This is a genomic window from Rhizobium vallis (genome assembly GCF_003985155.1).
GTDB lineage: Bacteria > Pseudomonadota > Alphaproteobacteria > Rhizobiales > Rhizobiaceae > Rhizobium > Rhizobium vallis.
On the sequence record NZ_ML133695.1, the window covers coordinates 56656 to 112977 of the forward strand.

Annotated in this window: 55 protein-coding genes and 3 pseudogenes (2 of these 58 cut by a window edge); 33 read left to right on the forward strand and 25 right to left on the reverse strand. The window is 61.2% G+C overall.

Annotated elements, in window-relative coordinates:
• The 6 genes from EFQ99_RS24780 to EFQ99_RS24805 form a co-directional block, all read right to left on the reverse strand.
• On the reverse strand, nucleotides 1-341 hold the start of the coding sequence (locus EFQ99_RS24780; RefSeq protein ID WP_126923863.1) for an S-(hydroxymethyl)glutathione dehydrogenase/class III alcohol dehydrogenase. 787 nt of this gene lie to the left of the window's left edge; the window shows 341 of its 1128 coding nt (coding positions 1-341); its start codon is at nucleotides 339-341; its stop codon lies beyond the left edge, outside the window.
• Between the two features lie 69 nt (nucleotides 342-410).
• Nucleotides 411-1103, reverse strand: coding sequence for a dimethylsulfonioproprionate lyase family protein (locus EFQ99_RS24785; RefSeq protein WP_126923864.1), 693 nt, complete (start codon nucleotides 1101-1103; stop codon nucleotides 411-413).
• A gap of 15 nt (nucleotides 1104-1118) precedes the next feature.
• Nucleotides 1119-2048: an electron transfer flavoprotein subunit alpha/FixB family protein gene (locus EFQ99_RS24790; RefSeq protein WP_126923865.1), complete on the reverse strand. Its 930-nt coding sequence runs from the start codon at nucleotides 2046-2048 to the stop codon at nucleotides 1119-1121.
• A 26-nt stretch (nucleotides 2049-2074) separates the two neighbouring features.
• Nucleotides 2075-2824 carry an electron transfer flavoprotein subunit beta/FixA family protein gene (locus EFQ99_RS24795; RefSeq protein WP_126923866.1) on the reverse strand — a complete coding sequence of 250 codons (750 nt, stop codon included), beginning with the start codon at nucleotides 2822-2824 and terminating at the stop codon, nucleotides 2075-2077.
• A 33-nt stretch (nucleotides 2825-2857) separates the two neighbouring features.
• Entirely contained in the window at nucleotides 2858-3460 is a 603-nt protein-coding gene (locus EFQ99_RS24800) for a dimethylsulfoniopropionate lyase (RefSeq protein WP_126923867.1), read from the reverse strand.
• A 47-nt stretch (nucleotides 3461-3507) separates the two neighbouring features.
• The gene (locus EFQ99_RS24805; RefSeq protein ID WP_126923868.1) at nucleotides 3508-5544 is read right to left on the reverse strand and encodes an NADH:flavin oxidoreductase; all 2037 of its coding nucleotides are present in this window, start codon (nucleotides 5542-5544) and stop codon (nucleotides 3508-3510) included.
• 146 nt (nucleotides 5545-5690) lie between these two features.
• On the opposite strand from EFQ99_RS24805, the gene EFQ99_RS24810 reads away from it, so the two are divergent.
• From EFQ99_RS24810 to EFQ99_RS24835, 6 genes are all read left to right on the forward strand, one after another.
• Complete coding sequence (locus tag EFQ99_RS24810; RefSeq protein ID WP_126923869.1) at nucleotides 5691-6320, forward strand: TetR/AcrR family transcriptional regulator; 630 nt, start codon at nucleotides 5691-5693, stop codon at nucleotides 6318-6320.
• 10 nt (nucleotides 6321-6330) lie between these two features.
• Nucleotides 6331-7125 (forward strand): pyrroline-5-carboxylate reductase family protein, encoded by a 795-nt coding sequence (locus EFQ99_RS24815; RefSeq protein ID WP_126923870.1) that lies wholly within the window; start codon nucleotides 6331-6333, stop codon nucleotides 7123-7125.
• Between the two features lie 67 nt (nucleotides 7126-7192).
• On the forward strand, nucleotides 7193-8194 hold the full coding sequence (locus EFQ99_RS24820) for an ABC transporter substrate-binding protein (protein ID WP_126923871.1): 1002 nt from the start codon (nucleotides 7193-7195) through the stop codon (nucleotides 8192-8194).
• Between the two features lie 93 nt (nucleotides 8195-8287).
• A complete protein-coding gene (locus EFQ99_RS24825; RefSeq protein ID WP_126923872.1) occupies nucleotides 8288-9175 on the forward strand; it encodes an ABC transporter permease in 888 nt (295 codons plus the stop codon).
• A complete protein-coding gene (locus EFQ99_RS24830; protein ID WP_126923873.1) occupies nucleotides 9168-10247 on the forward strand; it encodes a quaternary amine ABC transporter ATP-binding protein in 1080 nt (359 codons plus the stop codon). Before EFQ99_RS24825 ends, EFQ99_RS24830 begins: the two co-directional genes overlap by 8 nt.
• Before the next feature lie 1136 nt (nucleotides 10248-11383).
• Nucleotides 11384-12382: an AraC family transcriptional regulator gene (locus EFQ99_RS24835; protein ID WP_126923874.1), complete on the forward strand. Its 999-nt coding sequence runs from the start codon at nucleotides 11384-11386 to the stop codon at nucleotides 12380-12382.
• A gap of 18 nt (nucleotides 12383-12400) precedes the next feature.
• Here EFQ99_RS24835 and EFQ99_RS24840 read toward each other — a convergent pair whose 3' ends face one another.
• From EFQ99_RS24840 to EFQ99_RS24855, 4 genes are all read right to left on the reverse strand, one after another.
• Entirely contained in the window at nucleotides 12401-12694 is a 294-nt protein-coding gene (locus EFQ99_RS24840; RefSeq protein ID WP_126923875.1) for a hypothetical protein, read from the reverse strand.
• Complete coding sequence (locus tag EFQ99_RS24845; protein WP_126923876.1) at nucleotides 12691-14985, reverse strand: FdhF/YdeP family oxidoreductase; 2295 nt, start codon at nucleotides 14983-14985, stop codon at nucleotides 12691-12693. Before EFQ99_RS24845 ends, EFQ99_RS24840 begins: the two co-directional genes overlap by 4 nt.
• Nucleotides 14986-15096: 111 nt before the next feature.
• Complete coding sequence (locus EFQ99_RS24850) at nucleotides 15097-16980, reverse strand: diguanylate cyclase (RefSeq protein WP_126924055.1); 1884 nt, start codon at nucleotides 16978-16980, stop codon at nucleotides 15097-15099.
• Between the two features lie 61 nt (nucleotides 16981-17041).
• A complete protein-coding gene (locus EFQ99_RS24855; protein ID WP_126923877.1) occupies nucleotides 17042-19234 on the reverse strand; it encodes a bifunctional diguanylate cyclase/phosphodiesterase in 2193 nt (730 codons plus the stop codon).
• Nucleotides 19235-19707: 473 nt separating this feature from the next.
• Here EFQ99_RS24855 and EFQ99_RS35135 point away from each other — a divergent pair, with 473 nt between their 5' ends.
• The 4 genes from EFQ99_RS35135 (at nucleotide 19708) to EFQ99_RS24875 (ending at nucleotide 22351) form a co-directional block, all read left to right on the forward strand.
• Nucleotides 19708-20295: a hypothetical protein gene (locus EFQ99_RS35135; RefSeq protein WP_164736435.1), complete on the forward strand. Its 588-nt coding sequence runs from the start codon at nucleotides 19708-19710 to the stop codon at nucleotides 20293-20295.
• Between the two features lie 456 nt (nucleotides 20296-20751).
• Nucleotides 20752-21273, forward strand: coding sequence for a DUF4142 domain-containing protein (locus EFQ99_RS24865; protein WP_126923879.1), 522 nt, complete (start codon nucleotides 20752-20754; stop codon nucleotides 21271-21273).
• A 7-nt stretch (nucleotides 21274-21280) separates the two neighbouring features.
• Nucleotides 21281-21598, forward strand: a complete 318-nt coding sequence (locus EFQ99_RS24870; protein WP_126924056.1) for a cupredoxin domain-containing protein — start codon at nucleotides 21281-21283, stop codon at nucleotides 21596-21598.
• Nucleotides 21599-21640: 42 nt separating this feature from the next.
• Nucleotides 21641-22351 (forward strand): RNA polymerase sigma factor, encoded by a 711-nt coding sequence (locus tag EFQ99_RS24875; protein ID WP_126923880.1) that lies wholly within the window; start codon nucleotides 21641-21643, stop codon nucleotides 22349-22351.
• Between the two features lie 93 nt (nucleotides 22352-22444).
• Here the strand turns inward: EFQ99_RS24875 and EFQ99_RS24880 are convergent, their stop codons facing one another.
• Nucleotides 22445-22639, reverse strand: coding sequence for a hypothetical protein (locus EFQ99_RS24880; RefSeq protein WP_245441577.1), 195 nt, complete (start codon nucleotides 22637-22639; stop codon nucleotides 22445-22447).
• 242 nt (nucleotides 22640-22881) lie between these two features.
• On the opposite strand from EFQ99_RS24880, the gene EFQ99_RS36310 reads away from it, so the two are divergent.
• From EFQ99_RS36310 to EFQ99_RS24895, 3 genes are all read left to right on the forward strand, one after another.
• Nucleotides 22882-23364 (forward strand): hypothetical protein, encoded by a 483-nt coding sequence (locus EFQ99_RS36310; RefSeq protein ID WP_164736436.1) that lies wholly within the window; start codon nucleotides 22882-22884, stop codon nucleotides 23362-23364.
• Between the two features lie 605 nt (nucleotides 23365-23969).
• Nucleotides 23970-25952, forward strand: coding sequence for a putative bifunctional diguanylate cyclase/phosphodiesterase (locus EFQ99_RS24890; RefSeq protein ID WP_425376289.1), 1983 nt, complete (start codon nucleotides 23970-23972; stop codon nucleotides 25950-25952).
• A gap of 53 nt (nucleotides 25953-26005) precedes the next feature.
• Nucleotides 26006-27259 (forward strand): ABC transporter substrate-binding protein, encoded by a 1254-nt coding sequence (locus tag EFQ99_RS24895; protein ID WP_126923882.1) that lies wholly within the window; start codon nucleotides 26006-26008, stop codon nucleotides 27257-27259.
• A gap of 92 nt (nucleotides 27260-27351) precedes the next feature.
• On the opposite strand, the gene EFQ99_RS24900 is transcribed toward EFQ99_RS24895, so the two are convergent.
• Nucleotides 27352-28254 (reverse strand): NADP-dependent oxidoreductase, encoded by a 903-nt coding sequence (locus EFQ99_RS24900; RefSeq protein ID WP_126923883.1) that lies wholly within the window; start codon nucleotides 28252-28254, stop codon nucleotides 27352-27354.
• A 91-nt stretch (nucleotides 28255-28345) separates the two neighbouring features.
• Between EFQ99_RS24900 and EFQ99_RS24905 the strand changes: the two genes are divergently transcribed.
• The 7 genes and pseudogenes from EFQ99_RS24905 to EFQ99_RS24935 all read left to right on the forward strand — a co-directional run bounded on the left by EFQ99_RS24905 (nucleotide 28346) and on the right by EFQ99_RS24935 (nucleotide 33500).
• Nucleotides 28346-28987: a TetR/AcrR family transcriptional regulator gene (locus tag EFQ99_RS24905; RefSeq protein ID WP_126923884.1), complete on the forward strand. Its 642-nt coding sequence runs from the start codon at nucleotides 28346-28348 to the stop codon at nucleotides 28985-28987.
• A 23-nt stretch (nucleotides 28988-29010) separates the two neighbouring features.
• Nucleotides 29011-29571 carry a dienelactone hydrolase family protein gene (locus EFQ99_RS24910; protein ID WP_245441578.1) on the forward strand — a complete coding sequence of 187 codons (561 nt, stop codon included), beginning with the start codon at nucleotides 29011-29013 and terminating at the stop codon, nucleotides 29569-29571.
• A gap of 173 nt (nucleotides 29572-29744) precedes the next feature.
• Nucleotides 29745-30124: pseudogene (locus EFQ99_RS24915) on the forward strand (carboxymuconolactone decarboxylase family protein).
• 258 nt (nucleotides 30125-30382) lie between these two features.
• Nucleotides 30383-31717, forward strand: coding sequence for a TadE/TadG family type IV pilus assembly protein (locus tag EFQ99_RS24920; protein WP_126923885.1), 1335 nt, complete (start codon nucleotides 30383-30385; stop codon nucleotides 31715-31717).
• Nucleotides 31714-32244 carry a TadE/TadG family type IV pilus assembly protein gene (locus EFQ99_RS24925; RefSeq protein ID WP_126923886.1) on the forward strand — a complete coding sequence of 177 codons (531 nt, stop codon included), beginning with the start codon at nucleotides 31714-31716 and terminating at the stop codon, nucleotides 32242-32244. The genes EFQ99_RS24920 and EFQ99_RS24925 overlap by 4 nt, the downstream gene beginning before the upstream one ends.
• Nucleotide 32245: 1 nt before the next feature.
• Nucleotides 32246-32830, forward strand: a complete 585-nt coding sequence (locus EFQ99_RS24930) for a TadE/TadG family type IV pilus assembly protein (RefSeq protein WP_126923887.1) — start codon at nucleotides 32246-32248, stop codon at nucleotides 32828-32830.
• 124 nt (nucleotides 32831-32954) lie between these two features.
• Nucleotides 32955-33500, forward strand: a complete 546-nt coding sequence (locus EFQ99_RS24935) for a hypothetical protein (protein ID WP_164736437.1) — start codon at nucleotides 32955-32957, stop codon at nucleotides 33498-33500.
• Nucleotides 33501-33518: 18 nt separating this feature from the next.
• Here the strand turns inward: EFQ99_RS24935 and EFQ99_RS24940 are convergent, their stop codons facing one another.
• Together EFQ99_RS24940 and EFQ99_RS24945 are read right to left on the reverse strand one after the other, a co-directional pair.
• Nucleotides 33519-34403, reverse strand: a complete 885-nt coding sequence (locus tag EFQ99_RS24940; protein WP_126923888.1) for a hypothetical protein — start codon at nucleotides 34401-34403, stop codon at nucleotides 33519-33521.
• Between the two features lie 217 nt (nucleotides 34404-34620).
• Entirely contained in the window at nucleotides 34621-35562 is a 942-nt protein-coding gene (locus EFQ99_RS24945; protein ID WP_126924060.1) for a LysR family transcriptional regulator, read from the reverse strand.
• Between the two features lie 105 nt (nucleotides 35563-35667).
• Between EFQ99_RS24945 and EFQ99_RS24950 the strand changes: the two genes are divergently transcribed.
• Together EFQ99_RS24950 and EFQ99_RS24955 are read left to right on the forward strand one after the other, a co-directional pair.
• Nucleotides 35668-36348 carry an SDR family oxidoreductase gene (locus EFQ99_RS24950; RefSeq protein ID WP_245441579.1) on the forward strand — a complete coding sequence of 227 codons (681 nt, stop codon included), beginning with the start codon at nucleotides 35668-35670 and terminating at the stop codon, nucleotides 36346-36348.
• A gap of 142 nt (nucleotides 36349-36490) precedes the next feature.
• Nucleotides 36491-36880: a limonene-1,2-epoxide hydrolase family protein gene (locus EFQ99_RS24955; RefSeq protein WP_126923889.1), complete on the forward strand. Its 390-nt coding sequence runs from the start codon at nucleotides 36491-36493 to the stop codon at nucleotides 36878-36880.
• A 145-nt stretch (nucleotides 36881-37025) separates the two neighbouring features.
• Here EFQ99_RS24955 and EFQ99_RS24960 read toward each other — a convergent pair.
• Nucleotides 37026-37184, reverse strand: a pseudogene (locus tag EFQ99_RS24960) (IS66 family transposase); the annotation flags it as partial.
• A gap of 89 nt (nucleotides 37185-37273) precedes the next feature.
• Nucleotides 37274-37516, reverse strand: a pseudogene (locus tag EFQ99_RS24965) (transposase); the annotation flags it as partial.
• 127 nt (nucleotides 37517-37643) lie between these two features.
• Between EFQ99_RS24965 and EFQ99_RS24970 the strand changes: the two are divergent.
• A complete protein-coding gene (locus EFQ99_RS24970; protein ID WP_126923890.1) occupies nucleotides 37644-38426 on the forward strand; it encodes a pyrroline-5-carboxylate reductase in 783 nt (260 codons plus the stop codon).
• Here EFQ99_RS24970 and EFQ99_RS24975 read toward each other — a convergent pair.
• Entirely contained in the window at nucleotides 38423-38971 is a 549-nt protein-coding gene (locus EFQ99_RS24975) for a cupin domain-containing protein (protein ID WP_126923891.1), read from the reverse strand. The genes EFQ99_RS24970 and EFQ99_RS24975 overlap by 4 nt on opposite strands.
• A 139-nt stretch (nucleotides 38972-39110) precedes the next feature.
• Here EFQ99_RS24975 and aptA point away from each other — a divergent pair, with 139 nt between their 5' ends.
• Nucleotides 39111-40445, forward strand: coding sequence for an omega-aminotransferase AptA (gene aptA / locus EFQ99_RS24980; protein ID WP_126923892.1), 1335 nt, complete (start codon nucleotides 39111-39113; stop codon nucleotides 40443-40445).
• Between the two features lie 42 nt (nucleotides 40446-40487).
• Here the strand turns inward: aptA and EFQ99_RS24985 are convergent, their stop codons facing one another.
• Nucleotides 40488-40970, reverse strand: a complete 483-nt coding sequence (locus EFQ99_RS24985) for an Lrp/AsnC family transcriptional regulator (protein ID WP_126923893.1) — start codon at nucleotides 40968-40970, stop codon at nucleotides 40488-40490.
• A gap of 105 nt (nucleotides 40971-41075) precedes the next feature.
• On the opposite strand from EFQ99_RS24985, the gene EFQ99_RS24990 reads away from it, so the two are divergent.
• Genes EFQ99_RS24990 through EFQ99_RS25000 form a run of 3 tightly spaced genes read left to right on the forward strand, consistent with a single transcriptional unit; the run spans nucleotide 41076 to nucleotide 44688 of the window.
• A complete protein-coding gene (locus EFQ99_RS24990; RefSeq protein WP_126923894.1) occupies nucleotides 41076-42287 on the forward strand; it encodes a diaminopropionate ammonia-lyase in 1212 nt (403 codons plus the stop codon).
• Nucleotides 42284-43531 (forward strand): Zn-dependent hydrolase, encoded by a 1248-nt coding sequence (locus EFQ99_RS24995; RefSeq protein WP_126923895.1) that lies wholly within the window; start codon nucleotides 42284-42286, stop codon nucleotides 43529-43531. The genes EFQ99_RS24990 and EFQ99_RS24995 overlap by 4 nt, the downstream gene beginning before the upstream one ends.
• Complete coding sequence (locus EFQ99_RS25000; RefSeq protein ID WP_126923896.1) at nucleotides 43528-44688, forward strand: M20 aminoacylase family protein; 1161 nt, start codon at nucleotides 43528-43530, stop codon at nucleotides 44686-44688. The genes EFQ99_RS24995 and EFQ99_RS25000 overlap by 4 nt, the downstream gene beginning before the upstream one ends.
• A gap of 23 nt (nucleotides 44689-44711) precedes the next feature.
• On the opposite strand, the gene EFQ99_RS25005 is transcribed toward EFQ99_RS25000, so the two are convergent.
• From EFQ99_RS25005 to alr, 3 genes are all read right to left on the reverse strand, one after another.
• A complete protein-coding gene (locus EFQ99_RS25005; RefSeq protein WP_126923897.1) occupies nucleotides 44712-45731 on the reverse strand; it encodes a helix-turn-helix transcriptional regulator in 1020 nt (339 codons plus the stop codon).
• Nucleotides 45732-45800: 69 nt separating this feature from the next.
• Nucleotides 45801-47069: a D-amino acid dehydrogenase gene (locus EFQ99_RS25010; RefSeq protein ID WP_126923898.1), complete on the reverse strand. Its 1269-nt coding sequence runs from the start codon at nucleotides 47067-47069 to the stop codon at nucleotides 45801-45803.
• A gap of 29 nt (nucleotides 47070-47098) precedes the next feature.
• A complete protein-coding gene (gene alr / locus EFQ99_RS25015) occupies nucleotides 47099-48232 on the reverse strand; it encodes an alanine racemase (RefSeq protein WP_126923899.1) in 1134 nt (377 codons plus the stop codon).
• A 124-nt stretch (nucleotides 48233-48356) separates the two neighbouring features.
• On the opposite strand from alr, the gene EFQ99_RS25020 reads away from it, so the two are divergent.
• Nucleotides 48357-48821, forward strand: a complete 465-nt coding sequence (locus EFQ99_RS25020; RefSeq protein ID WP_126923900.1) for an Lrp/AsnC family transcriptional regulator — start codon at nucleotides 48357-48359, stop codon at nucleotides 48819-48821.
• A 45-nt stretch (nucleotides 48822-48866) separates the two neighbouring features.
• On the opposite strand, the gene EFQ99_RS25025 is transcribed toward EFQ99_RS25020, so the two are convergent.
• The 3 genes from EFQ99_RS25025 to EFQ99_RS25035 form a co-directional block, all read right to left on the reverse strand.
• A complete protein-coding gene (locus EFQ99_RS25025) occupies nucleotides 48867-49145 on the reverse strand; it encodes a CopG family ribbon-helix-helix protein (protein ID WP_126923901.1) in 279 nt (92 codons plus the stop codon).
• Between the two features lie 127 nt (nucleotides 49146-49272).
• Entirely contained in the window at nucleotides 49273-49998 is a 726-nt protein-coding gene (locus EFQ99_RS25030) for a helix-turn-helix transcriptional regulator (protein WP_126923902.1), read from the reverse strand.
• A gap of 201 nt (nucleotides 49999-50199) precedes the next feature.
• A complete protein-coding gene (locus EFQ99_RS25035; protein ID WP_126923903.1) occupies nucleotides 50200-50850 on the reverse strand; it encodes an acyl-homoserine-lactone synthase in 651 nt (216 codons plus the stop codon).
• 179 nt (nucleotides 50851-51029) lie between these two features.
• Between EFQ99_RS25035 and EFQ99_RS25040 the strand changes: the two genes are divergently transcribed.
• The 5 genes from EFQ99_RS25040 to EFQ99_RS25055 all read left to right on the forward strand — a co-directional run bounded on the left by EFQ99_RS25040 (nucleotide 51030) and on the right by EFQ99_RS25055 (nucleotide 55267).
• Nucleotides 51030-51374 (forward strand): helix-turn-helix domain-containing protein, encoded by a 345-nt coding sequence (locus EFQ99_RS25040; protein WP_126923904.1) that lies wholly within the window; start codon nucleotides 51030-51032, stop codon nucleotides 51372-51374.
• A 184-nt stretch (nucleotides 51375-51558) separates the two neighbouring features.
• Nucleotides 51559-52230: a hypothetical protein gene (locus tag EFQ99_RS25045; protein ID WP_126923905.1), complete on the forward strand. Its 672-nt coding sequence runs from the start codon at nucleotides 51559-51561 to the stop codon at nucleotides 52228-52230.
• Between the two features lie 119 nt (nucleotides 52231-52349).
• Nucleotides 52350-53063, forward strand: coding sequence for a hypothetical protein (locus EFQ99_RS25050; RefSeq protein WP_164736439.1), 714 nt, complete (start codon nucleotides 52350-52352; stop codon nucleotides 53061-53063).
• A gap of 217 nt (nucleotides 53064-53280) precedes the next feature.
• On the forward strand, nucleotides 53281-53439 hold the full coding sequence (locus EFQ99_RS35145) for a hypothetical protein (protein WP_164736440.1): 159 nt from the start codon (nucleotides 53281-53283) through the stop codon (nucleotides 53437-53439).
• 157 nt (nucleotides 53440-53596) lie between these two features.
• Nucleotides 53597-55267, forward strand: coding sequence for an asparagine synthase-related protein (locus EFQ99_RS25055; RefSeq protein WP_126923906.1), 1671 nt, complete (start codon nucleotides 53597-53599; stop codon nucleotides 55265-55267).
• Between the two features lie 8 nt (nucleotides 55268-55275).
• Here EFQ99_RS25055 and EFQ99_RS25060 read toward each other — a convergent pair whose 3' ends face one another.
• A protein-coding gene (locus EFQ99_RS25060) for a putative bifunctional diguanylate cyclase/phosphodiesterase (protein ID WP_342635427.1) crosses the window boundary here: on the reverse strand, nucleotides 55276-56322 show its 3' portion. The gene runs 672 nt beyond the window's last position; 1047 of the gene's 1719 nt are visible here — the last part of the coding sequence; its start codon lies off the right edge, out of view; it ends in the stop codon at nucleotides 55276-55278.

Consider the following 56322-nt stretch of genomic DNA (forward strand, 5'->3'; position numbering starts at 1 on the left):
CCCTGGGTCGCGCGGATCGACGTGCAGAGATTGGTTTTGCGTGACGTGCAGGAATAGCACTCGCGGCATTCCGGCGTGTAAAGCGGAATGACGTGGTCGCCCTTCTTGACAGAAGTCACGCCCGGGCCGACGTCGACGACGATGCCCGCACCCTCATGGCCGAGAATGGCGGGGAAGAGGCCTTCCGGATCGGCGCCCGACAGGGTGAAATCGTCGGTGTGGCAGATGCCGGTCGCCTTGACCTCGACCAGCACTTCGCCGGCCTTCGGGCCGTCGAGCTGCACGGTCATCACTTCGAGCGGTTTGCCGGCCTGAACGGCAACAGCGGCGCGAACGTCCATTTGATAATCCCTCCAATTAAATTGAATTCAGTGGCTGCGTATGCGGATAAACGATCTGGCTCGGCTCGGTTATCCCGGCTCGATCTGGCACCAGACCGCCAGAAGCGGCTGGGCCGTGCATCTTATCGCGAAGGATTGCCCGGCATCGTTTGCGAAGACTGTGCCAGTAGCGGCAGAAAACCATTGGGAATCGCCAAGGCAGATTTCTGCCGGCGAAAGCAGGATGAAGGCGCGCGGCTGCGTCTGTACGTGGTCGGGAAACCGGGTGTAGCGATCCATATAGATCGCCCCGACCCTGAGGTCGGCGCGTTCCTCCATGCCGCCGGGGCCGACCACGACCGCGTGCGAGTGCGTGTTGCCGAAATTCAGGCTTGCAAAAGGCCCGGAGCGGCCGCGTCTCCAGAGCAGCTTATCGGCGAGACTCTGGAACTGGCTGGCGATCGCCTCGTATTTCCGTCCCGACTTTGCGAGATGGCGGACAGCGTCGTCTAGCCCTTCGGGCACACCGGGAAGAGGCCCGCTCTCCGGGCGCACCTTTCCTGTTTTGAGCAGCCTCTGGAGGACCTTGCCCGCAACGAAACTGGCCACAGCTGGAGCCTCCGCCGACAGCATCAGCCCGCCGACGTCGTTGAGGAATTCCTGCAGCGGCCGGGGCCGCCTTTCCCTGCCTATGTCGTGCAGCCGTATATATGCCGGCTTCTCGTCGTCGTTGAGAAGAAGGTCGGCACCAGGCTTGATTGGACGTCCCACCGCGCGCGCCACGTTCGGTCTCCCCGCTCAGAGCGCCTTTTCGAGTTCCGGCAGGATGTCGAAGAGATCGGCGACGAGGCCGTAGTCGGCGACCTGGAAGATCGGCGCCTCCTCGTCCTTGTTGATGGCGACGATCACCTTACTATCCTTCATGCCGGCCAGATGCTGGATGGCGCCCGAAATGCCGCAGGCGATATAGAGCTGCGGCGCCACCACCTTGCCGGTCTGGCCGACCTGCCAGTCGTTCGGGGCATAACCGGCATCGACGGCCGCACGGCTTGCGCCGACGGCAGCGCCGAGCTTGTCGGCAACCGGCAGGATGACTTGCCTGAACTTCTCGGCAGAGCCGAGCGCCCGGCCACCCGAGATGATGATCTTCGCCGAGGTCAGTTCCGGACGATCGGAAGCCGACAGCGCATCGGAGACGAAGCGCGACAGGCCCGGATCCGAGATCGCCGGGATCGCCTCGACGGCTGCCGAGCCGTTTGTCGGGGCGGAGGCGAAGGAGGCGGTGCGCACGGTGATGACCTTCTTGGCATCTGTCGACTGCACCGTCTGGATGGCGTTGCCGGCATAGATCGGCCGCTTGAAGGTATCGGCGGAGATGACTTCCGTTATCTCGGAGACCTGGGCGACGTCGAGCAGGGCAGCCACGCGCGGCAGCACGTTCTTGCCGACCGAGGTCGCAGCCGAGATGATCGTGTCATAGGAACCCGCAAGCGAGACGATCAGGTCGGAAAGCGGTTCGGCGAGATTGTTGGCAAGCTCGTCGCTTTCGGCCAGCAGCACCTTGGAGACGCCGGCAAGTTTTGCCGCCGCATCGGCCGCAGCCTGGGCGCCCTTGCCGGCGACCAGCACATGCACGTCGCCGCCGATCTGGGTTGCCGCCGTCAGCGCCTTGCCGGTCTGATCGGAGAGGCTCTGATTGTCGTGGTCGGCCAGAAGAAGAATGGTCATGGTAATTTACTCCTGTTCCAACCCGATTAGAGCACGCCGGCTTCGTTCTTGAGCTTGTCGACCAGTTCGGCGACCGACTTGACCTTGACGCCGGCCTTGCGGCCACTCGGCTCCTCGGTCTTCAGCACCTTCAGCCGCGGCGTCGTATCGACGCCGAAGTCGGCAGGCGCCTTCTTGTCGAGCGGCTTCTTCTTGGCCTTCATGATGTTCGGCAGCGAGGCATACCGCGGTTCGTTCAGCCGCAGATCCGATGTGACCACCGCCGGCAGCTTGACCTCGATCGTCTGCAGGCCGCCGTCAACCTCGCGGGTGACAGTCGCCTTGCCATCGTCGATCTCGATCTTCGAGGCGAAGGTTGCCTGGGCAGAACCCAGCAGGGCCGCCAGCATCTGGCCGGTCTGGTTGGAATCGTCGTCGATCGCCTGCTTGCCGACGATGACGAGGCCCGGCTGCTCGGCCTCGGCCACACCCTTGAGGATCTTGGCGACGGCCAGCGGCTCGACCTGATCGTCGGTCTCAACCAGGATCGCCCGGTCGGCGCCCATGGCAAGGGCGGTCCTCAGCGTCTCCTCGGCCTTGGCCGGGCCGATCGACACCACCACCACTTCCTCGGCCTTGCCGGCTTCCTTCAGCCGCAACGCCTCTTCCACCGAGATCTCGTCGAACGGGTTCATCGACATCTTCACATTGGCAAGCTCAACACCCGTGCCGTCCGGACGCACCCGGATCTTCACGTTGTAGTCGACAACCCTTTTGACGGGCACGAGAATCTTCATTTGCGAACCTCTTTATATCTTCAATGGCCGCCGTCAGTGCGGCCGTTCGGCAAGCAGTGCCCAGAAGGCGAAGAGCGGTGTACCAACCGATCTCATGGCATGTTTGATTCCGGGAATATTGTAGAACGATCCGCCGATTCCAGGCGAAAACCAGTCCCCCTCCCCTTGTCGAAACTCTCCCTCGGAAAGCACGAGATAGACTTCCTCCGGCGCGTGGTCGTGGTCGGGATAGCGCACGCGAGGCGCCATCAACGTCACGCCGAGCCACAGGTCGCTTCGCTCCTCCAATCCACCCGGGCCAATGATGATGGCATTGGCATGCCCATCGACGAAATTGTCGCTGGCCGTGTGGTCATACTTGGTGCGCCGATGCCATTCAAGCATTGGCTCGATGCCTTTGAACCCTTCGATCAACCCCGCCAGCGAAGCATAGGACGTATCGACCGAGAGCGCCATATCGAGGTGAGCGCAGACGGGCAACCGGCCTCCTTCTCCTGCTCGCGCGGCGCCGGGACGCTCCAGCGCCGCAAAGATCTGACCGATCGAGCGGCGGGCTTCGCCGGCCTTGGCGAACTGACCGAAAGCCAGGGAAGCCGCCTCCAGAAAATGCTGGAGGCTTTCATTGCGTAAACTCATCTCATCCCTCCCGTGACGATCGACCGGCGACCCGGCTGATTCTGCGATCATAGATCCTTTGCGATGCGCAGAGCGTCATAAATGGCGGCATGCGTATTGCGCGCAGCGACGGCATCGCCGATGCGGAACAACTGGAACCGCCCCTCCGGATTGCGAACGACGGACTGGGGTTTTCCCGAAAGGAGCTCGTCATGCGAGACCTCGCCGAGATTGCTGGAACTGGGCTTCAGCTCGAAATAGAGTTCGTCGAGCGGGATGGTCCCGTGATTGACGACGATCTGGTCGTAGCTGTGCTCCCGGGCAATCCCGCCGTAATCGCTGCCGACATGGGCGACGAGCTGGTTGCCGCTCTTCTCGACGGATTCCAGGCGATAAGTGACGGTAAAGGTCACGTCGTACTTCTGGAGCGAACGCATATAGGGCACCAGGTTCATGGCCATGACCTCGGGCGCGAAGGAGCGGTCCGGCGTCATGATCTCGACCTTGGCGCCCGCCTTGGCGAGGAATTCGGCTGCCTGAAGGCCGGTATGGTCCCCGGCATCGTCGAAGATCAGCACGTTGCTTCCAGGCTTCACATCGCCGGAGATGATGTCCCATGACGAGACTACCAGCTCATTGCCGCTGGTGAGCACTTCTGTATGCGGCAAGCCGCCGGTGGCGATAATGACGACATCAGGCTTCTCGGCCTCGATCGTGGCAGCTTCGGCCCAGGTGTTGAAGTGGAAGGTGACGCCATATTTTTCGCACTGGCTCATGCGCCAGTCGATAATGCTGATCATTTCCCTGCGGCGCTCGCTCTGGGCGGTGAGGCGGATCTGGCCGCCCGGATTGTTCGCCGCTTCGAACACGACGACCTCGTGGCCACGTTCCCCGGCGACACGCGCCGCTTCGAGACCGGCCGGGCCGGCGCCGACGATGACCACCTTTTTCCTGTGGTCGGCCTTGGCCAGGATATGCGGCATAGTCAGCTCGCGACCGGTGGCGGCATTGTGGATGCAATAGGCTGCCCCGCCCTGATAGATGCGGTCGAGGCAATAGTTGGCGCCAACGCAGGGGCGGATATCCTCCTCGCGTTTCTCGATGATCTTGCGGACGATATGCGGGTCGGTCATGTGGGCGCGGGTCATGCCGACCATGTCGACCTTGCCGGCCGCGATCGCGTGGCGCGCGGTGGCGACGTCAGGAATCTTTGCCGCATGGAAGGTCGGGAAGTTGGTCGCGGCGCGGATTTCTCCGGCAAAATCCAGGTGCGGAGAGTTCGCCATGCCCTGGATCGGAATGACGTCGGTCAGGCCCGCGTCGGTGTCGATGTGGCCGCGAATGACGTTCAGATAGTCGATAAGGCCGCTATCGCGCAGCCGCTTGGAAATCTCTATGCCTTCGGCCTGCCCGTTGCCGCCGGGCAGACATTCGTCCGCCGTATAGCGCACGCCGAGAATGAACTCGTCCCCCACCCTCTGGCGGATCGCCTTGAACACATCGAAACAGAAGCGCAGGCGGTTTTCGAGCGCGCCGCCATAGGGGCCATCGAGCTCGTTGGTCAGCGGAGACGCGAACTGGTCGATCAGGTGGCCGTAGGCCTCCAGCTCGATACCATCCATGCCGCCCGCCTTCATCCGTTCGGCCGCATCGGCGAAATCCTTGATGATGCGCTCGATGTCCCAATCTTCCAGCTTCTTCGGAAAGGCGCGGTGCGAGGCTTCGCGGTGATGCGAAGGGGCGACGACCGGCAGCCAATCGCCCTTGTCCCAGCGGGTGCGCCGGCCGAGATGCGTCAGCTGGATCATGATCGCCGCACCCTCTTCGTGCACGGCGTCGGTCATTTGCCTGATCCAGGGCACGATCTCGTCCTTGTAGGCGAGCAGGTTGTTGAAGACAGGCGGACTGTCCCTGGAAACGGCTGCCGAGCCCGCCGTCATCGTCAAGGCCACGCCACCCTTTGCCCGCTCCACCGTATAGGCCCGATACTTCTCCTTCGGCATGCCGTCTTCGGGATAGGCCGGCTCGTGAGAGGTCACGATGATTCGGTTACGCAGCGTCAGATGCTTGAGCTGGTAGGGCTGCAGGAGAGGATCATTCGACATGGGCTGCGGTTCCGGATTAAAACATCAAGGCGGACGCTAAGCACAATGTACATACGTGTCAACGATGAAAACAGTCAGGTCGTCATATTCGACACTGATGTACATTTTTCTTGTGCCGAGCCTCGGAATTTGATAGGAGATAACGCATGGATCAGTCTTTGAACGATACCGGCTGGCGCGGATCGCAGGAGGGATGGCTGGAAGCAGCCTACCACTCCCTTCTGGATTCCGGCGTGGATTCGGTGAAGATTTTGCCACTGGCGAAGAAGCTCAATCTCTCGCGAACGAGCTTCTACTGGTTCTTCAAGGATCGGGAGGAGCTGTTGAGCGCACTCGTGGCGCGATGGCGTGACAAAAACACCGGCAACATCGTCAAACAGTCGGAAGCTTACGCGGAATCGCTTGCCGAGGCGATGCTCAACGTTTTCGACTGCTGGCTGAACACCGATCTCTTCGATGCCAAGTTCGAGTTTGCCGTGCGCAGCTGGGCGCTGCAGTCGGACGAGCTTCTGGCCGAGGTTCAGCAGGCCGATCGGATCCGGCTGGAAGCGCTCAAACGCATGTTTATGCGGTTCGGGTTACCAGAAACGACATCAGATGTCAGAGCACGGACAACTTATCTCGTCCAGATCGGCTACATCTCCATGCAGTCGATGGAGGAACTCGCCATCCGCATGAAACGGATTCCGGAATATATCGCGATTTACACGGGCGAAGTGCCGCAGCAGAGGGAGCTCGATCGCTTCTTCGCCCGGCATGGCTATAGGCCCGGCTAGAGGAACCGAGATGAGCGTTTCCTTGAGGATCGGCATTATTGGCGGTGGCGGCTGGCTCGGTGGGGCCATCGCCGGCTCGATCCTCGATTCCGGACTGGTCGATCCTCAAAATCTCGCGCTCTCCTATCGCAGGGAGCGGCCGTCGCGCTTCCCGAACGCCTTCTGGACCGCCGACAGTCAGGAGCTTGCCAACCGCTCGGATGTGATCCTTCTCTCCGTCCGTCCCGATGACTGGCGTCCCCTTGCAGTCGATGCCTCCGGCAAGCTTGTCATCTCGGTCATGGCCGGCATCCGCGTGACCGCCCTTTGCGAACGCCACAAGACCAGCCGCGTCGTCCGCGCCCTGCCGAATGCCGCTGCCGAAGTGGCGAAATCCTATACGCCCTGGATCGGCGCGAGCGGTATCACGGAAGAGGACCGGGCCATCGTCCGCACCATCTTCGAGACCTGCGGAACTCAGGACGAGGTCGCAAGGGAAAGCGATATCGATTACCTCACGGGCCTTAGCGGATCCGGACCGGCATTCCCGGCGCTGCTTGCGGCTGCCATGATGCGCGACGCCGTCGCCCATGGACTGCCGGCCGAGGTCGCGCGCCGCGCCGTCAACACGGTGATATCGGGCGCCGGCCGCCTGCTGGAACGGCGCGACGAATGTCCTGATGACGTCGTTCAAGCCTTTCTCGACTATCGCGGCACCACCGCGACAGCCATAGAAAATATGCGCGCCGCCGGGTTCGAGGCTTCGGTCGCCGATGGCCTGTCGGCGGCATTCAAGAAATCGGTAAGTATGGGAGAAGCCTCCTGACAACCGTTGGAACGGGTTCTGCGGCGCCCCGTTCGACAACACAAGCCGCTAAGCAGAGGGAACGAGAATGAAGAAACTACTTGCATCGACATGTTTGACGTTCGGCCTGATCGGCGGCGCGTCATTCGCCAGCGCCGCCGAATGCGGCAGCGTCACCATCGCCAGCATGAACTGGCAGAGCGCCGAAGTTCTCTCCAACCTGGACAAGTTCATCCTGAACGAAGGTTACGGCTGCAGCGCCGATATCACTGTTGGCGACACCGTCCCGACCATCACCTCCATGGCCGAAAAGGGCCAGCCTGACATCGCGCCCGAAGCCTGGATCGACCTGCTGCCTGACGTCGTCAAGAAGGGCACGGAAGAAGGCCGCATCGTTCAGGTCGGCTCGCCGCTGCCGGATGGCGGCGTGCAGGGCTGGTGGATCCCGAAATACCTCGCCGACGCCCATCCCGATATCAAGACCATCGGCGATGTGCTGAAGCATCCGGACCTCTTCCCGGATCCCGAGGATTCGAAGAAGGGCGCCATCGTGAACGGCCCGCAGGGCTGGGGCGGCACCGTCGTCACCTCGCAGCTCTACAAGGCGTTTGATGCCCAAAAGGCGGGCTTCACCCTCGTCGATACCGGCTCGGCTGCCGGTCTCGACGGTTCGATCGCCAAGGCTTACGAACGCAAGGAAGGCTGGGTCGGCTATTACTGGGCGCCGACGGCGCTGCTCGGCAAGTATCAGATGGTCAAGCTCGAAGCCGGCGTGCCGGAAGATGCCGCTGAATGGAAGCGTTGCATCACCGTCGCCGATTGCCCCGATCCCAAGGCCGCTGCATGGCCGGTCGACCACGTCGTCACCCTGGTCGCCAAGCCCTTCTCGGAAAAGGTCGGACCTGAGGTCATGGACTACCTGAAGAAGCGCTCCTGGAGCAACGACACGGTCAACAAGCTGATGTCGTGGATGACCGACAACCAGGCAACCGGCGAAGACGGCGCCAAGCACTTCCTTGGAGAAAACAAGGACATCTGGACCAAGTGGGTCTCGCCGGAAGCAGCCAAGAAGATCGAAGCTGCCCTCTAAAGCAAATATTGCGGTGCGCGAAAAGCGCACCGCTTCTCGCTGCCGATAAAATCAAAAAGACTGCCACGGCTCTTTGAAGAAAAGGGGAACCGAATGGAATGGTTTTATAAATTCCCGCACATGAACGACGACGCGCTTCGCAATCTGAAGAAGGCGATCGATGACGGTTTTCGTGCCTTTACCCGCGCCTATGGCGACGGCATCGAAAGCCTCTTCACGCCGCTGCAGCATTTCCTTATCGCCGCCGAACGTTTCATGACGCAGACGCCGTGGCCGATCATCACCTTGATCATCCTGGTGATTGCCTGGTTGGGGAGCCGCAGCCTGAAGATCGTCGGTGGCTGTCTCGTGACATTGCTGCTGATCGGCTACTTCGACATGTGGGACGATACGATGCGGACGGTCTCGATGATCTTCGTCTGCACGGTTCTCTCCATCGCCATCGGCATTCCGATCGGCATCCTGATGGCGCGCTCCGATCGGCTGCAGCGCGTGGTCAATCCGATCCTCGACGTCATGCAGACGATGCCGAGCTTCGTCTATCTCATTCCAGTCGTCATGCTGCTCGGCATCGGCAAGGTGCCGGGGCTGATCGCCGTCGTCATCTACGCCATTCCGCCGATGATCCGCCTGACCGATCTCGGCATCCGTCTGGTCGACAAGGACGTGCTTGAGGCGGCCGACGCCTTCGGGACGTCGAAATCGCAGAAGCTCTTCAAGGTGCAACTGCCGCTCGCCCTTCCCACCATCATGGCCGGCATCAACCAGACGATCATGATGGCGCTCGCCATGGTGGTCATCGCCTCCATGATCGGCGTCCAGGGCCTTGGCCAGCCGGTGCTGAAGGCGATCGCCAACCAGTATTTCACGCTTGGCATTTTCAACGGTCTTGCCATCGTCGGCATCGCCATCATCTTCGACCGGGTCAGCCAGGCATATGGCAAAAGGCTCCAGAGGCATCGGGAGACCGTCCATGGCTGAGCATCGTTTCGGCGGCATCAAGATCCGCAATCTCTACAAGATCTTCGGCCCCACCCCCGCCGCTTTTGTCGACGCAGTTCAGAAAGGCCTGACGAAGACCGAGCTCAACGCAAAACACGGCCATGTGCTCGGCCTCAGGGATATCAATGTCGAGATCCCCTCCGGCCGCATCCAGGTCATCATGGGCCTGTCCGGATCGGGCAAATCGACCCTCATCCGTCACATCAATCGTCTGATCGATCCGACATCGGGCGAAGTGCTGGTCGACGGCGTCGATGTCGTGAAGATGAACGAGACCGAGTTGCGAACCTTTCGCCGTCAGCAGACGGCGATGGTGTTCCAGAAATTCGCGCTGCTTCCGCACCGAAACGTACTCGACAACACCATCTTCGGTCTCGAAGTGCAGGGCATGGAACGTGCGAAAGCCGTCGATATCGCCATGGGCTGGATCGAGCGGGTGGGGCTCAAGGGTTTCGAACAGAAATATCCGAACCAGCTTTCCGGCGGCATGCAGCAGCGCGTCGGCCTGGCGCGGGCACTTTCCAACGATGCTCCCGTTCTCCTGATGGACGAGGCCTATTCGGCGCTCGACCCTTTGATCCGCACGGATATGCAGACGGTCCTTCTCGATATCCAGAAGGAGATCAAGAAGACGATCGTCTTCATCACCCACGATCTCGACGAGGCGCTTCGCCTCGGCGACCAGATTGCGATCCTGCGCGACGGCGAAGTTATCCAGCAGGGCACCAGCCAGGATATCGTCCTGCGTCCGGCGGACGATTACATCGCCAACTTCGTCAAGGAGGTCAATCGCGGCCGAGTCATCCATGTCGAAGCCGTCATGACGCCATTGCACGCGGGTGCCGCACCGGTTGGACTGGCGATTGCGGCGGGAACGACCGTCGAAGAGGCCGTCCGGATGATGGCATCTGCGCCGGAAGGCAATGCCAAGGTGGTTTCCCCGTCCGGGGATGTGCTGGGCCTCGTTACCTTCCGCCAGCTTGCAAGCGCGATGGTGAACTCGCACGAGACGGCAGCCCGGCACGATAGTCCTCTTTCGGTCGCGCTCTGAAGCAACTCCACCGCAATGCCCGCAGCGCGTCTTTTCGGACGCGCTGCGGGCATTGTCGCTTTGAATTCATGCGCCACATCCCGCTCACCCGCCAAGCCATGGGGTAGCGGCGCCTTGGAATTATGATGGCGCAGGCGCTCCCGTCGCCGAGCCTGAAATGGACTCTTCTTTCGCCTGGAACGAGTCGTTCAAGATCTCTATCCGGTTTGCACAAGTCAGTCGCCCGGAGCAAAAAGCTTCACGGGTGTACTCGAATGTACATATTGCGCAGGATCGATCCGGTCTGCGTCACGAAACACAGATCGGCCGACAATATCGCGACGCGACAATTGCCCCATGGCGGCGAAACAATAAGATGATTTTCGACCAAGGCCATGATGGTCAGCGGTCCCGAAGCAAAGCCCGACCATCAGTCACCCCAATGGGATGGAAGGGACTACATCCATACGCACTTCATCCCGTGCGTATGCTTGCCTGTCTGCCTGCCGAAGGCCCTCTCAGCGGTCCACTAGAACCTTCGGCAGGCAACCGCGCCCCGCCGATGCCGCGCTTGAGCCTCTCCCGGTGAACAGAGATAAATATCTTCGATCGAGCGCGATCGTTTCATCCCGAGACCGCGTCGAAATCAGCCGCCCGCGCCTCCCCAATCGCCTCGATCTCGGTCATTTCCCGCCGCCTCGCCGGGAGAAAATCCCACCGGGAAGGGACTATCGGCAAGGCATTTAGCGGGTCGATCTTCTCGATAAAAATTCCGCCTGAGCCTTGATCAACTTTCCCGCGTTTCCGACATTCTGCATGTCACTTGAGGAACGGCGGTTTTGCGATCACGATATACAGAGAATCAAAGACCTAAGGTGCGATGAGCGATTTTGAGTGATCGCGGCACCCTGGCGTCAAAATCCGCCGACTCAACCCTGACCTGCTGCACTTCGGGCTTTGATCGGCTAATATCCCCATCTGCCGTCGTCCACTAGGCGCCCTGCCGGAGCGCTGGGCCGACGGAGAACAATGAGCCGGGGTAACGCGCGATGCAAAAAGAGGGACGTACATCAGTAGATTCGGCCTAAGCGCCGAGCCGATATCTGTGGGCGGTCGAGAGGGGTAAGTCGGCGCGCGCATTCAACTATGGGAGCAGCATGTCAGAAAGCAACACTTCGCAATTCGCGTTTCGATTTCGCGGTTCGTCCTTCGACAATATGGTCGAAACCCTGGGAGGCGCTTTTGGTGCATTTGATGCCGCGCCTATCGGCCGTACTCAGAACTTCCATTGGGGGCTTGATATTTCCGCGAGTAATAGCGCGGTCATGCTCACCGGTTATCACGAGGCGGAGTTTCAGTTCAATATCGAGCCGACTGTCGATACGGCGGAGTATTTGTCCTTTGTGGTGCCGCGCAGCGGCGGCATGGCGGTGACCTATGGGGACCGTATCGCCGAGGCCGGACAAGGAAAATTGCTTCTTTATAACAATTTCGAGCCTGACAGCGTCATCATGCACGGCCAGTCGAACGTCATCGACGAATTGCTGATCAATTGGTCCGTCATCCTCCAGACCATCGGCCAAACGTTCGAAATACCGTTCAGCGGCTCTCTCGACCTGCTGCCCGAACTGGATCTGTCTACACCGGTCGGCCAAACGATTGGCAACCTGACGGAAACGATCATGTCGGGCATGCGTGACGACGGCCCCCTGCTGCAATCGCCGATCGCCATGGCGCATATGACCCAGGCGCTGGCCGATCTGGTGGTGCGCCTGCTGCCTCACCGGTTATCGCATTTCCTGGACAATGGACCCGCCCTGATCGCACCCCGGCATGTGCGCAAGGCGATCGAATTCATGCACGCCAATATCGATCAGCCAATTACCATGCCGAAGGTCGCCGAAGCCGCCGGCGTATCCAGCCGCGCGCTCGAAACCGGCTTTCGCGCCTTCCGGGGAACGTCTCCAGCCGTCTATCTACTGACGCTTCGCCTGCGCGCCGCACGCCAGGACCTGCTCGATCCCGCGAGCACGGAGACCATGAAAGCGATCTGTCTCAAATGGGGCTTCTTTCATTTCGGCCGGTTTTCTGCCGTCTACAAGTCGACATACGGGGAATATCCTTCCGACACCCGCAAACGGGTGGGCCGGAAATAAGGGCCACAGCTGTCCCTATCACGATGGAGACAGCGTCTTTCCGAGCGGCAGCGCATAGTGCACTCTCATCGTCCTCGCATCCCGCTTGACGATCTCGAGCACGCCTTCACGTTCCGCCAGCGCATTGAGTTCGCGCAGCACCAGGGAATGCGCAATCCCCAGCAGGCGGGCGAATGAGCGGCTGTCGCTTGCAATTCCGAGTTCTGCGGCGACGAGGAGACCGGCTTGTATGGATGTCAGCCCGGCATCCCTCTCCTGCGCCGCAGCGACGAGAGCGAGAAACCGATCGGCGTCGGAGAGCTCTTCGCTCACGCGGCGTTTCGCCGGCGGAAGGACACCATGATCGATTTGGAGGTGGGCGTATCGCTTTCCATGCCGGCGCTGCCAAGCGGCACGAGCACGTTCAGCTCGGGGTAATAACCCGCGATGCTGCCCCTTGGTATGTCATAGGGCACGAAGCGAAAATCCCGCGCGATGCGCTCGATGCCGTCATCATGTTCGCCGATCACATCGACCCGCTCACCTGCCTCGGCCTTCATCGCCTTCAGGTCGGCGGGGTGGATGAAGATGACCTGCCGCTCGCCGTAGACGCCGCGATACCGGTCGTCGAGGCCGTAGACTGTCGTATTGTACTGATCGTGCGACCGGAACGTCTGCAGGGCAAAACGCCCCTCGCCCTTGCGCGCGCGCTGATGCACCGTCTCCTCGGGCAGCGGTCCGGCGGAGAACGATGCCTTGCCCGCCGGCGTTTCCCACTCCCGATGGGCGGCCGCGTTGCGCAGATGGAAGCCGCGCGGCTTGCGCAGACGCTTGTTATAGTTTTCGAAGCCTGGAATCGTCGCCTCGATGTGATCGCGGATGCGGTCGTAGTCGCCGGCGAGCTCCGCCCAGTCGACCACAGCCGAGCCGACTGTCGCTTCCGCCATGCCGGCGATGATGGCGACCTCCGAGAGAAGATGCGGCGAAGCCGGACGATTGATGCCGGCGGAGCCATGCACCATGCTCATCGAATCCTCGACGCTCACCAGCTGCGAGCCGCCGGCCGCGCCGCGATCCATCTCGGTGCGTCCCAGGCATGGCAGAATGAAAGACGCCCCGCCGGGCATGAGATGCGAATGGTTGGGCTTGGTCGCGATGTGAACCGTCAGCTTCAGCCGCCGAAGCGCCTTTTCGACGAGCGCGCTGTCCGGCGTGGCGCGCGCGAAATTGCCTCCGAGCCCGATGAAGGCCTCGGCCGAGCCATCGAGCATCGCTCCGATCGCGGCAAGCACGTTGTGGCCATGTTCGCGAGGAACGGCAAAACGGAAGTGCTTCTCGAGCGCATCGAGGAAATCCTCCGACGGCTGTTCGTTGATGCCGACGGTGCGGTCGCCCTGCACGTTGGAATGGCCGCGAACCGGGCAGAGGCCCGCGCCCTTCTTACCGATATTGCCGCGCAGGAACATGAAGTTGGCGATCTCGCGGATCGTCGCGACCGAATGCAGATGCTGGGTGACGCCCATCGCCCAAGTGCAGATCACCCGTTCGGCCTTGATATAGACTTCGGCCGCCCGTTCGATCTCCTCGCGGCTCAGCCCCGACTGGTCCTCTATCGCGGCCCAGCTGGTCGCCTCGACCGCGGCGCAATACCCCTGAAAACCCGCGCAATGCTCGGCGAGGAATGCATGGTCGAGAACATCAGGCAGGCCGGCTGCGACAGCCGCATCTTCGGCGGCCAAGACGGCCTTCGCCATGCCCCGCACCGCGGCCATATCACCGCCGAGCTGCGGTTGCAGATAATGGCTGGCGATGTCGGTCGAACCGCCGCGCATCATCTCGATCTTGTCCTGCGGGTCGGAGAAGCGCTCCAGGCCGCGCTCGCGGATGGGATTGAAGACGACGACGCGCGCGCCGCGGATCGCCGCACGGCGCAGGTCGCCGAGCATTCTCGGATGGTTTGTGCCCGGGTTCTGGCCGATCACGAAGATCGCGTCGGCCTCCTCGAAATCCTCCAGGAGCACGGTGCCCTTGCCGACGCCGACTGCCTGCTTCATGGCAATGCCGCTCGCCTCATGGCACATGTTGGAGCAATCGGGAAAATTATTGGTGCCGTAGATGCGCACGAACAGCTGATAGAGGAAGGCGGCCTCGTTGCTCGCCCGGCCCGAGGTGTAAAACTCCGCCCGGTTGGGATTGTCGAGGCCTTTCAGGATGCCGCCGATCTCGGCAAAGGCATCCTCCCACGAAACCGGCAGGTAACGGTCGCTCGCCCCGTCATAACGCATCGGATGCGTGAGGCGACCATTGAGTTCCAGCTCGTAATCCGACAGCTGACGAAGCTCGGACACCGTGTTGGCTGCGAAGAAGGCAGGCGTTGCCCGCTTCTCCGTCGCCTCCCAGGCGACGGCCTTCACGCCGTTCTCGCAGAACTCGAACGACGACCCATGTTCGGGATCGCCCCAGGCGCAGCCAGGGCAATCGAAGCCATCCGGCTGGTTCGCCTTCAGCATGGTTCGCGCCCCTGATATGGGCATGCCGCTTTGAAGCAACTGCTTGCCGCAGCTCTTCAACGCGCCCCAACCGCCGGCCGCCGCCGATTTCTTGCCAATGAATTTCGTGTCCATCCGCCCTGTATTGTCGAAGCGCGGAAAACATCAAGACCGCAGGAACGATGGTTCGATAGAAAAAATCTATCGATAAGTGCAAAATCGCCGCACGCTCTTGTGCGACATGCTTTAGCCGACATCCTTCATGCCGTGCCGTTCGTCCGGCGAATGGGCGAGAACCCGATTGCGGCCTTGCGTCTTGGCGTCGTAAAGCGCGGCATCGGCCTCGGTCAGGAGACGGTTCGGATTGACCCGCAAGGTGGCTCCCGTCGCGCAGGATATGCCGATGCTGGCGGTCACCCGTCCGAACTCGCTGCCGGAATGAGGGATATTCTCCTGGGCCAGGCGACGCGCGAATTGCTCCGCAACGATCATCGCGCCTTTGGCGCTGGTTGCGGGGAGCAGCACCACGAATTCCTCGCCGCCGTAACGCGCGACGATGTCTGCGGGCCGGCTGACGGACTGGCGCAGGCACTTGCTGATGACACGCAGGCACTGGTCTCCGGCGGGATGGCCATAGGTATCGTTATAGGCCTTGAAGCGGTCGATATCGATCATGAGAAGGCTGAATGGCGTGTTTTTCCTGGCGCTGCCGGCAGTCTCGCGGGCGAAAGCCTCGTCGAAGGCCCGGCGGTTGGCCATTCCAGTCAATCCGTCGGTCTCGGCAAGATTCCTCAGTTGCTCCGCCGACAGCCTGAGTGCGATTTCCGCCTCCTTCGTCGCCGTGATATCCGAAACGACGGCCATTGCCGCGCCGTCTTCGGCGAGCCTTGTCCGGATGCTGCGCCAGTCGCCGTTATGAAGTTGAATTTCCTCGTCCTTGTTGCTGTGCAATGAGGCGGTGGCGGCCTTGATCCATTCCTCGAGATCCTCTGGGATGCCGACCCGTTCCTCCGTTTCGGCGACCCGGCGAAGGATGTCGCTGATATGCGCGCCGACCACGCGGGCATCGCCGGAGAGCGGAAACGCGCTGCGATACTGCTCGTTGCAGAAGATGAGGAAGCCCTTTTTGTCGTACATGGCGATGCCGTCGGACATGGAGGCCATCGCATGCGACAGCAGGTTCTTGCTTTCGCGCAATTCCCGCTCCAGCGCGGCGCGCTCGGTCACATCGCGCGTCACGCCGGCAAGGCCGATCACTCGCCCCTGCTTGTCCCGCAGCGGCACCTTGGAGGCGAGCATGGATCTGCCTTCGATCTGTTCGGGGCAATCGATCAGCGGCTCGCCCGTCTCCATCACCTGCTGCTCGAGATGATACAATTCCTCGGCGAGCGGTCGCGACAGGAGATTGAAATCCGACAATCCGGTCATCTCAGCCGTCGTCCGGAAACGGTAGAGGCGGATCATGTTTTCGTTGACGGTGATGAAGCGGCTGTTTCGATCCTTCACATAGAGATAGTCGGGCGACTGCGAAAATGCGGTCACCAATATGCTGCGTTCCAGCTGCCATTGCTGCATCTTCAGGAGAACGAAACCGCATAGCAACGTCGCCAGGCAATTCAATGCCGTCATGGGGAAACCGAAGCCGGCCAGCACATTGGCATTCGACACGGTGGGCAGCATCGTCATCGATGCGACAATCACGCCGGCAAGAGCAAGGGTCAGCAGCGCAACATCCATAAATCTCGGCGATCTCTTGCGAATACAGAAATGCGCAATCAATCCGATGCCGGCCGCAGCAGCCATCGTAACGATCCCGTCGAGCATTGCCGCGCCACCGACGGCAAAGCGGAAAGCCACCGCCAGCGCCACGGCGAAAGCCGCCGCAACCGGCCCGCCGAACATGCCCGCCAGCGCAAGCGGCGAGAAGCGCAGATCGACATAGATACCGGGATGGAATTCGACCGCCAGCAATATGGAGCCGATAGAGGCGCCGCCGGCGATGATTCCGAAGGCGATTTTTTGCTGCAGGAGCGAGTGACGCTGAAACTGGATCGAGAAATGCGCCCAGAGCGATATTGCCAGACACACGAAGGAAAGGTTGCCGCCGAACTGCGTCCAGATGCCATTCACCACGTGGATCCACCTTCCAAGATTTGTAACAAACTGACCATAGGGCAACACTGGTTTGAGCTTAGTTAAATCGGCGGCCCACGGGGCTGTATTTGCTCGCAGGCGTTGATCCTTCCTCAAACGTCAACCGACCGGTCGAAAATTGCGCACCCGCGTTTTGCTGAAGCAGTCTGAGCGAAATCTCGTAGGGCAGCATGGGTCTGCCGACCAAGAAGCCTTGAATCTGATCGCAGCCGCAGTCGCGCAGTATCTCCATCTGCTGCTGGTTCTCGACGCCCTCGGCCGTGACAGGAATCCCGAGGGCCGTCGCCAGGGCGATGGTCGCGCGCAGAACGTCGACGCCGTTTTCTTTTTCCCCGAGACCTAAGACGAGCGAGCGGTCGATTTTCACGCGGTCGAACCCGAACTGCCGCAAGGCGCCGATGCTGGCATAACCGCAGCCGAAGTCATCGAGCGCAAACTTGATGCCCGTGCGCCTCAGCTGATCGATGGAGCGGCGGGCCTGATCGGGGTTCGTCATCAGCACGCCTTCGGTTATTTCAAGCGTCAGGCAGGTAGCATCGAAACCGGACTCCTGAAGAATGGCGGTCACCTGCGCCGCAAAATCCGGATTGCAAAGCTGGACCGGCGAGACATTGACCGACAGGGCAAGTCCCGGCCAGTTCCTGGCGTGCTCGATTGATCTGCGCAGCATATGTGCACCCAGCGCATCGATGAGGCCGGATTTTTCGGCGAGCGGAACGAAGACCTCGGGGCTGATGTTTCCGGCAGCGCTACGCCAACGCGCCAGGGCCTCAAGGCCGATAATGGCGCCCGTCGCAGCCGAAACGAGCGGTTGAAAAGCGGGTTCGATCACGCCGTTGCTGATCGCCTTTCGCAATCCGCCTTCCAGCTCGACGACGCGCTGGCGCTCGCGGTCAAACTCCGGATCATATGTGACGACCTGGCCCTTGCCATTTTCCTTGGCGCGGCAAAGGGCCATGCGTGCTCGGCGCAGCAGCTCACTGGGAGTGATGTCGTCGCTTCGAAGCGCGACCCCGATGCTCGCCCTGACTTCGATCGTCCGGTCGCCGATCCTGAACGGATCGGCAAAGAGCCCGAAGATTGCGTCCTCCATCTCGCTCCCCGCAGCGGAGCCAGGACGCAGCAGCGCGAACTCGTCGCCACCAAGCCTCGCCGTGGTAAGGATTTCCGGGTGGCACCTCTTGAGGGCGTTGGCGACGATATTAATGAGCTCATCTCCAACGGTATGACCCCAGGCATCGTTGACGGCCTTGAAGCCGTCGAGATCGATCACGTAGAGCGACGCCACTTCGACATGTTCGAGGGCGTCGAGGAAGCCGTGCCTGTTGAGCAGCCCGCTCGGAACGTCATGGCTTGCGACGAAACGCGCGGCCTCGGCGAGGCGGCGCAGGCGCCGCGTCTCGAACATGCCGGCCAACAGGGCGACCATCAGAAAAAGCATGAGAATGCCGACAGAGGCCGCAATATAGGGATAGACCTTATCGAAGACTGCATTTCCCGGCGCCTTGCTCGGCCAGACGAGGTAGGCGATGGCGCCGCCGTTCATATCGGTGATCGCAGTGCTAAGCAGTCCGGGCTCCGGCGTCGATTGCAGCCGCAGCCCGTCCAGCCCATGCTCCTGCGAGAGCTTGTCGATAACCTCGGGCGTCAACTCCTCGGAGAATGTCAGGACACTGGATTTCGGAAGTCCTTCAACTGCGCCGAAGGGCTGGATCGCCTGGGATACCGCGAGCGCGACGCCGGTCTTCGTCTTGAAGAAATTGGTCAGCGGCGCCGATTGCGGGCTGGCGGCGACTTCGACCTGCCTGTCGAAGGCCTTGCCGAAATATTCGCGCGGCTCGAACTTCCTGCCTTTCGCAAAGGCCGAGACGACATTGCCGCCGGGGCCGGTCACGATCGCGGCGTCATAGAGCGGATCATCGGCACTGGTCTTGCCCCAGTTCTCATAGGCCCAGTCTGGGGCCGCAGAAGAGCCGACAGCCGCATAGGCGTCATCCCAGACGGCATTGTCCTTGACGGCCGCTTCCAGCCTGCTCGCAAGCGCATCGAGCGCAGCTTGCGCTGCGCGATTGGCGCGCGCATCGTCGATCTCATTGGCCGACCGCGTCATCGTCATGACGACATGCGCCTCAAGTCCCGTCAGCAGGAATGCCACGGCCAGAAAGCAGGCGATCGCCGCGGCGATCGAGGAAGTATGGGCGCAAAGGCGCCCTGCCAGAGTGGACGACATGAGACGTACGCAAACCGGGATGGAAAGGTCATGTCCAAGGACGGCAGAAGACATCATGTCCGCAACGCGCTGCAGTCCAAGCCGCTAACATCGGATGGCATAAACCAAACTTAACAACCGCGTCATCGAGCCCGAAACAGGCGCGCTCATAACGCAATTATGCGCCGTTCGGATAGTTTTGCGCATTTGGACATCTCTTCACCGCTTACAGATTGCCGCTGCCAGCAAGAGTGACGGCTGCATTGGCGATCGAGGCGCAACCGGGGCTTTTCCTTCAGTGCCTGATATCGCCGACCGCTGACCGGTGAAGGCCTTGCCGAGACGTGCGACGGGCAGCGGGCACGGCCGCTCCGGCGGCAAGGCGGCGATCGCCGAATTTACCGGCTTGCGCTGGATTGCGATGGAGGATTCCGCCCAACATTATCCGCTCTAGGGGCGAAGAGCATCGCCGACGCGCGACGGCTATTTCGGTCGTGGCGCTGCCTTTGTTCTATCTCTTTGCTTTAAGCGCTTTTGCTGGAATCGCTCTGGAGACCATCCAGCGCATCGGCAAGCTTCAGCCAAAGATCATGGGCCGGCGAAGGGATGGGGCGCGAATCCTCGTCGGAGATCCGAGGTGGGAAATCGACCTCGGTCGCCCTGAAAGTCGTCAGCATCCGGCGAAATTTCGTAGCCTTGTCCGTGAACTGGTCGGAACCCTGCTCCCCCAGCACCGTGCGGAATGTTGCCACGGCCAGATTGAAATTCCTCTGCAACTGCCCGAACGCGCCACGGTGCTTCTCCCGCATGCTTCCCTGGAGATCTCCGAGCGCAAGAGCCGCCACCGCCCGATTGAAATCGGACAGATTATCGTCGATCGATACGATCAGTTCGTTGAGCATGGCCGCCGAACGGCAAAAATCCGGATCGGCGTAATCGGCATCCATTCGCCGCGTCAGGTCCCCGCTCATGACGGCAGCGACCAATGCCGCAAGCTCAGCGCAGAATCTGGCTTTCTGATCTCTGAAATCGGCTACCGAGCCGTTCGCTGTCTCGACCATGCGCGCGCAGCCTCAGTGTGAAAGGCGGCTGCCGCAACACCCGCGGCAGATCACAAGCGCACAAATGCTATGGACCATGTGGTATTCCCATCCGGCTTACTGACAAATCATGCCACCGCCACGAATGAGCAAGCCGGCATCGCCCCGGCGACAGGGCAGCCCCATCCAAGGCCGCAGCACTTAAGAAAGTCCTTCGTCGCCTCAAAAGTCGGATTTTTTGCGCGCAGATCGGATAACATCTACGCATTTCGATCAGGATTGGGCGGCGGCGCTATGGTTGAACAAGCGCTTCGGCGAACTGTCCTCCGCTAAAATGACAGCCGCCGGTAGAAAGCTTTGCTCATCGTACGATTGGCGGCGGCCCGCCATTAAAAATTTCCAGGAACCTTTTCGACCGATCCGCATCCAATGCTCGCTGACACGGCGCAGCACCGCTGCCGCCGGAAGGATCCGTGCACGGACACAAGGAGACAGATCATGTTGAAACGAATTCTCGGCGCAACCTTCCTCGCGGCGTCGCTCGGCACGGCCGCGTTCGCCGCCGATGCCAAGCCGACCGATCCCCAGATCGCACACATCGCCTATACCGCCGGGCAGATCGACGTCACCGCCGCGGAGCAGGCGTTGAAGAAGAGCAAGAATGCCGAGGTCATCGAATTCGCCAAGACAATGGAGCGCGACCATAAGGCCGTCAACGACCAGGCGCTTGCCCTCGTCAAGAAGCTGAAGGTGACGCCGGAGGACAATAAGATCAGCCAGTCGCTCTCGACCCAGGCGAGCAAGGAACTGAAGACGCTTGATGCCCTCGACGGTACAGCCTACGACAAGGCCTATATCGACAACGAAGTCGCCTATCACAAGTCGGTCAACGATGCGCTGGCCAAGGTGCTGATCCCTTCGGCTCAGAACAAGGAGCTGAGATCGCTGCTGGAAACGGGCCTGACCGTGTTCAAGGAGCACCAGATGCATGCCGAGCATCTCGCGTCGATGATAAAGTAGAGTGGCAATGGGATTGCTGCCGAAACTGCTGCCGCTGTTGTTGGCGCTGCTTACAGGCAGCGGTGTCGCCTCGGCGGCGGAATATCAGATCACCATCGCGGGCATGAATTTCGGTGCGCCGCCGGCCGAGCTGCATGTAGGCGATGTGATCGTCTGGCGAAACGATGATATATTCCGGCATACGGCAACGGCCCGCGACAAAAGCTTCGATATCGACCTGCCGCCGAAATCGGAGGGACGGATGACGATCAGCCAGGCGGGAGCAGTCGATTTCTATTGCCGCTTTCATCCCGCCATGACGGGCAAACTGGAGGCCCGGCCTTAGAGGCCGGGCTCCCGGAAAGACGAGGCGAGCAGGAGGTTTTCCATGGCAGCCATTCCGGTTCCGGTCGAGCGACACCGGTTACCTCTATCGACACTTTCCGACGCCGAGCTCGTGCCGCTTGCGAAGCTGGGCGACGAGCCGGCCATCCGCGCCATCGTCCAGCGTCACAATCAGCGCCTGTTTCGCACAGCCCGCGCCGTGATCCGCAGCGATTGGGAAGCGGAAGACGTCGTGCAGGCCGCCTATGTCAAGGCCTTCACCAATCTGGCAACCTTTCGCGGCGAGGCCGAGCTTTCGACATGGCTGACCCGGATAACGCTCAATGAGGCGCTGGGCCGCGTGCGGGCTCGAAACAACACGACAGGCCTTGAGGAAATCGACATGCTGACGACGTCGCCGGGCGGCCGGGTTCTTCAGTTTCCGTCCTCGCTTTCACCGACCGACCCGGAAGCCGAGCTATCGCGAAGCCAGGCGCGCCACCTTCTCGAACATGCTGTCGACGAACTTCCGGATGATTTTCGCGCAGTCTTCGTGCTGCGCGATGTCGAGGGCATGAGCACGGACGAAGCCGCATCTTATCTCGGCATCAAACCCGAGACAGCCAAAACCCGGCTGCATCGGGCGCGGAAAATGATGCGCCGGTCGATCGAAAAACAGCTCTCCGGCGCATTCTCCGCACTCTTCCCCTTCGACGGCGCCCGCTGCGCCTCAATGGCCGATCGCGTCATCGACGCCCTTCGCCAGACGTGGTGATATCCTGGAATATCATGCGGCGGGCTTACTCGACGCGAGGAAGGCAGGCCGTCAGCGCCGGCGAGATTCCCGCCGGCGACGATGTTTCCGATATTATCCTTCCGCGACCAGCTCGCTGAGCCGACCGTTCAAACTGTCGAGATCATCCAAAACCTTGCGGATGCGGGCGCGTGCCTGGAGCATTTTGTCCATCTCCGGATCGCCGGACGATCCATTTGCGGCCTGCAGGTCGTGAGTGTCCATCGAGAGAGGGGAGACTGGGTTCGGAAACGGGATGATGTCAGCCATTTGCATTCGTTATTTTCGTGGTGATTTCAGGAGGATGGAAACGTTCATGTCTCCAGGTCCGATGGTTTAAAGGGACGGCGCGTTCATTGCGACCAACCGGAACATCTTCGCCAATAATTTCAGCGAGTTGCATTTGTTCATAGGGTAGTAGCGCCGGCTCCGCCTTAACAAACTCCCTATTTCAGCCCGCACAGCGGCTCCGTTCGCGGCTTTGCTGCGTCAAACGGACAGGGATGCGACATTTGGATACAGCAACCGAAGATTTAGATAAGCATGACGTTTTTCTGGACTTTATGCATGCGAAGATCGTAAATTTCTTGAATGCAGGCGATGCGCGCGGTGCAAGGCAAAATGCAAAGGCAACGCCGGCTCCCTCGCTTTCAGGAGGCGTCGTCGGCCCCGGACCATCCTCTTTCCCTATTGCGCCGGCCGCTGACGCTGGCCGACGTGCGAGACGAAACCCAGGTCGTGGCCTTCGATGCCCCGGGGATAACAACGGGCCGGGCTCCGGGCGTATGCCGGATGAACCGCATCAGCGCCGCCCGGATATTCAGACAATGCAATCCGCCGGACAGACGCAGTCAATCGAAAACCGGGCAGCCCAAAATCCGGTCCCGGTGGCCAAATCACGAGAATTTGCTATCGCGTTCTTTGCAACGGACTGGTTTTATTGCGCTTTTCACAAAGACATTTACGCTTCTGAAACTTGGCCATCGCAGATTTAGCACTGAGAAGAAGGCTGCCTGCACTTTCCGCCATGAAGGCGGGTTCGGGACGAGCCGGAAATCCGCGTCATCAATTGGGATGGCGTGCATTCAGGGGTGGAAATGCTCAATAATTCATATGTGCATGACAATAATTTCTGGCGCCGCAAGGCAGGCGGCACGATCAAGCCGGCATTGATAAGCCGGGGCACTCGCACCGTCTGGACCGACTGACGCACAAGAGCCGGAGCGCTGACGGCCCGCGGGCCGAACGAGCGTGCCGCATGGCTCAATTGCGTTTCATATCCGGCGCGCCAGTGCTCGACGCGCGGACCTGGGCCATGACGGCCGATCCCTCATCATCGTGACGCAACTGTTCGGGGCAAAGGCGTTCGGCTCCAGGCTGTGGGCTGGAAGCAGCAGAGGATTTGAATGCATTTCGAGGATGAGCCGAATGGGCCGCACACCGAAATCTGCTTAGCCGGCTTCATGTCTATTTCGATGGAGCGCGAACGGTGAAGGGTTCGGATTTGAAAAATACGGTGACGCCGTCAGGAGAGTCCCATTCATCCGTGGCGAGATACATTCGCTCCATCGGGCGGCATTACGTCATCGCCGTCGTCGTCATGACAGTTCTGATCGGGGCGACCTTCTTGACGGTCAAGGTGGCGCTCGACCGCCACTCCCTGCAGCAGAACATCAGCTATATCATCGGGCGCCAGTTCATTCGCTTCCAGCAGCTTGCCAACCAGACGCGGGCGGTCATGCGCGCGTCGGCCGATCCGAATATGCCGGAATACATTATCCGGCCGATGGTCGAGGACATTCAAAAGGCGATCGACGACATCCGCGCCATGAGCGTGCAACTGGACGATCTCAACAGCCAGGTGGCGGCGAACCTTCTCGAACGGCTGAACGGCCGTGACGCAGCCTCCGAAAGAATGCGCATCGAGCTTGCCGGACGCCTGGAGGATTTCCTCCAAAGGGCAGAACGTGTTGTCTCCACGAAACTGCAGGAACGGCGGGAGCGCTACAGTTTCTGGGGACCGATCGACTTCGCTGTCTCATCCGACAGCATGCTCATGCGTCAGTTCAGCGCCGTGATCGAGAGCGCCCATGACCGAAGCGATTTGAGCATAGACCATGCCCGCCTCATCAGCGCCGTGCTCCTCAGCCTCACGGCGGCTACGCTCATTCTGGCGACCCTGATCCTCTTCATTCCGCTCCTGATCAAGCTGCGCACGGAACACCGCAGGACGCTCGATTTCGAGATCAAACTGACGCATCTCGCCCATACCGACACGCTGACGGGCCTCGGCAACCGGTCCTCCTTCAACGAGGCGCTGAACGAGCTGTTCGGCTCCCTCGAGCGGGCGGGCACGGGCTTTTCCATTTTGCTGGTCGATCTCGATCACTTCAAGGCAACCAACGACAACTTCGGCCATCCGGCCGGCGATGCGGTTCTGAGCCATGTCGCCGAAGCGCTGCAGAAGACGTTCCGCGCCGGCGATTTCGTCGCCCGGCTTGGCGGCGATGAATTTGCCGCACTTCTGCCCGGAGTTACCGATGCGGCGGCGTTGGACGAAATTGCCGCACGCGCTGTCGCCGCCATTGCGGCGGAATGCTGTTTCGAGGGCCGGCTGCTCCCGGTTTCGGCCAGTGTCGGCGGCGCGATCGTGCCCGGCTATGCGTCCGACGAGGCGACCCTCATGCGCATCGCCGATCTGGCGCTTTATGCGGCCAAGACCAAGCGCAACACAGCCGTCATTTTCGATGAATCGTCATTCGCCCAGCGCCTGGAACAGAACCGGCTCGCAGCCGCCCTCGCCTTCGCCGCCGACCGCGACGAGTTCGTCGTCCACTACCAGCAGAAGGTCAATCTGCAGGCCGGCGAGCATCTCGGCTTCGAAGCGCTGGTGCGCTGGCGCCATCCCCAGCTCGGCATTCTGCCGCCCGGCCGCTTCCTGCCGCTCATGGAAGGCCATCTCATCCAAAGCATGACGCGCTGTATCGTCGATATCGTCGCGCGCGATCTGAGTACATGGAAGGCGGCGGGACTGCGCGCGGGCTCGGTCGCCATCAATCTGCCCGAAGCCCTGCTGGTCAGCGACGACGGCTACGACCTGATCGCGGCGGCGGTCAAGGCGAACCGGCTCGACTGGCGCGATTTTGCCATCGAAGTGACCGAAGACGTCTTTCTCAATCGCGGCGCCGAACAGATCGCCGAGACCATCTCCCGCTTCCGCAAAGAGGGAGTATCAGTCTCGCTCGACGATTTCGGCACCGGCTTCGCCTCTCTCGTGCATCTGCGCGACTTCCCCTTCGACGAACTCAAGATCGACCGCAGCTTCGTTGCCGAGATCGGCAAGGATATTCGCTCGGAACAGATCATCCGGGCAATCATCGATCTTGCCCGCAACCTCGGCAAACGATGCGTCGCGGAAGGCATCGAGGAGGAAAGCCAACGCGACTTCCTTCTGAACGCCGGCTGCGAGATCGGCCAAGGTTATCTCTATGCCAAACCGGAACCGGCTGGCGTGGCGGTCGAGGGATTGGCGAGCCGGCGGGCTGCGCGGAATATCACGGCTATCGCGAAAATTGCGGGCTGAAAGCGCGGGGGCGGAACGATGCGGCAGGATTTATCGATGAAAGAGGGGGAAGAATGAAACGGGCGATCATACGGGCATGGCTTGCCGTAGCTTTGGCGGCCGCGGCTCCCGCGGCACAGGCCTTTGCGGAAGAGGACCTGGCAGTGGACGTGGTGCATTTCTGGGTGTCGAAAAGCGAGTCGGCGGCGCTCGACGTTTACCGCAAGGCCTGGGCTGCTGCCGGCAACCGATGGGTCGACATGCCGGCGGAGAGCAAGGTTGCCGTCCAGCGCACGGTCAGCGATCGCATCGCGAACGGATACCCGCCGGCGGTGATGCAGTGGAACGCGAACTACGGCTCGCGCGAATTGCCGGAAATGGGCATCGTGCTCGACATAGACGAAGTCGCCAAGGCGGATCATTGGCAGGACGTCATTCCCGCGACTGTTCTCGACCGGATTTCCTACAAAGGAAAGATCTACTTCGCGCCGACCAATATCCATGCCGAAAACTGGCTTTGGACAAGCACGGCGGTGCTCGCCGAAGCGGGCGTGAAGACGCCGCAGTCCTGGGACGAAATCTTCGACGCGGCTGAAAAGATCAAGGCGAAAGGGCGCCTGCCGATCGCGCTCGGCGGCACGCGATGGGAGGTGTCCCTCATCTTCAACGACATCATCTATCAGACGTTCGGGCCGGAGGGTTATGCCCGCCTCATGGGCGGCGATGCCACCCTGGTGCAAGACCCGCGCATGCTCGAAGCCTTGGATCTGCTGCGGCGTCTGTCCGCCTATGTGGAACCGATCGACCAGCGAAAGGACAAGACCTGGGCCGATGCCACCGCGGCCGTGGGCCAGGGCAAGGCCGGCATGCAGTTCATGGGCGACTGGGCCAAGGGCGAGCTTGCCGCGCGCGGCTACAGCGTCGACAAGGATTTCGATTGCAGCCTCGCTCCGGGCACCTCGATCGCCTATTTCATGGTGATCGACGCCTTTGCCTTCCCGCTGACAAACCGGGAAGGCACGCAGGAAGCGCAGCTGGCTTTTGCCCGCATGGTGCTCGATCGGGACAATCAGATTGCGTTCAGCCGGATAAAGGGATCGCTGCCCGTGCGCACCGATGTCGATCCATCGGGGCTCGATCGCTGCGGCAAGCTCGGATTGGAGATGATCAAGGCCAGGAACGGCGAAGTCAGCGCCCAATCCCAGGCCATGCCGAGCCAGGTGTCGGAAGGCTGGATCGGCGTTGTCGGCGATTTTTTCAACGATCGGACCATCACCCCCAAAGACGCGCAGCAGCGCCTGCATGACCTCCTGACGCAGGCCGAATAGAGCTGCCCGCGATAGGCCGTTTCCGGTCGGGAGAGAGGGGCAGGCGATTGCGGAGCTGCCTCCGCAATCTACTGCTCCGTTCCATGGCGGGCTCAGTGTTTCAGCACGACCTTTCCCGGTATGCCGGCGGCGACAGCCTCTTGCGCCGCGCCGATCTCATCGAGCCGGAAAGTCTTGGCGACCGGCACGATCAAAATACCGCGGGACGCGGCATCGGCCACGGCTGCAAGCGTTGAGGCATCGGCGCGGTGATAGAGTTCGTGGATGGTCACGCGATTGCCCGTATTGGCGCCCTCGGGCACTGGAACAATGCTGGCGACCTGGCCGCCATCCCTGACATGTGCGATGAGATTGGCCGCGACGGGAGCTGCGGCGCTGATCGCATAGTCGAACGTGGCGTCGGTCGGCGGAGCGCCGATGTCGATCGCCTCACCGGCAAGCCGGCGCGCCTCGTCCACCCGGTCGGAACGGACGCCAGCCACCGGCTTCGCCCCGATCTCCTGCAGATACTGGATCGCGGCGCGGCCGACGCCGCCGAGACCGCCGGAAACCAGCACGCGGTTGCCCGCCTTGACGCCAAGAGCATCGACCGATTGCCGCCCGGTGAGACCGGCCTTGGGCAGGGCGGCGCCCTGTTCGAAGCTGAGATTGGCCGGCAGTTTGGCAATCGCCGAAACCGGAACGACGCCGTATTCCGCATGTGACCCGCGGCCATTCGGGGCGAAGTCGGCGATGACCCGATCATCAATCGCAAATCCAATCACGCCGGAGCCGAGTTCGACGATGGTGCCGGCTGCGTCACCGCCGAGCACCGCGGGAAGTTCCAGGGGAATATATTGGGCAACGTAGCCCTGGCGGATCATGAGATCGAAGTGATTGACCGCGGACGCTTCGATCTTGATAAGGACCTGGCCGGCTTCGGGCTCGGGCCTCGCGACGTCATCGATCAAAAACTGGTCGACATCGCCGTAGGAATTGAGACGGGCAGCTTTCATGGATCGGCACCTTTGTATATTCTGGTTGGAGATACGATAACATTCATTATCGTTTATACGATATGATTGATTATCACATGGAGTCAAGCGCATGAAGTCGTGGTCATCCGATCATCCGAAAGCAAAGCTGATGGCGAGCAAGCGGGCCGATATCCTAGCGGCCGCCAAAGCATCGTTCCTCGATACCGGCTATGAGGGAACGAGCATGGAAAGCATCGCCAAGGGGGCGAATGTCTCAATCATGACCCTCTACCGGCATGCGGAGAGCAAAGACGATCTGTTTCTGGCCGTGATCTCCAATGCCTGCGATCCGGATGACGAGGCCGAACGGGCGCAGATGGAAGCGCTTCTGGAAAAGCCCCTGAGAGACGTCCTGCTCTGGGCGGCGGCGATGACGCAAAACCGCCTGACGGATCCCGACACGATCGCTCTCATGCGCACCGTAATAGCAGGAGCCAGCCGGTTTCCCGGCCTGGCGGAGATGGCGCATAAGAGCCTTGTGGGCAATCTTGAAGGCATGGTCGAATTCATGCTCGGCCTCAAGCGGGAATCGGGCGGCGTCAGCGCAGAGCGCCGGCACGAACTTGCCGTTCGTTTCATCGACCGGCTGCTCGGCACCCATATGCTCGGCGTGCTGATGGGAATGCCCGGCCCTTCGCCGCAGGAGCAAGAGGAAAGAGCCGAAATTGCCGCCGACGCATTGATCGCCGCGCTTGGGCAGCCGGCCCGCTGAACATGAACGGGGCGCAGGCAAAAATGAATCTCTTCATGAACGATTCAAGGGCGCAGCGATTGCTGATCGTCGGCGACATCCGTGGCTTTCCTGACACATCTGTCGAACTGCTGGATGTTGGACGCTTTGAGCATTGCGCGTTGCAACTGGCCGACTTGAGCGGGCGTCCTGGTCTGCGCGGAGACGAGCTTCACGATCATCTTTTCAATGAAGACGGCATATTGCGTGCAGTTCGGGCACTTCGCGAAATTGATGGACGTCCAAGCGTTGGAATCGGTTTTAGCGCCGGCGGAAGTGCTCTCTGGCAAGCGGTCAAAGCCGGGTTGGATCTCCAGGCCCTGATCTGCGTATCATCGACCAGGCTGCGCTTCGAAACCTCTCCCCTACATATACCCACCATGGTTGCCTGGGCAGAATTCGATCCATATCGGCCAACAGAAAGCTGGAACGATATTGTCCCGGGATGTTGTAAAACCTACACCGGCAGGCAGCACGACTTTTATCGCATCGACGCTCTTACGCCTAAATCATCTTTGTTGACTGATATTGCCGTCTTTGTCGAAGGCCGCGCCTCCTGCGCATAGCGGCAGCCCATGCTGCTCTGTCGCACTTCGGATCGATGCGCGCTTAGCGCAAGGGCAAAGATCCTGCCAGGTGGCGACTTCAAGTTCTTCAACGAGGACGGGCGTACCATCGCCGCGGAAATCCCGGCTATACGTGTTCCCAACAACTCCGTCGTCAATCAAGGAGACCTGTCATGTCGCAAGAAATGTTCGAACGCGGGCTGGCGATCCGCAAGGAAGTTCTGGGCGCCGAATATGTGGAGAGGTCGCTTGACGCAGCCGATGATTTCAACCGGGATTTCCAGAACCTCGTCACCGAATATTGCTGGGGCTCGGGCTGGGGACGATCGGCCCTCACCCGCCGCGACAAAAGTCTTCTGACCTCGTCATGCTCGGCGCGTTGAACCGAAGCCGCGAGTTCAAGCTGCATCTGAAGGGCGCCCTAACGAACGGCTGCAGCCGCGAGGAAATCAAGGACACGCTGATGCAGCTCGCGATCTATGCCGGCATCCCGGCGGGCGTGGAAGCCTTCCGGCTGGCGCGCGAGGTTTTCGCCGAAATCGACAAGACCTGATATCCATCCTTCCGTCGACCGATTGGCGGCGTCATGTCATTAGACCGGGAAAGGCGGTATATCAGGCCTTCAAGACTTCCCAAGATGAGACAAAGCGCCGGCCGCGAATATCCATATGTCGCAAACATATCCGATGCGCGCAGAAAACCGCGCGTCAGCGACCTGCTTTGAGCAGAAACATGAAGAATTAACAGGGACTTAAGATTTCTGGATACATCCTGCTTTTGCTATTTTTCATGTGCTGCCAACGGTGTTTTTTTGAAATCGGCTCTTTCATATTCGCTCGCTCGGGTCTTTCGAGCCCTCCGCAATTTCGGAGGAAACCGAAACGGCAACGTCGCGATGGTCGTTGCCTTCTGTCTGGTGCCGATGCTCGTCGCGGTCGGCGCGAGCTTCGACTACATCCGCAGCTACAATGCCCGGCAAAGGATGCAGAGCGACCTTGACGCGGCGCTGATCGCCGCCGTCAAACAGATCAACAACACCGCAGACACCGAAGCTCTCAAGCGGAAGGTTGCCGACTGGTTCCATGCGCAGGTGGAAAGCAACTACACGCTTGGCGCAATCAACATCGATACATCAAACCACAACATAACGGCGACGGCGAGCGGCACCGTTCCGACGACCTTCATGAAGATCGCCAATATCGATACCGTCGATGTCAGCGTGTCGAGCGCCGTCAAGGGGCCGGCCACAGCCTATCTCAATGTCTATATCGTCATCGACACATCGCCCTCGATGCTTCTGGCGGCGACGACTGCAGGCCAGGCGGCGATGTATTCCGGCATCAAATGCCAGTTCGCCTGCCACACCGGCGATTCACACACCATCGGTAAGAAGACATATGCCAACAACTATGACTACAGCACTGACAAGAAGATAAAGCTGCGCGCCGACGTTGCCGGCGACGCCGTCCGAGACGTGCTCGACATGGTCGACCAATCCGACAAAAGCCATGAACGGATCAAGGTCGGCTTATACAGTCTGGGAGACACTCTCACCGAAGCTCTGAGCCCGACGCTGAGCACGGATACGGCGCGAAACCGCCTGGCGGACCAGAGTTACGGCCTGACCAGCGCGACCTCGACGGCTGCGACCTATTTCGACGTTTCGCTAGCGACACTCAAGAAGAAAGTCGGCGCCGGAGGAGACGGAACCTCCGCCGCCTCACCGCTCAAGCTGGTCCTGCTGCTGACGGACGGTGTCCAATCCCAACGCGAATGGGTGACCAACGGCTCGAACTATTGGCCCAAAGTGGCGCCCCTCAACCCGGCCTGGTGCGCGCCCTTGAAAAATCAATCCAACACGATGGCGGTGCTTTACACCGAATATCTGCCGATCACCACGGACTGGGGTTATAACGCAACCGTCGGCGCGACCATGGCGAGCGCCAACTGGAAGAGCACCTGGGGCGGCACCATGGACAGCGGTGTATCCACAAGCATCACGCGGCGGGACTACATTCCCTATGCGCTGGCCGGCTGCGCATCTTCGAAGAGCCTATTCATTTCAGCGGCGTCCTCGACCGAGATCACGTCGGGACTGTCGGCGCTCTTCAACCAATATCTCTCTTCCGTCCGGCTGACCCAATGATATCGGGGAGATTGTTTGTACGGCCGCGCCGCCTGCTTGCCGATCGCAAGGGAGCGGCTGCGATCGAATTTGCGATCCTCGCCCTGCCGCTCTTCATGATGATATTCGCCATCATCGAAGTGTCGCTGATGTTCTTCATCAACTCGGCGCTGGACGCTTCGGTTCACAAGATCTCCCGGATGGTCCGCACCGGCGAGGTTGCCTCGTCGAAGATCACCTTGGCCGATTTCAAAACGAGAATCTGCAACGACATGCTTTTCTCGTTCGGCTGCTCCGGCAATCTTCTGGTCAAAGTGAACGTGCTTTCCGATCTGTCCTCCGCCACCAGCGCCAATCCCATCGACAAGAGCGGCAATCTCGTCGTCACCGAGACCTTCGATATCGGCAAGGGCAGCGACTATGTCCTCGTCCAGGCGTTCCTGCCGTGGAAAACCGTCGCCAATTTCTTCAGCCTGTCGAGCGCCAAGCTGTCCGACGGCCGTTATCTCCTCGGATCTTCCGCGCTGTTTCGCAACGAGCCGTTCTGACATGACCGAGAACCGCAGCCCGTCCTTCTTCCGCCTGGCCCGATCCCGCATCCGCCGTCTCGTACGCGACCGGTCGGCCGCCTCCGGCGTGGAATTCGCGCTCGTGCTGCCGATCCTGGTGATGCTGCTGTTCGGCACCGTCGATCTCGGCCATGCCCTGACCGTCAGCCGGAAGATAGACGAGATCACCTCCAGCACCGGCGACATGATCGCACAGCAGGGCACCTGGACAAAGTCCGACGTCGCCAAGCTGCTTTCCGGCGCCTCCTTCATCCTGCAGCCCTATGACACCAGCCAGTTGACGATCACGGTCGCGGTCGAGGATGTCGACAGCAGCGGTAAGGCAACCGTCAACTGGTCTGCTTCATTCAACACCGCAGCGCTCGCTGCCGGCACGGCGAGCACGATCGACATACCGGCAAAAATCCAGGACCCCGGCGTGCAGGTCGTGCTGACACGGGTGCAATACAGATTGACGACACCGGTCTCGGCGTTCTTTTCAAGCTTCACCGGACAGAACGGCTACGGCTTCGACCACCATTTCTTCAACCGTCCCCGGGTCAGCAACACGATCAAGTACAACTGAGCCACAGGCTCCGGCGCGATCGGATCGATCAACCCGGCCCAATGACATTCAAGCCGTTGTCGCTGGGCCGGCAATGGTGCATTGCTTCGGCCAATCGGCGGATCGGCTTTCCGAGGGAATCGCAATGAATGATCGTGAACACGAAGGGCATGAAGTGACGGCGGGAAGAGTTTTCGACGGCATGCGGCGGTTGCCTGTCATCGTGCCGATCGCCCTGACGGCGACACTGTGCTCGCATGGCATTGCCGCGGCGGCCGGTCTTCAATGGTCACAGGATCCGGGCAGCCACTGCAAATTCGTGGCGCCGTCCTCCCTGACCAGCGGACCCACTTTCTGGATCGGCGCCTGCGTCGATGGAAAGGCGTCAGGGGAAGGAATGCTGCGCCGGCGGGACGGCGACATGGCCGGCGCAGCCTTCTTCGGCCGGATGAAGGACGGTGTTCCCGAGATCGGCGTCGTCGATCTCGGCGAAGGATATAAGGCCGGCAGCTTCAGCGACGGCGACATCGGCGGACAAGCCGAGTCCGACCCGCAGGACAGGATAGATGCCTTTCGCATCACGGCGGAAGCGGCGCGGCTGGTTGGCGCCAAATATGCCGCCGAGAAGAATGCGGGATCGGCTCGCCACTATGAAGAGCTTGCCAAGACATTGGAACAGCAGACCGACTGAGCTCGGCGATTGCGCAGGTCACTCGGCAAGCTTGACGATCCCGTAGGGATTGAACTTGAACTCGTCCACGTTATAGGTGGAATCGAAGGAGAGGCTTGCGCCCCGCGCTTTCAGCGTCCGCTCCAGACCGCGCCCGGCGATCTCATCGGCAACCGCATCGATGATGGCGACGACCTCTCTTTCGCTGCCTGATGTTTCCGGAACATAGACCTCCGGCAGCCCGACGAGATGGAAGCCGACGCTTTCCAGATATCCGCGCGCCGAAAGCGGCCGCTTGGCGAAAGCCAGACGACCGATACGCTGCTCAGCGAGCAAATCGCCGGCCTTCTGCGCTTCGGCTCCCTGCCGGATCAGCTCTCTCCATCGATCGAGCCCATGCTCGATCCCGGCGCTTTCCCCCTTTACCGCGACCGCTCCCGCGTCGATCATCCGCTCGATGAGGCGCAGCGCCATCATTGCAGCCTTGACCGTATCGGCCTGCGCCATGCTCGGCCCGAGGACATAGAGAACGGATTGATGATCGGCGACGGCCTTTTCGTCCGCTGCGCTCCACGCGTCCGGTTCGACACGGTCCCAGCAGACATCGAACGACCGGCTCATCCGGTCATCCGGCTCGGCCTGGGAGTAATCCTCATCGACGCTGAACCCCGCGGCAAAGTCGTCGATCGCCTTCGATGCCGCCTCGGACAAGCGGGTGAGATCACGGTCCTTGCCGAGGAAGCAGAGGACATGCCGGGGCTTCACCGACGATGCCTCCTCCTGCACCACCGTTTCTTCGCCGGGTTCCGGGGTGGCCTGCTTCGCCAGAGACGGCTTCCAGCCGATCATGGCCCAGATGGAGCCGAGGAGCGCGCGAGAAGCCTTCCGTTCGGTCGAATGTTCACAGCTCAGGCTTGTAAACATATGAATTCCGAAACGAAAGCGGGTTCATCGCCAAGGCGATGGCGTCGCGCGCTTTCTTCAGGCCCAGGTCTCGCCAGGCAGTAACCGGTGTTTTCCTCGCACATTGACCGGGCGCGATAGGCCGTTCCGAAAACTACCGCTGTGATATTGATGGCAAGAATGCGCCAAGATCGGTCACCGCACATTGTCGACCTGATAGCGCCGAGACGCTGCAACACTACTGTCCGGCAAACACCACTTCGTCCCAAGGTGGGCGCGCCGGGAAAACCTCATCGAGAAATGTCAGGAATGCTTTGACATTCGGATTGGCGCGGCGGCTCTCTGGCCAGAGCGCAATCATGCTGGAGCGGTCGACGGCGAAGGCGGCGAGGATCGGCACGAGTTCGCCGCGTTTCACATATGGCGCGGCGATGTAGGTTGGAGAGATGCCGACGCCGCCGCCGGCGACGAGGACAGCGGCGACACCATCGCTTGTGTCCACCGTGATCCCAATCTCTGGCGTGGCCTCGAAGACTCGTTTTCCTGATGCAAAGGGCCAGCGAAGTGTCTGGCCCGAGCTTTGGAAGCGAAAATTGACGCAGTCATGCCCCGCTAGTTCGTCAGGATGTCGAGGCGTACCTCGTCGTCTCAGATACTCGGGCGAAGCAAAGGCGCAAAGGCGATGCGGCGCAAGCCGTCGGGACTTCAAACGGGAGTCGGCCAGTGCTCCAACCCGAATGGCGACGTCTATACCCTCTTCGATTATGTCCACGAACTGATCTCCCAGGCGCAGATCGATTGCGAGTTTCGGATGGAGTGCGCGCAAGCGAGGAAGCGCCGGGCCGAGTATATGCACGCCGACCGGAAGTGGTGCGGATATCCGGAGAATGCCGGACGGGTCGGCGCGGGCAGCCATTGCGGCCTGCTCGATATCCTCGGCTTCCCGCAAGAGACGCAACGCGCGATCGTGCAGATCGCGGCCCTCCGGCGTAAGCGTCAGAGAGCGCGTGGTACGGAGGAATAGGACAATGCCGAGCTGCTGCTCGAGCCGCTGGACGCTCTTGCTGACGGCCGACGGTGACACCGCGAGCGCGCGGGCTGCCGCCGTGTAGCTTCCAAGGGATGCGGCCCGCGCGAATGCAATCAGGCCCGTGAGACGTTCAATACCGATTTGTGCCATGATGGCATGAGTAGAGCGAATACCGGACCAATTATCAATCGAGGGAATTGGAATTACTTTCTGGCCGTCGGCGCAATCGAGCGCCTCCAAAACGGAGCCAGAGTGGTGGGCACTCAATCAAACATCTCGGATACCCTTTCAGGCAAGATCATACTCATCGTCGGCGGCACCTCGGGGATCGGCCTCGCCGCAGCCATTCAAGCCAAGTCCTTCGGCGCAAAAGTCATCGTGGTCGGATTTGACGCCGAACGGGCAAAAGAAGCCGCAGAACAACATGGCCTCAGTGGCTGGAGGGCGGCCGATGTGACCAAGCGCGCGGCCATCGAATCCGCGCTCGCTGATATCGAACATGTCGATCACCTCGTCTTGCTGGCCGGAAGCTTCGTTGTCGGAAAGGTGCTGGAAGCCGACGTCGACCATCTCCGCCGCGCGTTCGAAGAGCGCGTCTGGGCGGCGATATACACTCTTCGGGCACTTGGAGACCGCCTCGCCGCCGACGGTTCGGTGACATTCATCTCCGGAGCACTGGTCGACCGGCCGAATGCCTATGGGACCGCCGTTCTCGCTGCCGCTTCGGCAGCGATGGAAGCATTGGCACGCGGCCTTGCGTTGGAACTCGCGCCGCGCCGAGTGAACACTCTTTCGCCGGGTCCGATCGATACTCCACTGCTCGGCAAGGCACTTGGCGACGGTCGCGACGCCTTTGTCGAGGGTGTCTCAGGGCAACATTGCCATTACATCGTCTCGGGAGCGCTGAGGAAGCCGGGGCGGCAGTCGTGTTCTTGATGGCGAATGGCTGGATGAACGGCGCGACGCTCAACCTCGATGGTGGATCGCGGCTGGTCTGAAGGCTTTTCAGCATTGCGAGCCAGAACTCTCTGAAATTTGTCGCTCGGGTTTTCGAACCCTTCAAGAAGGAATTCACTGAATGTCGACTGACCCAACCAAGACAGCCCTTACCTTTTTCGGCCACTGGAATACCGGCCACATCGACGAGGCGATCGCCATGCTTTCCGAAGGAGTGCTGTATGACAACGTACCGTTCCCGAATATCGTCGGGCGCGAGAACGTCCGAAAGTTTCACCGGGATTTTGGAATTGGGACGACGTTCACGGTTGATTGGACGGTGACACAGATCGCGGCAGCCGGAAATGTCGTCCTTAACGAACGGCTTGATGTGTTCCTGCATGAGGGTGGTGGAAAAATCATACTTCCGGTCATGGGGACGCTTACGGTCGTGGAGGGAGCGATCACCGTTTGGCGCGACTATTTCGATCCCTCTGATTTCGATCGGCAGTTGGCTCTAATCGGGAAATAACTCAATGGAATATACTGGCTGCTTAGGGCGGCCAAAAGCGGTCGTCGAACCAGTAAAGCACCAATGCCCTGGAAACAGAAGAGCGGTAAAAAACTTCTCACCTTCCGGACAGCTGTTCCCCTTTGCGCGACACAGCGTTCCGGGGAGCATTCTTCCGGTTCAGCGCGGGTCTGATGGTTCGCTCGACAGTGTTGTTGCCGAACTCGATGCGGCCGTCGGCCAGGAAGCTACAAAAGCCATCCCAACATTTGGCGATGTAGGTGAGCGCTTCGCCCAGCGGCGATTTGTCGGCGGTTCCGAGACGGGCGGATCGACGATGACCGCTGCGAACTCCACCGCGTCCTCGGGCGCGGGCAGGACGAGCTTGCCTTGCCGCGCCATCGTGCGCCAAGTTGAAAGGCGGTTAGCCCGCAATCCATAGCGCTCGGCGACATCATTCACCATCGCGCCGGGCCTCAAGCTTTCCGAAACAATCTGCGCCTTGATCTCATCAGGCCAATGACGGTGGACCTCACGTCCAGACCTCCTGGTTGTGAGAACTTCCACAGTAGTCTCCATGAAAGAAACTCCCTTTTGTTCATCCATGGAAAGGCGATCACAGATCACGACAGGAAGGACAACGTGGGAGTGGAACATCGGTTACGCCTGGCATGAAACCTTCGGTAAAGTGATCGTCAGCCCGAGAATTACATTGCCGACATGCTGCTTTTCTGGCCCAATGCACCCGCGCCGGGACCAGCGCTCTGAATTGCGGAGTAAACAGGTGAACGTCAAAAGCATCGGATTCGTCGGAACCGGCGTCATCACCGAGGCGATGGTTCGCGGACTTCTCGCTGAACCGGCCTATGCCTCCGAGATTCACGTCTCTCCTCGAAGCGCTCACATTGCGGAAACGCTGGCGGGCGAATTCGCCACTGTCAGGATTGCCGAGGACAATCAGGATGTCGTCGATCACAGCGACATGGTGTTCCTAGCGATACGGCCGCAAGTCGCCGAGGAGATCGTTCGCGCCCTTTCGTTCAAGAATGGCCACAGAGTCGTCAGCGTCGTGGCGGCAACGGAGCGCCAGGCCCTCCTCGACTGGATTGGCGCCGACGTGCATCTCGTCCAAGCGATCCCCCTGCCCTTCGTCGCGAAGCGGCGGGGCGCGACCGCCGTCTATCCGCCTGATGACGCGGTTGCGGCTTTGTTCGACACGCTCGGAACGGCCATCCAGTGCGAGTCGAGGAAGGAATACGACCTGCTCGCGGCCGCGAGTTCGATGATGTCGACCTATTTCGGGATCATGGAGACGGTTGCCGGCTGGCTGGAAAAAAGCGGCCTTGAAAGGGCGAAGGGCCACGCCTACATCGCCCCGCTCTTCGCAAGCCTGGCGCAGAAGGCCGCCAAGCCCGGCACCGAACCGTTCAGCGCATTGAGCCACGAATTCGCGACCAAGGGCGGGTTGAACGAGCAGGTTCTTTCAGATTTCGAAAAGAAGGGCGGCATTGCCGCGCTGACCTCGGCCCTCGACGGCGTCCTCGCCCGCATCGAGGGCAGGAATTAAAACGTCGGCGGCGTGCAGGCGCTGATGACTTCGCAGGGCACCGGTCCGATGCAACGGAAGCGGTGCGGGCGCCTGCTTTCGAAATAATAGGCATCGCCCGGTCCGAGGATGCGCCGCTCGTCATCAACCGTGACCTCGAGCCTGCCCGAAAGCACGATCCCGCCCTCCTCGCCTTCGTGGACGAGAGGAACCTTTCCGGTGTCGGCGCCCGGCTGGTAGCATTCCTTGAGGATTTGCAGGCTGCGGCCAAACAGGTTCTCGCCAACCTGCCTGTAGGAGATGGCGCCCTTGCCGATCTCCACCAGTTCCTCAGCCGCATAGAAGGCCTTTTTCGGTCGGTCGGGCTCGAAGGCGAAGAATTCCGCAAGCCCGATGGGGATGCCATCGAGAATCCGCTTCAAAGCCCCGACCGAGGGATTGGAAGCGTTCGATTCGATCAACGAGATCGTCGAATTGGGCACACCCGTGCGCTTGGCGAGTTCGCGCTGGGAAAGCTTGTGGGCAATGCGGAGATGGCGAAGGCGGCTGCCGATATCGACTGACATTGGGTTCGTTTCCGTTGTTCAGAATATCGAAAATCTATCCCGCCGCACATTGAATTTCAATGACTTGCATAGACAAAGAAAAGGACTTGTTCGCGGCCGGGAAATCGCCATCCTCGACGCCATCCCTAAGGAGGCCGGAATGGACCAGATCAGCAAGACGAACGCACCCGTACTCGAGAATTTCTGGATGCCGTTCACCGCGAACCGGCAGTTCAAGGCAGCACCCCGGCTCCTCGCCGGCGCCCAGGGCATGTATTACACCGATGTCGACGGAAATCAGGTTCTGGACGGCACGGCCGGCCTCTGGTGCTGCAATGCGGGCCATGGCCGCAAGAAGATCGCCCAGGCCGTCGAGCGGCAGCTTGCGACGCTCGACTATGCCCCGACCTTCCAGATGGGCCATCCGATCGCCTTCGATTTCGCTGCAAAACTGGCGGCAAACGCGCCGGGCGGCGCTGAGGCCAAGCTCGACAGGGTTTTCTTCACCGGCTCGGGCTCGGAATCGGTCGACACCGCGCTAAAGATTGCCATCGCCTATCAGCGCGCCATCGGCCAAGGCACCCGCACGCGGATCATCGGGCGCGAGAAGGGATATCACGGCGTCGGTTTCGGCGGCATTTCCGTCGGCGGTCTCGTCAACAACCGGCGCGTCTTCCCGCAGATACCGGCCGACCATATGCGCCATACGCTTGACGTCGAGCGCAATGCCTTCTCCAAGGGCCTTCCCGCCCACGGCGTGGAACTCGCCGATGATCTCGAGCGGCTGGTGCAGCTACACGGCGCCGAAACCATTGCCGCCGTCATCGTCGAGCCGATGTCAGGATCGGCGGGCGTGATCCTGCCGCCGAAGGGGTATCTGGAGAAGCTGCGCGCGACCGCCGACAAGCACGGCATCCTCTTGATCTTCGACGAAGTCATCACCGGCTTCGGCCGCCTCGGCACGCCTTTTGCGGTGGATTATTTCGGCGTCGTGCCCGATCTCGTCACCACAGCAAAGGGCCTCACCAACGGCGCGATCCCGATGGGCGCGGTCTTTGCCAGCCGCAAGGTCCACGACGGCCTGATGGTCGGGCCTGACAATGCGATCGAGCTCTTCCACGGCTACACCTATTCCGGCCATCCCGTCGCCTGCGCCGCCGGTCTTGCGACCATGGAAATCTACGAGGAAGAAGGCCTGCTGACCCGCGCAGCCGATTTGGCCGACTATTGGCAGGAGGCTCTGCATTCGCTGAAGGGCTTGCCGCATGTCGTCGATATCCGCAACCTTGGTCTGGTCGGCGCGGTGGAACTGGCGCCGAGAGCCGCAGCGCCGGGCACCCGCGCCTACGACGTCTTCGTCGATTGCTTCAACAAGGGCCTGCTCATCCGCGTCACCGGCGACATTATCGCGCTGTCGCCGCCGCTCATCGTCGAGAAGGGTCAGATCGACACGATCGTCTCGATCATCGGCGACGCGCTGAAGCGCGCGGCGTAGACTGTATGACCGATACGGCGGCGAATCAGCCGCCGCGTCGCGCTATCCGACTGGCACACCAAGCCCGACCTTGACCCGATCCATCGCGACGAAGGTCCGGAAGCGCTTGACATTGTTGTTGCCGAAGAAGAGCCGCCGCGTCAGGGCTTCGTAGTCGGCCATCAACGGCACGACGATGACAAGAATGAAATCCGCTTCGCCCGTCACGTAATAGCATTGCTGGATCTCAGGGGCGGCTGCGAATTCGCTCTTGGCGCGCTCGATCTGCTCGGCAGTTTCGCTGATGACCTCCACCTCGACGAAGATCGTGATCGACTGTCCCAGAGCCTCCGGCTCAACGACCGAGACATCCGCCCGGATCACGCCCTCTTCCCGCATGCGCTTGATCCGGCGCTGCACGGCGGGCGCGGAAAGGTTCACCGCATCGCCGATCGTCCGCTGCGGCGTCATATTGTCCCGCTGCAGAATGGCGAGGATCTTCCGGTCGAAGACGTCGAGATGCGCCGGCTGAACGCGCTTGCTCAAATCCATGCTCCAATGAAACAAAATTGCAAATAATCCCCGGAATATCAGCGCCTTTTTCGCTCACGCTGCAATAGAGTTCAGCGAAACCACAAATCGAGGTTCGCGATGTTTCTCTTGAACACCACCGCAGATTATCGTCAGCCGCTCGATCCGAGGGATGCGGAAACCCTCGGCGCCGCCGCTGCCGAGGAAGTGGAACGTCACCTGTCGTTTCGGGAGAACCACGCACCGACGCCGCTCGTCGCTTTGCCGGGACTGGCGCGGGAAATCGGCGTCGCTGCGATCCACGTCAAGGACGAAGGCCACCGTCTCGGTCTTGGAAGCTTCAAGGCGCTCGGCGGAGCCTATGCGGTGATCCGCCTGGTTCTCGAAGAGGCCGAGCAGCGGCTCGGCCGGGTCGTCGATATGGCCGAGCTGCATTCGGAAGAAGTCCGCGCCATTGCACGTGGAATGACCGTTGCCTGCGCCACCGATGGAAACCACGGCCGCTCGGTTGCACAAGGAGCGCAACTCGTCGGCGCGCGCGCCGCAATCCTCGTGCACACAGGCGTCAGCAACGAGCGCGTCGCCGCCATCGCCCGCTTCGGCGCCGAGATGATCCGCGTCGAGGGAAGCTATGACGACTCCGTCCGGGAGGCCGCCTGGGTGGCCGAGGCGAAGGGCTGGACCATCGTTTCCGATACGTCGTGGCCGGGCTATGAGCGGATTCCCGGCCTGGTCATGCAAGGCTACACCGCGCTCGTCAGAGAAGCTCTCAAGCAAATGCCGGAGCCGCCGACGCATGTCTTCATCCAGTCGGGTGTCGGGGGAATTGCCGCAGCCGTCGCCGGCCATCTGGCGATCGAACTCGGCGACCTGCGTCCCGTCTTCACCGTCGTCGATCCCGCCCGCGCGGCATGCCTCTTCGAGACGGCGCGCGCCGGGCGCCCGGTAACGATCGCCCATGGCGAACCGACTGTCATGGCAATGCTCGAATGCTACGAACCCTCGCTAGTCGCATGGCGGATTCTTTCCCGTGCCGCCGATGCCTTCATGACAGTTGATGAGGCGGATGCGACCGGGATCATGAACCGACTTGCTCGTCCGCACTCCGGCGACCCGGCCGTCGTTGCCGGGGAAAGCGGCGGCGTCGGCCTGGCAGCGGCCGTCAAAGCCGTCGCCGATCCGGCGATCAGAGCGACGCTCGCAATCGACCAGCGCTCCCGCATCTTTGTCGTCAACACCGAAGGCGCGACCGATCCCGGCAAATATGAAGAAATCACCGGACTGTCGCCCGCCGCAGTCGCCGCGAAGAACCCGGAAGGAGCCTTGATATGACCGGGCAATCCCTCGATGCGGCGCGTCTCATCGGGCGTATCAGGACGCTCGGTGAAATCGGCCGGGATGCCGATGGACGGCTCGTGCGGCTGGCGGCTTCCGATACCGAAAAGCTCGGCCGCGACCAGTTCGTCACATGGGTCAAGGGCGCGGGACTAGATCTCGCGGTCGATCGCATCGGCAATATCTTCGGCATCTGGAAGCCCGATGGCGTCACCGACGACGCGCCGCTCCTGCTCGGCTCGCACATCGATACAGTCATCGGCGCCGGCATCTATGACGGCTGCTACGGTGTGCTTTCCGGGCTTGAAGTGATCGAGACGCTGAAAGCGGAAGGGTTGACGCCATCCCGGCCGGTCGTCGTGGCGGCCTTCACCAATGAGGAAGGCGTGCGCTACGCGCCCGACATGATGGGTTCCCTGGTCTATGCGGGCGGCCTCGATATCGAGACGGCGCTTGCGACGATCGGCACCGATGGAACGGTCCTCGGCCAGGAACTCAGGCGGATCGGCTATGCCGGCGAGCATGAGCCGGGTTTCTTCCGGCCGCATGCCTATATCGAACTGCACATCGAGCAAGGGCCGGTCCTCGAACGCGAAGGCATTCCGGTCGCAGCCGTGGAATATCTTCAGGGCATCTCCTGGCAGAGGGTGACGATCACGGGGGATGCCAATCATGCCGGTACGACGCCGATCTCGATGCGGCGGGACGCCGGCCATGCCGCCGCCCGCGTGATCACTTTCCTGCGCGACCGGGCAAGGGCATCGAACACGCCGACCGTCGCCACCGTCGGCTGCATCAGCTTCGAACCGAACGCCATCAACGTGATCCCGTCGCGGGCGACCTTCACGGTCGATCTCCGCGATCCCGATGAGGATCGGCTGCAGGAAGAGGAAGCAGCACTCGCCGAGTTCCTGGAGAGCATATCGACTGAAGAGCAGGTCGGCATATCGGTGGAAAGGCTCGCCCGGTTCGAGCCCGTAAAATTCGACCAGGGGATCGTGACGCTCATCGAAACGGCGGCACGGGACCGAGGCCTCGCCTGCCGGCGGATGACCTCGGGCGCCGGCCACGATGCGCAGATGATTGCCCGCATCGCCCCGTCGGCGATGATCTTCGTTCCGAGCATCGGCGGCATCAGCCATAATCCGAAGGAATATACCGCCGACGAAGATCTCATCGCAGGCGCCAACGTCCTGCTCGACGTCGTTCGCCGGCTTGCCACGGAAGGGACACCCGCATGAGCATCGACAGGAACGCGCTTCACGAGGAGATGACGGCCTGGAGACGCGATCTTCACGCACATCCCGAATTTGGTTTCGAGGAACAGCGGACCTCGGCCTTCGTCGCCGCCAAGCTGCGGGAATTCGGGCTCGACGGGGTCGTCGAAGGCGTCGGCGGCACCGGCGTCGTCGGCACGCTGAAACGCGGCAGCGGCAATCGCGCCATTGCGATACGGGCCGACATGGATGCCCTGCGCATCAACGAACAGTCAGAGCTCAAATACCGGTCGCAGACCCCCGGCACAATGCATGCCTGCGGTCACGACGGCCATACCGCCATGCTGCTCGGGGCGGCGAAGATGCTGGCTGAGGGAGGCGGTTTCGACGGCACCGTGCGCTTCATCTTTCAGCCGGCGGAAGAATGGGGCAAGGGCGCGCTCGCAATGATCGCCGACGGGCTGTTCGAGAGATTCCCGTTCGATGAGATCTACGGCATCCACAATATGCCCGGCCTCGGCGTCGGCAGTTTTCGCACGCGGCCCGAGGCCTTCATGTCCGCCGAGGACAATTTCGAGATCACGTTATCGGGCGTCGGCGGCCATGCGGCGCGGCCGCACTCCGGCAACGAAGTGCTCGTCGCGGCCTGCGCGCTCGTGACCAATCTGCAGACCATCGTCTCCCGGCGGATGGATCCGGCCGACATCGGCGTCGTCTCGGTGACAGAACTAATCACCGACGGCACGCGGAATGCGCTTCCCGGCTTTGCCCGCATCCTGGGCGATGCCCGCAGCTTCCGTTCCGAGATCAGCGAGACGATCGAGAAGCAGATGCGCGTGATCGCGGAGGGCACGGCCATGACCTACAACGTCAAGGCCGAGGTGCTCTACACCAGGGAATTCGTGCCGCTCATGAACGATCCAGCCCTGACGGAGGAGGCCCTTGCCGTCGCGCATGAACTTTACGGGCCTTCGAGTGTCGCCACCGAGAGCAAGCCCATGACGGGGTCCGAAGACTTCGCGCAGTTCCTCTCGAAGGTGCCCGGCTGCTTCGTCTTCCTCGGCAACGGCGAGCACTCGTCGCCGCTCCATAACCCGACCTACGATTTCAATGACGCCGGCCTTCTGCATGGAGCAAATTTCCATACGGCAATTGCCCGCCGACGGCTGCAGGCAGGCTGATCGGGCCGCGTCGGCCTGAAGTCCTAGCGTTTCAGAGTCTGTGACGGGAGTTGGCCGAAACGCTTTCTATATTCTCCGGCAAATCGCCCGAGATGCGTAAAACCCCATCTGAGCGCGATGTCGGCGACCGCCTGGCTCCCGCCCGACTCGCACAGCTCCCGATGGACAGCCAGCATCCTGATTTCATGCAGATATGCCGTCGGAGTCGTATTCTTGAATTGCCGGAAACCCTGCTGCAGCGTGCGAATGCTAACCCCGGCTGCCGCCGCGATATCATCGAGCGATTGCAGCTCGGCAACATGCTCCTGCATGAATTCTATGGCCCGTTTCACATGGCGCGGGGCCGGGGCCGGAGCGGGGCGCGCCAGCTGGTCCGAATAGCGATGCGGACAGGCCTCCAGGAGCAGGTATGTCGCCGCATCGCAGAGCGCGTTGACGGCCACCGGCGAGCGTTGCAGGAGGCTGCCGCGGCTGAGGCCGCTGTGGAGGTTCGAGACGAGCTGTTGCAGGACAAGCCCCGGACCGGCGGTCAGATCGAAGTGGGGATGAAAGCCGAGATCGCCGCTGATCGTCCGCTCGAACATATGGCCGAGGCGCGTGAGCATCTTAGCACGATCGACAAACAGGCAAAGATGGCGGCGGGGTCCGACGATGCTGCTGCTCCCGGCATGGCCCGACTCCAGGATCAAACCTTTACCGGGCGTCGAGTAAATTGGCTCTCCGCCGCCTGAGAAAGTCATATTCCCCGCGGTCGGCAGAAATACAGCTATCTTGTCGACGACCCCTTCCCGCTGGCAGTGAATCGTGCCGTCATAGGAACAATCGGCGACGCCCACATCTTCCAACGAGATGAAATTGCAGTGATACGCAATGGAAGTACCGCCTTGCGCCGTGACCTTTATCGGAGCTTTCGGCGTCGACAGCGCCTCCGAGAGCTGGTCCGGATCCGTTCCACTCCGCACCGTTTCCCGAAACGGCATGCTCGCCATGGCCCGCTGTTTGGTCAGGCTGTCATGGGCATGCCAATCGGGACTAGCTGACATTCGTGACCTCTGAAAATAGTGTGCAAAAATGATAGATGATTTGCACGGTCGTGTTCAATCTCTTTGCCGTCAAGCGTATCGGCTGACGGCAAGGTCCTTGGCGTCGATTTCAGGCGCGCGGCCGCTGACGAGATCGCCGATCAGGCGTGCCGAACCGGTGCTCATGGTCCAGCCGAGCGTGCCGTGACCGGTATTCAGGAAGAGGCCGGCGACCTTGGTCGGGCCGATGACGGGTGTACCGTCCGGCGTCATTGGCCGCAGGCCGGACCAGAAGGACGCCTTGGAAACATCGCCGCCGGGGAAGAGATCGGTGACGGAATGCTCCAGCGTGCTGCGGCGCGCCAGGCCGAGATCGTTGGTATAGCCTGAGATCTCCGCCATGCCGCCGACCCGGATGCGGTCTCCGAGCCGGGTGATTGCGATCTTGTAGGTTTCGTCCATGACGGTCGATTCCGGCGCGCGGGACGCATCGGTGATCGGGATGGTCAGCGAATAGCCCTTGACCGGATAGACCGGCAGGCTGATGCCGAGCGGCTTCAAGAGCAGCGGCGAATAGCTGCCGAGCGCAACGACCACCGCATGCGCGCTCATCCGCTCGCGCTCGCGATCGCCATCGCGATCCGTCACGACCCCGCACACACGGCCGTCCTCGACGTCAAGCGCCTTGATCGTCGTGCCGTAGGCGAAGCGGACGCCGAGCGCTTCGGCTTTGGCCGCCAGCGCATTGGTGAACTTGAAGCAGTCGCCGGTTTCGTCCTTCGGGGTCAGCAGGCCGCCGACGATCTTCTCGCGTACGTGCCTCAGCGCCGGTTCGACGCGAATGCAGCCGTCCCTGTCCAGTACCTCATAGGGAATGCCGTCGGCGGCCAGCGCCTTGACGTCCTTTGCCGAAGCTTCGAGCTGCTGTTGTGTGCGGAACAGCTGCAGGGTTCCCTGCATGCGCTCGTCATAGGCGATGCCGGTTTCCGTGCGAAGCTCGGCCAGCGCAATGCGGCTGTAATCGGCAAGGCGCAGCATGCGGCTCTTATTGATGGCGTAGCGCTCGGAGGTGCAGTTCGATAGCATCCTCGCCATCCAGGAGAGCATCGCCAGGTCGAGTTTCGGGCGCAGGATGAGCGGCGCATGCTTCATGAACAGCCACTTCATGGCCTTCATGGGAATGCCGGGTGCGGCCCAGGGCGAGCAGTAGCCGAAGGAGACTTCGCCGGCATTGGCGAAACTCGTCTCCAGCGCCGGCCCCGGCTGGCGGTCGACGACGGTGACCTCATGGCCTGATTTGGCAAGCTGATAAGCGGATGTGACGCCGAGGATGCCGGCTCCCAGAACGATGACTTTCATGATATTCCCAATGGTGGAGCCGCTTGATCTCAGCGATATTGCCTGTCGTAACGGTCGCCCAGGCCGGTTAAGATTTCGTAGGCTATGGTGTCGGCATCGCGCGCGATGTCTTCGAGCGTCTGATGGCTGCCAAGCACCTCGACAAGGCTGCCGAAGGTCAGCGTGCCTTCCGGCAGGCCCGATATGTCGACGGTGATGCTGTCCATCGACACGCGACCAACGATCGGCAAGCGGACACCCTTGAAATAGACCGCGCCGCGGTCGCTGAGGCAGCGCGGCAGGCCGTCGGCATAACCGGCGGCAATGGTGGCGAGACGCATTTCCCGCTGCGCGACATGCGCGCCGCCATATCCGACCTTCGCACCTGATGGCACGGTGCGCGTCTGCACGACGGCGACATCGAGGCTGACGACCGGCTCCATCGGGTTCTCTTCGCCGCCGTTCGGCGCGCCGCCGTAAAGCGCGATGCCGGGGCGGGCGAGCACGCCGTGATAAGCATCGCCGAGGAAAACGCCGCCGGAATTGGCGAAGGAAATGTCGAAGCCCGGAAATTCATCGGCGATGCGGGACATTTCGGCAAATTGCTCGCCGTTCTGCTCGCTACCTGCGTCGTCGGCCGAAGCCAGATGGCTCATGATGAACAGGATCTCGATGTTGCTGCCGTCGCGAAGGGCTGCCGCCAGCTCCGCTCGTTCTTGCTCGGGAAACCCGAGCCGCGACATGCCGGTATCGAATTGCAGGACGGCCGGCAGGCAGCGCTTCAGCATCCGCGCCGCAGCCGACCATTGCCGCCACTGAGCAAGCGAATTCAGAACCGGGACGACGCCCATTTCGGCGCAGGCGATCTCGTTGCCCGGCTGCAGGCCGTTCAGCACGAAAATCTGGGCATCCCCCGCGATGGCCGGGCGAAGCCGCACGGCCTCGACGAACTGGGCAACGAAGAAATGCCGGCAACCCTTATTGTAAAGCGCTCTTGCGACCCGTTCGGCGCCGAGGCCATAGGCATCGGCCTTGACCACCGCCCCCGCGCGGGCCGGCGCCAGCATCGACACGAGCTTGCAATAGTTGCGGCCGAGTGCGGCAAGATCGATCGTCAGGTAGCCCGTCGCTCCCTGCGTGGTCGTGGCTGCGCGTATGCCGGAAACCAAAATATCGCTATCCATATCCGCTCCTCTTGATACCGGGAGCTTATGAAATAATCAGCGAAATTACCTGTCATTCATTCATCGATTATTGCATGATGCATCTATTATTCGCATAATCAATTAAAGTCCGGAATGATCCACCATGCCCGCTCTCGACGCGATCGACCGCAATATCCTGAGGCTGCTGCGCCTCGATGCCCGCATGAGCAACGCCAAGCTCGCCGCCGAGATCGGCCTGTCGCCATCGGCCTGCCTCCGGCGCATCAAGATCATGGAAACATCAGGCGTGATCCGCGGCTATACCGCGCTTGTTGATACCGGCAATGCGGATGCGACGATCGCCGTGATCATCAACATCACCCTCGAACGGCAGACGGAGGATTATCTCGACCGCTTCGAGGCGGCCGTCCGCCGGCATCCCGAAATCCGGGAATGTTTCCTGATGACGGGCGGCTCCGATTACCTGCTGCGCGTCGAGGTCGCCAATGCGGGCGAGTTCGAGCGAATCCACAAGGAGATATTATCGGCCTTGCCTGGAGTTCTCAGGATCCACTCCAGCTTCTCGATCCGCAATGTCCTGGCGACGCGCACAAGAGGCAAACGCTGAACCACGGTTTTCCTGTGCTTTGCGTTGCAGCGCCTCGGGAGAAGATTACTTGTGGCATTCGGGCGCGGGCAGCTCTTCGTCAGTTCCCCAGGTTGAAAGCCAATTCTCAACCTCTTCGGCGGTCACGTGCAGACCGGTCGCCTGAAATTCATCCCAGGCATTGAGCGTCTCCTGCCGCAGCGTCTCGCGCTTCTCCTCACGCTCCACATATTGCCTAATGGCTTCCCGCATGATCCAGTGAGAGGAGCGGCGGCGGATTTCGGCCAGTTGTTGGACACGGCCCTTCAGATCGTCATCGAGCTTGAGCGAGGTCGGCGATGCCATGGAGCCTCCGTAGTCAAAGAGAGTACTGGACGCTACTGTAGTTCTCCCGGCCCACCTGTCTATGAAGATGTTCACCAGTTCTCCGCAGAAGTCTGACTTCAGGCGAGAAGGCCATGAACATTTCAAACTATATCAACTCAAGCGCGGTCGCCCTGGCAACCGCTTCGGTCGTCGTGGCAACGGTCAGCTTGCGCCGGGCCGAAGCGAGATAGAGCTGCACCGCGCTCACCGAAATCGACAGGCGGGCACAGATCTGCTTTGCCATGAGACCGTTCGCCGTCATCTCAAGGCACTGCAGTTCCCGGCGCGACAATTGCGGAAAATCCGCAACCTTTCTCATGCCCGACAGGACCATTGCCCTGTCGTGCAGATGGTGGGCGAGGAACTGGAGATCGCGCATGCTGTCCATGCGGAATTGCCGCCAATAGGCATCGGGATGATTTGACGTGACCGTAAACAGCGATCGCTCGCCCTGCGGTCCCCGCACCGGCAGGGTGACGCCCTGCCGGCCGACGCCAAAGGCCATGGCCTCCTTGAAGAAGACGTGGGTCCGGCCCGAATCCCATTTCGACGCGGACCATTCCACCGGCAGGAAGCCGCGCCGGCCGAGGCGTATGACCGGATCGATGCTGAAGTAGTCCCGTTCCAGATATTGTTTCACCCATTCGGGCGGATAGGTCAGCATCAGCAATGGATTGCCGGCCGCCGCACCCAAGGGGCGGGTCACATGCAATACCATGTGCGATATCGCATAGATGTGGCGGACTTCATCCAGCGTCGCTTCCAGATCCTGCAATGTCGGCGCTGCGGAGATCCGGTCCAGACTGTAGAAAAAACGAGAACTGCTCAGCATGAGTTGGACTCGCGGTTGTATGTTTCGTTATCTACCCGTACTGGTATCATTTAGCGACTGCTGATAAAAGCCCATTCCCCGGCATGACGTGAAAAATAGGTTAAGGTCTGGCGCGGCATATCCGCTCCGGAAGGCGGCGCTGTGTCGATCCCGGAACCGACGGCTTGCTTGCGGCACAACACCCGCGCGACGGGGCCGCCTTCACCTGATGCCGCCATGCCTTTCGGCAGCCACCTCGCCAGGATTGCAGGAGGTCTGTTCGATAAGCCGGGAGAGGTTGGCGCGAAGCGTGCGTCCGTTCTCCGCCGTCACCTCCCACAGGCCGACATAGAGGTTGCCGATCTCTGGCCGGGATCTGGCAAGCGGCGTCGGCCTCCAGCCGATCCGGCGATAGACGCCGATCATCGCGGCGTCATAGACGCCGACAATGCTTTCGATGCCGGTATCGAGAGCAAGATCGCAAAGGCCGGAAAGCAGCTCTGTCGCGACCGTGCGCGACGAATTCTGGTCGACCTGCCCGGCCAGCGGATGAACGCAGAAGCGGGTGCATTCCCAGGTCGTCGGGCTGTCGACGTCGAAAGGCTCGTCGAAGAATTGACGGAACTCGCTCTTCAGCATCGTCGCCCCGGTGGTCGGCAGCAGGCGCAGCGAGCCCGTCAGCGCGCCGGAAGGCACCTGCGTCACGAGATAGACGGGATCTTCCGTCTCGTCGTAGCGATCCCTTTCCCACTCATCCCTGACATCGACCTGCCATCCCAGCCGGTCGCGAAAGATGGCGGCGCGCGCCCGAAACATTTCATCGAAGGCGCGCCGATCGGTCTCGAACATATCTCTGGTGAGTATCCGCAACATCTCCGCCCCTCCTGGTCGTCGATGTTTCACAACGAGAGGCCGATCCCGGGCAATATGGATATTTCACCAGATTGACTGGCCCTTCGCTTTGCCTTCCATTTCCATAAGCGATTTCTGATATTGATCTGACGAACGCTCTCCATGGCCACCAAATTCAAGAGAACCTGGGGAGGATTCCGATGACGCACGACCTGGCACGCGGCAGACGCATTCGCGAGGCGATATCCCGCGGCAAATTCCGCAAAGTTCACGCGCTCGCGGCCGAACTGAACGTATCCGTCGCCGCCGTGTCGCGCTGGCAGAACGGCGGCCACACCTCGCTCGAAAGCGCCTGCGCGCTGGCGCACCTGCTTGATGTCTCCCTTGACTGGCTGCTGCTCGGGCGGGGCACCATGGACGGGCATCGCGACAGCCCGATCTCGACCACCGAATTGCAACTGGTTCTGGCGCTGCGCGACCGGCCTGCGGCGGCCCGCTTCAATCTCATCGGACTGGTCGAATCCATCCCTCCGGAGCACCCGTAAAGCCAAGCGCAAATTTGGGCAGTTTTTCAATCTGCGCTCAACACGTTTAGGTTGCTATTGTCCAGATAATCGTTGATATTTCTAGTCAGGGTTTCATGAACGGCAACAGCGGAACGGCTATCCGCCTGCCCTCGCCGCCCCGGAGGCCCTTGTTTTCACTCTCAACCGAGAAGGGTCGTCGACCATGTCTACCTTGCTGACCATCAACGTGAAAAACTACGAGCCCCAGGCGCAAAGCTTCTACTTCTTCCAGCAACCGGCCATCTACACTGGCGGCGGGCAAGTCTATTCGAACAGCCTTTATTCGCAAACGCTCGGCAACTACGATAGCACGGGCTCGATCCTGACCTTCCAGGTCAACCTGCAATATTACGCCGGTATCCAGCAGTCGAATACGCCGCCGTCGATCGGCTCCGCTTCCGGCTACGCATCGGCCAGCCGCGCTGTCGATCTTGCTCCAGCGTCGGGTGGCAGCGGTAAACCGAACGACTGGACGAATGCAACCGTCAGCCCGCTCGGCCTTTCCGCGCCGACCTACGGTGAAGGGGTGCAGCCTGGCGCCTTCCGCATCACCACGCCGAGCTTCACCTCGCCGCCCTATTTCAACGTTGGCTCTGCCGTCGACGTCAATGGTGGCATCGTGCTGTCCAACTTCGTGCAGGCAAATCCGCTCAGCAATACCGATTGCCAGCCGATCCTGACATATTACGTCCAGACCGGCTCTTATACACCCGGCACCGTCATGAACTTCACCCAATCGAGCATCAACGCTGCGACCTCCGATTTCACCGGCGGCTACACCATCTGCAACGTCACCCTGAACGCCAACGGCACCTGGACCGTACAGCGCCAGTAAGCCTCGGCAGGCATGCGGGTGAAGCGTCCCCTCTTCGCCCGCATGCGCGCCATCTGCGCGATGCCGTTGCCCGTCGAGGCGGCGAACAGGCAGGATCTTAGCCGGGAGTGTCGCACGCCATGACCAGTTCGTCCTACCAGATTATCGTCCGGAACCAGTCGCAGACGACGCAATATTTTTATGTCTTTCAGAAGCAGGCCGCCTTTCCCTCCTTGACGAGCCCTTCCATTCTCGCGAGCAGCCTTGGCTGCCAGAGCGTCGGCAACTACGCGAGTTCGGGCGCCCAGATCAATTTCGGTCTGGACACGCAAGTCTATGCGGGCGCCCTCAGCACCGGGCAAGCGGTGGCGCCCTCGCAGTTCATCGCGCTCATCTCGCTCGATGCTACGCGATCGATCGTCAGCACCACCACCGCCGCCCGGCCGATCACGCTCACCACGTCGAGCGGTTCGCCTGACAACTCCACGAACTTGTCGCTCAATCCGCTCGGGCTTTCCCCGTCCGCCTACCAATCCGAAGTGCCGGTCGGAGGATTTGCCATGAACGTGCCCACCTATACGCCCATGCCGGTTCCGGAGCTCTATTGCGGCGTCGCGGCACTCAACAACGATCAGGCGATCATCCTCTCCAGCTTCGTCGCCCCTCCCCCCAACGTCATCATGAGCTGCATACCGCAGCAGATCTTTTTCGTAAAAACGGGCTTCCAGCCGCCCGGAAGCGACGTGTCCTACAACGAGACGAACGCGGCCCGCTGCGATTTCACCACCGGCTACACCACCTTCAACGTGACCTACAACGCCAACGGAACCTTTTCGGCGACGGGAGGACAATAGGCTTGGAAACCCATCCGGCGCGGACACATGAGTGGGCCATCACACCCAAAAGGAAAGGATACGCAAATGTCGATGCACACTGCGAAAACTCCCCCCACGCAGGCCTCGCGCCGCCTCGAGGTCATCCCGCAAGCGGCGTCACCCTAGCAGTTGACGCAGCCATGCCACCTGCCCGCACATCTGCGGGACGATCAACCCCTAAATGGAGAGCAATACCATGGATATGACCAGAACCCCCAAGCAGTCTGAAACCATCGGCAGCGAACTCAACGTGTTCGCCAAAGCTCCGCGCGTCGGGCAGACGCCGTCCGCGACTGAAATCGCCGCCATGATTAAGGGCGGGAAGCCGGGCGATATGGACAAGCTCGACGTCTGAGCCGGGCCGGGGACAACGCCCGGCAAATCCTCCGTCGTCATGCGCGGGAAAAGCCAGAGCATGACGGCGGGCAAGACGAGATTTGCCAACAAGCTGCAGTGACCAGCGCGGAAGCGGCGGTCACTGCTTTCTCAAGCGCCATCGGAGAGATCACGCCATGTTCAAGGGAACGATCGATCGGGAATGCCTGCCTGCGGCAGATGGGCAGCAGCAGGCTTTTCAAGGCCCGGCGGCGCGCGTTGATATTCTCGATCATCCCCTGCTCGAAAGCTTTCGCTGGGAAACGCCGGAGCGGACGATCCTGCTTTGCCGCGAACGCTGCGTCGGTCCGGACGGCCTCGGCGCGCCGCGGGCCGATTGGACGATGGAGCAGGCTCAGGCTTTCTCAGCCGCGCATCGGCAATGGCCGCTGGACTATCAGTCGGTCTTGATCGACTGCCGCACCGGCTTGGTCACCGTTTCCGCCGGTCGTGGCGGCGTTGCACCCCTCTACATCAGGGTGGCGGGCGCGCGGATCGATCTGTCATGGTCGATGGCGGACTTCTATCCCGATATCGACCTAGACGACCTCGACGTGGAGCGAACCGGCCTGCGCCTGACGGGAACCCTGCCCTACGCGGCAACGACGATGTTCCGCTCCGTCTTCATGGTGACGGAACGGGCCACACTCGTTGTCGGCCGCGACGGCGCGGTGGACGTCAAATATCCCGAGCCGGCCGAGTATTACGTTCCGACCCCTCTTCGTGACGATGCCGATATATCGGCAGCGGCTGGCGGGCTGGTCGACGCGCTGCTGCAGCGCTGGCCGTTGCAACCGGATCTGGTCGCGAGCGAATTTAGCGGCGGCCTGGATTCGGCCGTCGTGGCCGCCATCCTTGCCGCCCGCTATCCTGACCTGCCGACCTACGCGCTGGAGATCGACGGACCGGCGCGCGCGCAGCAGATCCGGCGGCGCGCGCTTGCGGTCGATCACTTCGCATTCCGGGATATGCTGCTGCCCGTCGGCGCCGTGCCCATGGTGCCCTCCTCCTTCGCCCGACATGCCGATTACGAGGCTGCCCCCTACAACGCCGATCTGCAAAGGCCGCTCGGCCGCCTGCTGAAAGCCTTCGTCGCCGCCTCCGGCGCGCGCGTGGTGGCGACAGGAACCGGGGGCGACGAGTTGCTGATGGCTCATGCCTTCGAACAGGAACCCGAGCAGCTTGCCCGCAACGTCAGCGACGCCTTTCTGCCGGAAGCCTTTCCGGCAGCCCTGTCAAAGTCCCTTAGGGATTGCCTCGCCGACTATGCCGCCCTTTGCGACAGAGCGCCCTTCCCGGTCCTGCCGATTTCGGTGCTGGAGGCGCAGGCAGCCCGCGCGCCGCTGTTTACAGCCCATGGCCTATGGCCCGTCAGCCCGTTTGCCCAGCCGGAGGCGGTCCGCTTCTATCGCAGCCTGCCTCTCGCCTGGCGGCAGCGCAAAAGCCTGCACCGCAGCCTGCTGCGGCATCTCGGCTATCCCGAGCCTTTCCTGGACATTCCGCTGCGCGAGAATTTCGAGCCCTACCTGACGCAATCCCTCGTCGCCGGAGCGGCCGAGATGGCGCTGGACCTGACGCGGAGCTGCTGCCTTCACGAGTTGGGGCTCGTCGACGCAGACCGCCTGATCGCCGCCATTAGGGCCGTCAGGCCCCATTCCTCGCTCAGCGAGGTCGGCTTCCTCTTCCATGCCTTCAATGTCGAATACATGTTGCGGCGGCTGAACGAACCGCGTTCGGCCGGCACACTTCGCGACCTTGCCGGAAGAGCCAGACACCATCAGGCTTTTCGGGCTCAAGGCGCGGCATAACCGGTTCGTCAGCTCGCGCGGACGATGTCGGCCTCCAATGCCTCCTGCTCCAGTCGCGCCGTCAGATCGGCAAAGGACTGCGGCCGTCCGAACGCGTAACCCTGAAGGGTGTGAACACCGAGATCGGCAAGCACCTTGGCATGTTCGATCGTCTCCACCCCTTCCGCGATGACTTCCATATCAAGTGCGCGCGCTATGTCGACCAGCGAACTGACCAGTCGGCGGCTCGGGACCGATTGCAGGATCGGCATCACCAGCTGGCGATCGATCTTGACACGATCCGGCCTCAGTTCGAGCAGGCCCAGCAACGAGGCATGGCCCGAGCCCAGGTCATCGATCTCGATATCGATGCCGAAGGACTTGATGGCCTCAATGTTCTGCCTGACATGATCGTTCAGGCTGTCCAGGAAGATCGTTTCGATCAGCTCGAAGCTCAACCGGCCAGGCGGTATGTCATAGCTGCCGAGCTTGGTCATCAACTCGGGATCATCGAGACGATCGGCGGAAAGATTGACGGACACCCGGATCCCTTCCAGGAGCGATGCCGAGGATTCCATATCCGCCAGCACGGCCTTCAGAATGACATCGTCAAGCTCCGCGACCAATCCATTGGAGGACGCCAGCGACAGGAAATGGGCGGGAGCGAGAATCCCCTTCGTCGGATGGTGCCATCTCGCCAGCGCTTCGACGCCATTTACCCGGAACGACTTGGCATCGACCTGAACCTGGTAGAACGGGCGGATCTGGCCGAGCGCCAGTCCCGAACGCAGATCCTGGACGAGCTGCCTTTCGGTCGCCAAGGCAGACGCCATCTCGTCGGAAAATATCTCGGCGCGATTCCGGCCGTTCCGCTTGGCATGGTACAAGGCGAGATCCGACTGCGAGAGCAGCTTGGCGAAATCGGCGCTCATCGCGCTGGCAACGCCGATCGAGCAACGGACGATCAGCGCCTGATCGCCGACGGGGATCGAACTCTCCAGACTGGTCTGAATATGATCGAGCACCGCATTGGTCTTGTCGCACTCGTCCTTCGGGATAAGCACGGCGAACTCGTC

Excerpts from the sequence above, each read along its gene's own strand:
- EFQ99_RS24790 (WP_126923865.1), bottom strand. The coding sequence starts at position 2,048 with ATGACCATTCTTCTTCTGGCCGACCACGACAATCAGAGCCTCTCCGAT.
- EFQ99_RS24795 (WP_126923866.1), bottom strand. The coding sequence starts at position 2,824 with ATGAAGATTCTCGTGCCCGTCAAAAGGGTTGTCGACTACAACGTGAAG.
- EFQ99_RS24800 (WP_126923867.1), bottom strand. The coding sequence starts at position 3,460 with ATGAGTTTACGCAATGAAAGCCTCCAGCATTTTCTGGAGGCGGCTTCC.
- EFQ99_RS24805 (WP_126923868.1), bottom strand. The coding sequence starts at position 5,544 with ATGTCGAATGATCCTCTCCTGCAGCCCTACCAGCTCAAGCATCTGACG.
- EFQ99_RS24810 (WP_126923869.1), top strand. The coding sequence starts at position 5,691 with ATGGATCAGTCTTTGAACGATACCGGCTGGCGCGGATCGCAGGAGGGA.
- EFQ99_RS24815 (WP_126923870.1), top strand. The coding sequence starts at position 6,331 with ATGAGCGTTTCCTTGAGGATCGGCATTATTGGCGGTGGCGGCTGGCTC.
- EFQ99_RS24820 (WP_126923871.1), top strand. The coding sequence starts at position 7,193 with ATGAAGAAACTACTTGCATCGACATGTTTGACGTTCGGCCTGATCGGC.
- EFQ99_RS24825 (WP_126923872.1), top strand. The coding sequence starts at position 8,288 with ATGGAATGGTTTTATAAATTCCCGCACATGAACGACGACGCGCTTCGC.
- EFQ99_RS24830 (WP_126923873.1), top strand. The coding sequence starts at position 9,168 with ATGGCTGAGCATCGTTTCGGCGGCATCAAGATCCGCAATCTCTACAAG.
- EFQ99_RS24835 (WP_126923874.1), top strand. The coding sequence starts at position 11,384 with ATGTCAGAAAGCAACACTTCGCAATTCGCGTTTCGATTTCGCGGTTCG.
- EFQ99_RS24845 (WP_126923876.1), bottom strand. The coding sequence starts at position 14,985 with ATGGACACGAAATTCATTGGCAAGAAATCGGCGGCGGCCGGCGGTTGG.
- EFQ99_RS24855 (WP_126923877.1), bottom strand. The coding sequence starts at position 19,234 with ATGTCGTCCACTCTGGCAGGGCGCCTTTGCGCCCATACTTCCTCGATC.
- EFQ99_RS24865 (WP_126923879.1), top strand. The coding sequence starts at position 20,752 with ATGTTGAAACGAATTCTCGGCGCAACCTTCCTCGCGGCGTCGCTCGGC.
- EFQ99_RS24870 (WP_126924056.1), top strand. The coding sequence starts at position 21,281 with ATGGGATTGCTGCCGAAACTGCTGCCGCTGTTGTTGGCGCTGCTTACA.
- EFQ99_RS24875 (WP_126923880.1), top strand. The coding sequence starts at position 21,641 with ATGGCAGCCATTCCGGTTCCGGTCGAGCGACACCGGTTACCTCTATCG.
- EFQ99_RS24880 (WP_245441577.1), bottom strand. The coding sequence starts at position 22,639 with ATGGCTGACATCATCCCGTTTCCGAACCCAGTCTCCCCTCTCTCGATG.
- EFQ99_RS24890 (WP_425376289.1), top strand. The coding sequence starts at position 23,970 with ATGACAGTTCTGATCGGGGCGACCTTCTTGACGGTCAAGGTGGCGCTC.
- EFQ99_RS24895 (WP_126923882.1), top strand. The coding sequence starts at position 26,006 with ATGAAACGGGCGATCATACGGGCATGGCTTGCCGTAGCTTTGGCGGCC.
- EFQ99_RS24900 (WP_126923883.1), bottom strand. The coding sequence starts at position 28,254 with ATGAAAGCTGCCCGTCTCAATTCCTACGGCGATGTCGACCAGTTTTTG.
- EFQ99_RS24905 (WP_126923884.1), top strand. The coding sequence starts at position 28,346 with ATGAAGTCGTGGTCATCCGATCATCCGAAAGCAAAGCTGATGGCGAGC.
- EFQ99_RS24910 (WP_245441578.1), top strand. The coding sequence starts at position 29,011 with ATGAATCTCTTCATGAACGATTCAAGGGCGCAGCGATTGCTGATCGTC.
- EFQ99_RS24925 (WP_126923886.1), top strand. The coding sequence starts at position 31,714 with ATGATATCGGGGAGATTGTTTGTACGGCCGCGCCGCCTGCTTGCCGAT.
- EFQ99_RS24930 (WP_126923887.1), top strand. The coding sequence starts at position 32,246 with ATGACCGAGAACCGCAGCCCGTCCTTCTTCCGCCTGGCCCGATCCCGC.
- EFQ99_RS24935 (WP_164736437.1), top strand. The coding sequence starts at position 32,955 with ATGAATGATCGTGAACACGAAGGGCATGAAGTGACGGCGGGAAGAGTT.
- EFQ99_RS24940 (WP_126923888.1), bottom strand. The coding sequence starts at position 34,403 with ATGTTTACAAGCCTGAGCTGTGAACATTCGACCGAACGGAAGGCTTCT.
- EFQ99_RS24945 (WP_126924060.1), bottom strand. The coding sequence starts at position 35,562 with ATGGCACAAATCGGTATTGAACGTCTCACGGGCCTGATTGCATTCGCG.
- EFQ99_RS24955 (WP_126923889.1), top strand. The coding sequence starts at position 36,491 with ATGTCGACTGACCCAACCAAGACAGCCCTTACCTTTTTCGGCCACTGG.
- EFQ99_RS24975 (WP_126923891.1), bottom strand. The coding sequence starts at position 38,971 with ATGTCAGTCGATATCGGCAGCCGCCTTCGCCATCTCCGCATTGCCCAC.
- aptA (WP_126923892.1), top strand. The coding sequence starts at position 39,111 with ATGGACCAGATCAGCAAGACGAACGCACCCGTACTCGAGAATTTCTGG.
- EFQ99_RS24990 (WP_126923894.1), top strand. The coding sequence starts at position 41,076 with ATGTTTCTCTTGAACACCACCGCAGATTATCGTCAGCCGCTCGATCCG.
- EFQ99_RS24995 (WP_126923895.1), top strand. The coding sequence starts at position 42,284 with ATGACCGGGCAATCCCTCGATGCGGCGCGTCTCATCGGGCGTATCAGG.
- EFQ99_RS25000 (WP_126923896.1), top strand. The coding sequence starts at position 43,528 with ATGAGCATCGACAGGAACGCGCTTCACGAGGAGATGACGGCCTGGAGA.
- EFQ99_RS25005 (WP_126923897.1), bottom strand. The coding sequence starts at position 45,731 with ATGTCAGCTAGTCCCGATTGGCATGCCCATGACAGCCTGACCAAACAG.
- EFQ99_RS25010 (WP_126923898.1), bottom strand. The coding sequence starts at position 47,069 with ATGAAAGTCATCGTTCTGGGAGCCGGCATCCTCGGCGTCACATCCGCT.
- alr (WP_126923899.1), bottom strand. The coding sequence starts at position 48,232 with ATGGATAGCGATATTTTGGTTTCCGGCATACGCGCAGCCACGACCACG.
- EFQ99_RS25020 (WP_126923900.1), top strand. The coding sequence starts at position 48,357 with ATGCCCGCTCTCGACGCGATCGACCGCAATATCCTGAGGCTGCTGCGC.
- EFQ99_RS25025 (WP_126923901.1), bottom strand. The coding sequence starts at position 49,145 with ATGGCATCGCCGACCTCGCTCAAGCTCGATGACGATCTGAAGGGCCGT.
- EFQ99_RS25030 (WP_126923902.1), bottom strand. The coding sequence starts at position 49,998 with ATGCTGAGCAGTTCTCGTTTTTTCTACAGTCTGGACCGGATCTCCGCA.
- EFQ99_RS25035 (WP_126923903.1), bottom strand. The coding sequence starts at position 50,850 with ATGTTGCGGATACTCACCAGAGATATGTTCGAGACCGATCGGCGCGCC.
- EFQ99_RS25040 (WP_126923904.1), top strand. The coding sequence starts at position 51,030 with ATGACGCACGACCTGGCACGCGGCAGACGCATTCGCGAGGCGATATCC.
- EFQ99_RS25045 (WP_126923905.1), top strand. The coding sequence starts at position 51,559 with ATGTCTACCTTGCTGACCATCAACGTGAAAAACTACGAGCCCCAGGCG.
- EFQ99_RS25050 (WP_164736439.1), top strand. The coding sequence starts at position 52,350 with ATGACCAGTTCGTCCTACCAGATTATCGTCCGGAACCAGTCGCAGACG.
- EFQ99_RS35145 (WP_164736440.1), top strand. The coding sequence starts at position 53,281 with ATGGATATGACCAGAACCCCCAAGCAGTCTGAAACCATCGGCAGCGAA.
- EFQ99_RS25055 (WP_126923906.1), top strand. The coding sequence starts at position 53,597 with ATGTTCAAGGGAACGATCGATCGGGAATGCCTGCCTGCGGCAGATGGG.